At 45.1% G+C, this 57671-nt stretch carries 59 protein-coding genes (1 of these 59 running past the window's edge); 35 read left to right on the top strand and 24 right to left on the bottom strand.

Going from position 1 to position 57671, the window contains the following annotated elements; genetic code table 11:
• The 5 genes in view from MO387_RS10350 to MO387_RS10330 are tightly spaced (at most 13 nt apart) and all read left to right on the top strand, a layout consistent with a single transcriptional unit that may run on beyond the window.
• Positions 1-219, top strand: the final stretch of a protein-coding gene (locus MO387_RS10350) for a MotA/TolQ/ExbB proton channel family protein (RefSeq protein ID WP_011846482.1). It extends 1137 nt beyond the left edge of the window; the window shows 219 of its 1356 coding nt (coding positions 1138-1356); its start codon lies off the left edge, out of view; the stop codon is at positions 217-219.
• Positions 219-746, top strand: a complete 528-nt coding sequence (locus MO387_RS10345) for a MotA/TolQ/ExbB proton channel family protein (protein ID WP_006081157.1) — start codon at positions 219-221, stop codon at positions 744-746. The genes MO387_RS10350 and MO387_RS10345 overlap by 1 nt, the downstream gene beginning before the upstream one ends.
• A gap of 13 nt (positions 747-759) precedes the next feature.
• Positions 760-1164 carry a biopolymer transporter ExbD gene (locus MO387_RS10340; RefSeq protein WP_006081158.1) on the top strand — a complete coding sequence of 135 codons (405 nt, stop codon included), beginning with the start codon at positions 760-762 and terminating at the stop codon, positions 1162-1164.
• A 1-nt stretch (position 1165) separates the two neighbouring features.
• The gene (locus MO387_RS10335) at positions 1166-1786 is read left to right on the top strand and encodes an energy transducer TonB (RefSeq protein WP_006081159.1); all 621 of its coding nucleotides are present in this window, start codon (positions 1166-1168) and stop codon (positions 1784-1786) included.
• Between the two features lie 2 nt (positions 1787-1788).
• Entirely contained in the window at positions 1789-3036 is a 1248-nt protein-coding gene (locus MO387_RS10330) for a tetratricopeptide repeat protein (RefSeq protein WP_226059887.1), read from the top strand.
• Between the two features lie 75 nt (positions 3037-3111).
• Here the strand turns inward: MO387_RS10330 and MO387_RS10325 are convergent, their stop codons facing one another.
• On the bottom strand, positions 3112-3621 hold the full coding sequence (locus MO387_RS10325; RefSeq protein ID WP_006081161.1) for a diguanylate cyclase: 510 nt from the start codon (positions 3619-3621) through the stop codon (positions 3112-3114).
• Positions 3622-3700: 79 nt separating this feature from the next.
• Here MO387_RS10325 and MO387_RS10320 point away from each other — a divergent pair, with 79 nt between their 5' ends.
• The 5 genes from MO387_RS10320 to MO387_RS10300 all read left to right on the top strand — a co-directional run bounded on the left by MO387_RS10320 (position 3701) and on the right by MO387_RS10300 (position 7309).
• On the top strand, positions 3701-5530 hold the full coding sequence (locus tag MO387_RS10320) for a DUF885 domain-containing protein (protein ID WP_242326245.1): 1830 nt from the start codon (positions 3701-3703) through the stop codon (positions 5528-5530).
• Between the two features lie 170 nt (positions 5531-5700).
• Positions 5701-5979 (top strand): peptidylprolyl isomerase, encoded by a 279-nt coding sequence (locus tag MO387_RS10315; RefSeq protein WP_006081163.1) that lies wholly within the window; start codon positions 5701-5703, stop codon positions 5977-5979.
• Between the two features lie 70 nt (positions 5980-6049).
• The gene (locus MO387_RS10310; protein ID WP_242326243.1) at positions 6050-6586 is read left to right on the top strand and encodes a GNAT family N-acetyltransferase; all 537 of its coding nucleotides are present in this window, start codon (positions 6050-6052) and stop codon (positions 6584-6586) included.
• A gap of 74 nt (positions 6587-6660) precedes the next feature.
• The gene (locus MO387_RS10305) at positions 6661-6891 is read left to right on the top strand and encodes an RNA-binding S4 domain-containing protein (RefSeq protein WP_006081165.1); all 231 of its coding nucleotides are present in this window, start codon (positions 6661-6663) and stop codon (positions 6889-6891) included.
• Positions 6892-6913: 22 nt separating this feature from the next.
• Positions 6914-7309 carry a ribonuclease E inhibitor RraB gene (locus MO387_RS10300; RefSeq protein ID WP_011846490.1) on the top strand — a complete coding sequence of 132 codons (396 nt, stop codon included), beginning with the start codon at positions 6914-6916 and terminating at the stop codon, positions 7307-7309.
• 161 nt (positions 7310-7470) lie between these two features.
• Here MO387_RS10300 and MO387_RS10295 read toward each other — a convergent pair whose 3' ends face one another.
• The gene (locus MO387_RS10295; protein ID WP_012088834.1) at positions 7471-8358 is read right to left on the bottom strand and encodes a LysR family transcriptional regulator; all 888 of its coding nucleotides are present in this window, start codon (positions 8356-8358) and stop codon (positions 7471-7473) included.
• 156 nt (positions 8359-8514) lie between these two features.
• Here MO387_RS10295 and MO387_RS10290 point away from each other — a divergent pair, with 156 nt between their 5' ends.
• From MO387_RS10290 to MO387_RS10275, 4 genes are all read left to right on the top strand, one after another.
• On the top strand, positions 8515-9285 hold the full coding sequence (locus tag MO387_RS10290) for a TSUP family transporter (protein ID WP_006081168.1): 771 nt from the start codon (positions 8515-8517) through the stop codon (positions 9283-9285).
• Positions 9286-9690: 405 nt separating this feature from the next.
• Positions 9691-10836: an exonuclease SbcCD subunit D gene (locus tag MO387_RS10285; protein ID WP_107947068.1), complete on the top strand. Its 1146-nt coding sequence runs from the start codon at positions 9691-9693 to the stop codon at positions 10834-10836.
• The gene (locus MO387_RS10280; protein ID WP_107947069.1) at positions 10833-13889 is read left to right on the top strand and encodes an AAA family ATPase; all 3057 of its coding nucleotides are present in this window, start codon (positions 10833-10835) and stop codon (positions 13887-13889) included. The genes MO387_RS10285 and MO387_RS10280 overlap by 4 nt, the downstream gene beginning before the upstream one ends.
• A gap of 265 nt (positions 13890-14154) precedes the next feature.
• Positions 14155-15456 carry a peptidoglycan DD-metalloendopeptidase family protein gene (locus tag MO387_RS10275; protein ID WP_242326241.1) on the top strand — a complete coding sequence of 434 codons (1302 nt, stop codon included), beginning with the start codon at positions 14155-14157 and terminating at the stop codon, positions 15454-15456.
• Between the two features lie 348 nt (positions 15457-15804).
• On the opposite strand, the gene MO387_RS10270 is transcribed toward MO387_RS10275, so the two are convergent.
• The 4 genes from MO387_RS10270 to MO387_RS10255 all read right to left on the bottom strand — a co-directional run bounded on the left by MO387_RS10270 (position 15805) and on the right by MO387_RS10255 (position 18918).
• Positions 15805-16260 carry a hypothetical protein gene (locus tag MO387_RS10270; protein WP_107947071.1) on the bottom strand — a complete coding sequence of 152 codons (456 nt, stop codon included), beginning with the start codon at positions 16258-16260 and terminating at the stop codon, positions 15805-15807.
• Between the two features lie 90 nt (positions 16261-16350).
• Positions 16351-16875: a M48 family metallopeptidase gene (locus MO387_RS10265; RefSeq protein WP_107947072.1), complete on the bottom strand. Its 525-nt coding sequence runs from the start codon at positions 16873-16875 to the stop codon at positions 16351-16353.
• A gap of 47 nt (positions 16876-16922) precedes the next feature.
• Positions 16923-17360, bottom strand: a complete 438-nt coding sequence (locus MO387_RS10260) for a DUF3010 family protein (protein WP_006081174.1) — start codon at positions 17358-17360, stop codon at positions 16923-16925.
• 202 nt (positions 17361-17562) lie between these two features.
• Positions 17563-18918, bottom strand: coding sequence for a DEAD/DEAH box helicase (locus tag MO387_RS10255; RefSeq protein WP_107947073.1), 1356 nt, complete (start codon positions 18916-18918; stop codon positions 17563-17565).
• Between the two features lie 249 nt (positions 18919-19167).
• Between MO387_RS10255 and rssA the strand changes: the two genes are divergently transcribed.
• Complete coding sequence (gene rssA / locus MO387_RS10250) at positions 19168-20115, top strand: patatin-like phospholipase RssA (RefSeq protein ID WP_107947074.1); 948 nt, start codon at positions 19168-19170, stop codon at positions 20113-20115.
• A 130-nt stretch (positions 20116-20245) separates the two neighbouring features.
• Here the strand turns inward: rssA and MO387_RS10245 are convergent, their stop codons facing one another.
• Positions 20246-21259, bottom strand: coding sequence for an NADP-dependent oxidoreductase (locus MO387_RS10245; protein WP_107947075.1), 1014 nt, complete (start codon positions 21257-21259; stop codon positions 20246-20248).
• Between the two features lie 147 nt (positions 21260-21406).
• On the opposite strand from MO387_RS10245, the gene MO387_RS10240 reads away from it, so the two are divergent.
• From MO387_RS10240 to MO387_RS10210, 7 genes are all read left to right on the top strand, one after another.
• On the top strand, positions 21407-21925 hold the full coding sequence (locus MO387_RS10240; RefSeq protein WP_107947076.1) for a MarR family transcriptional regulator: 519 nt from the start codon (positions 21407-21409) through the stop codon (positions 21923-21925).
• A gap of 120 nt (positions 21926-22045) precedes the next feature.
• The gene (locus tag MO387_RS10235) at positions 22046-22735 is read left to right on the top strand and encodes a hypothetical protein (protein ID WP_107947077.1); all 690 of its coding nucleotides are present in this window, start codon (positions 22046-22048) and stop codon (positions 22733-22735) included.
• 259 nt (positions 22736-22994) lie between these two features.
• Positions 22995-25112 carry an anaerobic ribonucleoside-triphosphate reductase gene (gene nrdD / locus MO387_RS10230; RefSeq protein WP_107947078.1) on the top strand — a complete coding sequence of 706 codons (2118 nt, stop codon included), beginning with the start codon at positions 22995-22997 and terminating at the stop codon, positions 25110-25112.
• 113 nt (positions 25113-25225) lie between these two features.
• On the top strand, positions 25226-25687 hold the full coding sequence (gene nrdG, locus MO387_RS10225; RefSeq protein WP_041409116.1) for an anaerobic ribonucleoside-triphosphate reductase-activating protein: 462 nt from the start codon (positions 25226-25228) through the stop codon (positions 25685-25687).
• A gap of 114 nt (positions 25688-25801) precedes the next feature.
• The gene (locus MO387_RS10220; protein WP_107947079.1) at positions 25802-26158 is read left to right on the top strand and encodes a YibL family ribosome-associated protein; all 357 of its coding nucleotides are present in this window, start codon (positions 25802-25804) and stop codon (positions 26156-26158) included.
• A gap of 273 nt (positions 26159-26431) precedes the next feature.
• Positions 26432-27046, top strand: a complete 615-nt coding sequence (gene ribA, locus MO387_RS10215) for a GTP cyclohydrolase II (protein ID WP_006087423.1) — start codon at positions 26432-26434, stop codon at positions 27044-27046.
• Between the two features lie 57 nt (positions 27047-27103).
• Positions 27104-28081 carry a hypothetical protein gene (locus tag MO387_RS10210; RefSeq protein ID WP_107947080.1) on the top strand — a complete coding sequence of 326 codons (978 nt, stop codon included), beginning with the start codon at positions 27104-27106 and terminating at the stop codon, positions 28079-28081.
• Between the two features lie 61 nt (positions 28082-28142).
• Here the strand turns inward: MO387_RS10210 and MO387_RS10205 are convergent, their stop codons facing one another.
• From MO387_RS10205 to MO387_RS10185, 5 genes are all read right to left on the bottom strand, one after another.
• Entirely contained in the window at positions 28143-28598 is a 456-nt protein-coding gene (locus MO387_RS10205; RefSeq protein ID WP_107947081.1) for a FlxA-like family protein, read from the bottom strand.
• A 266-nt stretch (positions 28599-28864) separates the two neighbouring features.
• Entirely contained in the window at positions 28865-29248 is a 384-nt protein-coding gene (locus MO387_RS10200; protein ID WP_107947082.1) for a VF530 family protein, read from the bottom strand.
• Between the two features lie 179 nt (positions 29249-29427).
• Positions 29428-30891 (bottom strand): carbon starvation protein A, encoded by a 1464-nt coding sequence (locus MO387_RS10195; RefSeq protein ID WP_107947083.1) that lies wholly within the window; start codon positions 30889-30891, stop codon positions 29428-29430.
• A gap of 197 nt (positions 30892-31088) precedes the next feature.
• Positions 31089-31799 (bottom strand): two-component system response regulator BtsR, encoded by a 711-nt coding sequence (gene btsR / locus MO387_RS10190; protein ID WP_006081188.1) that lies wholly within the window; start codon positions 31797-31799, stop codon positions 31089-31091.
• On the bottom strand, positions 31796-33493 hold the full coding sequence (locus MO387_RS10185; protein WP_006087428.1) for a sensor histidine kinase: 1698 nt from the start codon (positions 33491-33493) through the stop codon (positions 31796-31798). The genes btsR and MO387_RS10185 overlap by 4 nt, the downstream gene beginning before the upstream one ends.
• Before the next feature lie 128 nt (positions 33494-33621).
• On the opposite strand from MO387_RS10185, the gene MO387_RS10180 reads away from it, so the two are divergent.
• On the top strand, positions 33622-33864 hold the full coding sequence (locus tag MO387_RS10180) for a YecH family metal-binding protein (RefSeq protein ID WP_107947084.1): 243 nt from the start codon (positions 33622-33624) through the stop codon (positions 33862-33864).
• 298 nt (positions 33865-34162) lie between these two features.
• Here the strand turns inward: MO387_RS10180 and MO387_RS10175 are convergent, their stop codons facing one another.
• From MO387_RS10175 to MO387_RS10150, 6 genes are all read right to left on the bottom strand, one after another.
• Entirely contained in the window at positions 34163-34507 is a 345-nt protein-coding gene (locus tag MO387_RS10175; RefSeq protein ID WP_006081191.1) for a hypothetical protein, read from the bottom strand.
• Positions 34494-35162, bottom strand: coding sequence for an AAA family ATPase (locus MO387_RS10170; RefSeq protein ID WP_106650192.1), 669 nt, complete (start codon positions 35160-35162; stop codon positions 34494-34496). The genes MO387_RS10175 and MO387_RS10170 overlap by 14 nt, the downstream gene beginning before the upstream one ends.
• Before the next feature lie 76 nt (positions 35163-35238).
• The gene (locus MO387_RS10165; RefSeq protein ID WP_006087432.1) at positions 35239-35541 is read right to left on the bottom strand and encodes a PilZ domain-containing protein; all 303 of its coding nucleotides are present in this window, start codon (positions 35539-35541) and stop codon (positions 35239-35241) included.
• A 158-nt stretch (positions 35542-35699) separates the two neighbouring features.
• On the bottom strand, positions 35700-36104 hold the full coding sequence (locus MO387_RS10160; protein WP_006081194.1) for a phosphate-starvation-inducible PsiE family protein: 405 nt from the start codon (positions 36102-36104) through the stop codon (positions 35700-35702).
• Between the two features lie 138 nt (positions 36105-36242).
• A complete protein-coding gene (locus MO387_RS10155; protein ID WP_107947085.1) occupies positions 36243-37415 on the bottom strand; it encodes an NnrS family protein in 1173 nt (390 codons plus the stop codon).
• Between the two features lie 345 nt (positions 37416-37760).
• On the bottom strand, positions 37761-38270 hold the full coding sequence (locus tag MO387_RS10150; RefSeq protein ID WP_006087434.1) for a DUF2062 domain-containing protein: 510 nt from the start codon (positions 38268-38270) through the stop codon (positions 37761-37763).
• A gap of 32 nt (positions 38271-38302) precedes the next feature.
• On the opposite strand from MO387_RS10150, the gene MO387_RS10145 reads away from it, so the two are divergent.
• From MO387_RS10145 to MO387_RS10130, 4 genes are read left to right on the top strand one after another with little or no spacing between them, the layout of a single operon-like run.
• Complete coding sequence (locus tag MO387_RS10145) at positions 38303-40675, top strand: DNA internalization-related competence protein ComEC/Rec2 (protein WP_107947086.1); 2373 nt, start codon at positions 38303-38305, stop codon at positions 40673-40675.
• Between the two features lie 32 nt (positions 40676-40707).
• Entirely contained in the window at positions 40708-42516 is a 1809-nt protein-coding gene (msbA, locus tag MO387_RS10140) for a lipid A export permease/ATP-binding protein MsbA (protein WP_107947087.1), read from the top strand.
• The gene (gene lpxK / locus MO387_RS10135) at positions 42517-43536 is read left to right on the top strand and encodes a tetraacyldisaccharide 4'-kinase (protein ID WP_107947088.1); all 1020 of its coding nucleotides are present in this window, start codon (positions 42517-42519) and stop codon (positions 43534-43536) included. It begins immediately after the preceding gene.
• Entirely contained in the window at positions 43523-43702 is a 180-nt protein-coding gene (locus tag MO387_RS10130) for a Trm112 family protein (protein ID WP_006081200.1), read from the top strand. Before lpxK ends, MO387_RS10130 begins: the two co-directional genes overlap by 14 nt.
• Positions 43703-43866: 164 nt before the next feature.
• Here the strand turns inward: MO387_RS10130 and MO387_RS10125 are convergent, their stop codons facing one another.
• On the bottom strand, positions 43867-44328 hold the full coding sequence (locus MO387_RS10125) for a hypothetical protein (protein ID WP_011846514.1): 462 nt from the start codon (positions 44326-44328) through the stop codon (positions 43867-43869).
• Positions 44329-44460: 132 nt separating this feature from the next.
• Between MO387_RS10125 and MO387_RS10120 the strand changes: the two genes are divergently transcribed.
• The gene (locus MO387_RS10120) at positions 44461-45150 is read left to right on the top strand and encodes an energy-coupling factor ABC transporter permease (RefSeq protein WP_107947089.1); all 690 of its coding nucleotides are present in this window, start codon (positions 44461-44463) and stop codon (positions 45148-45150) included.
• Between the two features lie 182 nt (positions 45151-45332).
• Here the strand turns inward: MO387_RS10120 and MO387_RS10115 are convergent, their stop codons facing one another.
• From MO387_RS10115 to MO387_RS10105, 3 genes are all read right to left on the bottom strand, one after another.
• Entirely contained in the window at positions 45333-45689 is a 357-nt protein-coding gene (locus MO387_RS10115) for a glutathione S-transferase N-terminal domain-containing protein (RefSeq protein ID WP_107947090.1), read from the bottom strand.
• 349 nt (positions 45690-46038) lie between these two features.
• Positions 46039-49341: a DUF748 domain-containing protein gene (locus MO387_RS10110; protein ID WP_107947091.1), complete on the bottom strand. Its 3303-nt coding sequence runs from the start codon at positions 49339-49341 to the stop codon at positions 46039-46041.
• Positions 49342-49591: 250 nt separating this feature from the next.
• Positions 49592-49972 carry a VOC family protein gene (locus MO387_RS10105; protein WP_006087440.1) on the bottom strand — a complete coding sequence of 127 codons (381 nt, stop codon included), beginning with the start codon at positions 49970-49972 and terminating at the stop codon, positions 49592-49594.
• A gap of 468 nt (positions 49973-50440) precedes the next feature.
• Here MO387_RS10105 and MO387_RS10100 point away from each other — a divergent pair, with 468 nt between their 5' ends.
• The 3 genes from MO387_RS10100 to MO387_RS10090 all read left to right on the top strand — a co-directional run bounded on the left by MO387_RS10100 (position 50441) and on the right by MO387_RS10090 (position 51806).
• The gene (locus MO387_RS10100; protein WP_105253144.1) at positions 50441-51145 is read left to right on the top strand and encodes a DUF445 domain-containing protein; all 705 of its coding nucleotides are present in this window, start codon (positions 50441-50443) and stop codon (positions 51143-51145) included.
• A 102-nt stretch (positions 51146-51247) separates the two neighbouring features.
• The gene (locus MO387_RS10095) at positions 51248-51598 is read left to right on the top strand and encodes a VOC family protein (protein ID WP_105252887.1); all 351 of its coding nucleotides are present in this window, start codon (positions 51248-51250) and stop codon (positions 51596-51598) included.
• Positions 51573-51806: a DUF1289 domain-containing protein gene (locus MO387_RS10090; RefSeq protein ID WP_107947092.1), complete on the top strand. Its 234-nt coding sequence runs from the start codon at positions 51573-51575 to the stop codon at positions 51804-51806. The genes MO387_RS10095 and MO387_RS10090 overlap by 26 nt, the downstream gene beginning before the upstream one ends.
• Before the next feature lie 125 nt (positions 51807-51931).
• On the opposite strand, the gene cdd is transcribed toward MO387_RS10090, so the two are convergent.
• Together cdd and sbcB are read right to left on the bottom strand one after the other, a co-directional pair.
• Entirely contained in the window at positions 51932-52822 is an 891-nt protein-coding gene (cdd, locus tag MO387_RS10085) for a cytidine deaminase (RefSeq protein WP_107947093.1), read from the bottom strand.
• Positions 52823-53033: 211 nt separating this feature from the next.
• Positions 53034-54446 (bottom strand): exodeoxyribonuclease I, encoded by a 1413-nt coding sequence (gene sbcB / locus MO387_RS10080; RefSeq protein WP_107947094.1) that lies wholly within the window; start codon positions 54444-54446, stop codon positions 53034-53036.
• Between the two features lie 176 nt (positions 54447-54622).
• Here sbcB and MO387_RS10075 point away from each other — a divergent pair, with 176 nt between their 5' ends.
• The 4 genes from MO387_RS10075 to MO387_RS10060 all read left to right on the top strand — a co-directional run.
• Positions 54623-55471: a hypothetical protein gene (locus tag MO387_RS10075; protein WP_107947095.1), complete on the top strand. Its 849-nt coding sequence runs from the start codon at positions 54623-54625 to the stop codon at positions 55469-55471.
• A 40-nt stretch (positions 55472-55511) separates the two neighbouring features.
• Positions 55512-56327 (top strand): 23S rRNA (guanine(745)-N(1))-methyltransferase, encoded by an 816-nt coding sequence (rlmA, locus tag MO387_RS10070; protein WP_107947096.1) that lies wholly within the window; start codon positions 55512-55514, stop codon positions 56325-56327.
• 307 nt (positions 56328-56634) lie between these two features.
• Positions 56635-56844: a cold-shock protein gene (locus MO387_RS10065; RefSeq protein WP_006081219.1), complete on the top strand. Its 210-nt coding sequence runs from the start codon at positions 56635-56637 to the stop codon at positions 56842-56844.
• Positions 56845-57587: 743 nt separating this feature from the next.
• Positions 57588-57671 (top strand): valyl-tRNA synthetase (locus MO387_RS10060; protein ID WP_242326061.1); only part of this gene is annotated, 84 nt, incomplete at its 3' end.

The following is a 57671-nucleotide window of genomic DNA, read 5'->3' as shown; positions in this document are numbered from 1 at the left end:
ACCTTCCAAAGTATCCAATTATTTGGTACTGGCGATCCAAAACTGATGGCGGGCGGTATTTCTATGGCGCTTATCACTACAGTTCAAGGTCTGGTTGCTGCACTACCGTTAATGTTAATGCATGCAGTTGTTGTTGCGCGTAGCAAGTCAATCGTTCAGATCCTTGAAGAGCAAAGTGCTGGTATCATCGCAGCACATGCTGAGAAGAGGGCTGACTAATGATGCTATACCTGATGGACATTTGGGATTCCGTCAGGGGCTTCATGGCCTCCGGAGGCGACGTCCTCTGGCTTGTAGCGGCTGTTCTGTTCTTAATGTGGGTATTGATGCTTGAGCGTTATTGGTATCTTAATTGGATATCACCAAAGCAACATAAAGCAATCATAGCTGCATGGGACGCCAGAGAGGAAACGACCTCTTGGTATGCACACCGTATCCGTGAAGCTTGGATGTCCCAAGCGAAGCAAGATTTGAATGCACGTATGCTGATTATTAAAACCTTAGTGGCGATTTGTCCAATGATAGGTTTGTTAGGTACCGTAACCGGTATGATTTCAGTGTTCGATGTGATGGCAGTTCAGGGGACGAGTAATGCTCGTTTGATGGCGGCTGGTATTTCAATGGCGACTATGCCTACGATGGCAGGTATGGTTGCGGCATTATCGGGAGTGTTCTTCAGTACTCGCCTTGATGCCAAAATGAAGATCAGTTTAGAAAAGCTAAAAGACAGCATGCCGCACCACTAGAGAGAGATTGAACATGGCACGTAAAAAGCATTCCAGTATAGATGAGGAAGCGCAAATTGATATGACACCGATGCTCGACATCGTGTTCATCATGCTAATCTTCTTCATTGTAACAACGTCATTCGTGAAACCATCTGGTTTGGACTATAACAAACCAAAAGCTTCACAAGCGACTTCAAAGCCTTCGGCGAACATCTTTATCGGCGTCAGCAAAACGGGCGTGATCATGATGGAAAACCGTCAGGTTGATATCGAACGTGTAACAGCAAACGTTGAACGTATGCTGGCTGAAGCTCCTGAAGCTGCTGTATTGATTCAGGCAGACAAAGACGCAATGCACGGCTTAGTTGTGAAAGTTCTAGACCAAGTGAAAGCAGCTGGTATAGATAAAATTTCGGTATCTGCGGGGAACGATTAATATGCTAAGAGCACTAGTATCGATCATTATTGGTGCTGCTGTGACTTTTGCTCTGTTCTCTTTTATGGCGTTCTTGGTCGGTGGCGGCGCACAGCGCGGCGAAACATCGGCCGAGACCCCTGTAATTGAAATCACTATGGATAGACAGGATTCAAAAGCACAGAATAAGCCAAGGGTAGTGCCTAAGCCACCACCACCACCAGAGCAACCACAGAAGCCTGATACAACGCCACCTGATTCATCAAGTAATATTGATACATCAATGTCGTTCAATATGGGTGGTGTAGAAGCTGGCGGTGCAAGTACTGGTTTCAAATTAGGCAATATGATGACTCGCGATGGTGATGCAACGCCTATCGTTCGTATCGAACCTCAGTATCCAATTGCTGCGGCGCGTGACGGGAAAGAAGGTTGGGTACAACTTCGTTTCACCATCAACGAACTCGGTGGTATCGATGACGTTGAAGTTATTCAAGCAGAGCCAAAGCGTTTATTTGATAAAGAAGCGATTCGCGCACTGAAGAAGTGGAAGTACAAGCCAAAGATTGTTGATGGCAAACCACTGAAGCAACCTGGTCAGACAGTTCAGCTGGACTTTACCTTAGATAAGGGAGGCAAATAACGATGCGTAATGTTAATAAAATCGCAGCTCTATTATTGCTTTCTGTTTGTGGCGGGACATTAACGCTTTCTTCTGCGGTAGCGGAAGAAAAGTGTCCTATCGACAAACGTCAATCTAAAGCGGTAGGCGAAGGCGCAGCGAAGAAAGTTCAAAAGTCGTTCGAAGCTTACACTAATGGCCAGATAGATGAAGCCATTGCTATTTTGCTCGAAGCAAATGCTAAGAACGATTTCGATAAAGCTTATGTTGCACGTATGTTGGGTAACTTTTATGCCGAAAAAGGCAAAATGGATACCGCGATCAAGTACCTAAAACAAGCTGTTGAAGCTGATATTTTAGGCGGCACAGATCATGCTGCAACTATGCGTCTTTATGCGGATTTGCTGTTACAAGAGAAGAAGTTTAAGGAGGCGATTCCTTACTACTACAAGTGGATGGAATTCACTTGTAAATCTGATTCTCAAATATACCGTCGTATTGGTATTGCGCATTCAGAGCTAAAACAGTGGGATAAAGTCATTGAAGTGGCCGATAAAGGTCTTTCATTAGCTGAAGCTCCTGATAAAGGTCTGTATCAGATGAAACTGACAGCGTACTTCAACCAGAAGAAGTATAAGAAAGCTGTTGGCGTGTTAGAAGTCATGGTGCCATTATTCCCAGAAGATGGCAGACTTTGGGTTCAATTAGCGCAGTTTTATTTGATGGTTGAAGACTATGACAAGTCTCTTGCTACTTACGATTTAGCTTATAGAAATGGTTTCTTAGATAGCGCAGGTAACATTACCCGTTTAGCACAATTGATGGCACAGAAAGGTGCTCCATATCAAGCTGCTAAAGTTTATCAGAAACACATGAAATCAGGCTTGATTGCTGAGGATGCTAAGTCCTTAGAGATTTTGGCTGGTTTCTATCAAAATGCTAAAGAGTTTAAGCAAGCAGCTGATTATTATGGTAAAGCTGCCGCTATAAGCAAGGATGGTAAGACTTACCTGAAACAAGGTCGCTTACTAAACTTGGATGAACAATACACTGCTGCGATACCTGTGCTTGAAAAAGCCATATCCATGGGCATTGATCATCCTGGCGAAGCAAACTTTGAATTAGCTTTGGCTCATTTAAGTTTGAAACAGTACAAGTCAGCTTATAACCGTGCAGTATTAGCTGCTAATGATAAGAAGACTGAGAAGAGTGCAAATAGCTATATCTCTTATATCAAAGAGAAAGCACGTATGCATAACATCACACTGTAATCGCTTGGCAGTTTAGCGTTTGAATTAGAAAGCCCCGAAAGGGGCTTTTTCTTTGCTACTAATTACAACACAAGCTTACTGCAAGCGGATTAAAGCTTGTGATTGATCATGGCTTTTTTCAAGATCTTGTGAGAGTTGGCTGACATTACTGAAGAGTGACTCGATTTTGTTTTCTTGCGTCGGTAAGCAAATGCAGGCGGCAAGTTTATAATCGATTGTCAGCTTATGATTTTTACCAAAATCTTGGTTAAAGTCAGATATTTGTTGTTCTATTCGCTTTAATACTACCTCAGTTCCCACCTCATCTATGTTGAATAAACCCAGCGCAAAGTGATTATGATCAAGCCTAGCAATCATATCTGTTGCTCTTAATAGTGCTTCCTGCACTTGTTTGGTAAAGAATTCGAGTAAATGGGGTTGTTTGACGGTTTCATGAATGTGAGGGCACAGATACAATAGTGCCAAGCTTTGGTGTTCTCTCATGTGACGATGCCATTCTCGGTTGAATACTTCCATGAAATAGGTTTGGTTATAGACTCCAGTTTCTGGATCCCTGAAACCTGAGTTGCGGAACGAGTAGATCATAGATTAACTCCGATAGCAGACCTTGAACTAAGTATAGAAACAGTTCTGCAATATCGGGCCAAAAAGGAAAAATATTAAAATGAAATTGGGTTTATTGGCAGGATCGATAGCGTTAATCTTCACCCTTCAAGGCTGTTCTAAGCCTGAAGCCACTGCAGTTCAAGAAAACAGCCAAGCTAATGCAGTTGCAGAGCAGGGCGAAACACAAACGGCCGAACAGCGTTATTTAGCGCTTGTGGATGCTTATTTTAAAGATTACCTAAAGCTTGAGCCCATCTACGCCACTTTTGTCGGCGTTAATGACTATAACGCCGATTTTGGCGGGGATCTGACCGAAGATTACCTCAAGGCTCGCCATGATCTTAATACTCACTATTTAGCTCAGGTGCGCGCGATAGATCCAAAGCAACTGCCCGCTGATTTACAGTTAAGTTATGACTTGTTTGTTTATGACCGTGATATGGCGTTAGTGGACGAAACTTTCCCATCTCGCTTTATGCCGATAAGCCAGTTCTATAGTACTGTTATTATCATGGTGCAGCTGGGAAGTGGCGAGAGTGCACAACCTTTTAATACTGTTCAAGATTATCGTAATTGGGAACAGAGAGTCGATGGTTTCATCAAGTGGGTAGCACTTGCTGAAAATCGGATGAATCAAGGCATTGAAAGTAAAGTGGTGTTACCTCGGGTGTTGGTAGAGCGCATTATTCCCCAGTTAGACGCTATGCTAACGACTGATGCGACTCAGAGCATTTTCTACTCGCCCATTCAACATTTTCCTGAGAGTTTTTCTGAGCAAGATAAAGCGGAATTGACAGCTCGTTATCAAGCCATGATAGCCGAACGTATCGTGCCAGCGTTAACGGACTTGCGTGATTACTTTAAGCAAACCTATTTACCCAAATCGCGGGCGACTGATGGTTGGTCTGGTTTACCTAACGGCAAAGCTTGGTATCAGCATCTGGCGAACTCACATACAACGACCACTATGTCTGTGGATGAAATTCATCAAATTGGCTTAAGTGAAGTGGCGCGAATTTTATCTGAGATGGATAAGGTACGTGAGCAAGTCGGTTTTAAGGGCGATTTGAAAGCATTTTTCGCGTCTTTATCTTCCGAACCTCAATATTTCTACAGTGATCGTCAAGGTTTGATTGATGGTTATATGGTGTTGAAAGATAAAATCAATCAAGTGCTGCCTAACTACTTTAATGTGATGCCAAAAGCTGATTACGTGGTCAAGCCGGTTGAAAGCTTCAGAGAACAATCTGCGGCGGGTGCTTCTTACGAATCGCCAGCGGTGGATGGCAGTCGTCCTGGCGTGTTCTATATCAACACTTATAACCTCAAGGCGCAGCCAAAGTGGGGAATGACGACCTTATCTTTACACGAGGCTGCTCCTGGGCATCATTTCCAAATTGCAATCAAGCAAGAGCTAACCGGTGTGCCTGAGTTCCAGCGTTTCAGTGGCTATACGGCATTCGAGGAAGGTTGGGCACTGTATGCTGAGTACTTAGGTATTGAGATGGGCTTGTTTACTGATCCTTATCAGTATTTTGGCAAGCTTTCCGATGAAATGCTGCGTGCTATGCGCTTAGTGGTGGATACCGGTCTCCATTCAAAAGGCTGGAGTCGTGAACAAGCGATTCAGTACATGAAAGACAACTCGCCGATGGCTGAAAGTGACATAGTTGCTGAAGTGGAGCGCTATATGGCGATCCCTGGTCAAGCTTTGTCTTACAAAGTCGGTCAGCTGAAGATCCTGGCACTGCGCGCCCGCGCTGAAAAAGCCTTGGGTGATAAATTTGATTTAAAAGCGTTCCACGATCAAATCCTCACCTCAGGTTCATTACCTATGGCGGTCATGGAAAACAAAATCGATCGTTGGATAGCGTCTAAACAGGCTTAGTCCGTAATATGTCGTTATTTGACTTTGATGTGAATGACGGCATTTTAAGACTTTTTTATTCAACAGAAAGTTTTTATACTGTTGATTCAAAACCTGTTAAAACGGATGTTTTAATGGGTATTCAATGATATTTGGGGCAAATGTCTCATGATCCTCACAGGAGTTTTACTATGGTCCAGGCAACAGCAAGACATTTGTTAGTCAGCAGCGAAGAGCAATGCCAAGCGCTGAAACAGCAAATATTGGAAGGCGCGGATTTCGCTCAAATTGCTCGCGCGCACTCTTCTTGCCCATCAGGTGCCCAAGGCGGCGAATTGGGTTCATTCGGTCCTGGTATGATGGTGAGAGAGTTTGATGAAGTCGTCTTCAGCGCGCCATTAAACGAAGTTCAAGGTCCTGTTAAAACGCAGTTTGGTTTTCATTTACTTGAAGTGACCAGCCGCGCATAAGTTTTACAGCTTATTTGATACGGCAGCGTTTGCTGCCGTTTTTGTTTTATCTGCTCATCACGGAGTCACTATGCTGGAACTCTATACCGATAGATTGAAACTCAGGAGCTTACAAGACAGCGATTGGGAACATTTTTATGCGTTGCACAGTGATCCTGAGATTAATCGCTATGTGCGAGTGCCAGAGTCGCAAGAGGTGATCCGCAGTAAGTTTCAGCAGCGCTCCGATACTTGGTTTTACGGTTCTGGCGATTGGCTCACCTTAGTGATTGAGACCGTCGATACAGGGCTGTTTGTCGGGTTGACAGGCCTTTATTGTCAAAGCCTTGATGAGCAGCGTGCAGAAGTGGGTTACTTGCTGGCCGCAGAGGGCCAGGGCAAGGGTTATGCGACTGAGAGCTTAATGGCGGTCATTGATTGGGCCTGCTTAAGTTTTAATGTGCATAAATTTGTTGGTCATTGCGCCAAAGATAATCATGCATCGGCGCGGGTTCTTGAAAAGTGCGGCTTCAGGCTTGAAGGCTTACTCAGGCAGCAATTCAAAATGGGTGAAAACTGGCTCGATGAATCGGTCTTCGGTTTACTCGCCGATGAAAGACGTCTCTAGCCAAATTATCTTCAGCGGATTTTGTGCGGTGCTGGTATAATGCCGCAGGTTTATTTTTAGAAGGCGTGTATTAAGTGGCGCAAATTAATCAATTGGCTTTGCATTCTGGCGAAGATTTCATTGAATTGTACAAAGTATTAAAAGTGCAGGGCATGAGCAATGCCGGCGGCGAAGCCAAGCATTTTATCGAGGAAGGTCAAGTCACAGTGAATGGTGAAGTTGAAACTCGTAAACGTAAAAAAATTATTGCGGGCGATATCGTCAGCTTTAATGGTGAATCAGTTCAAATCATTGCGGCAGAATAAGCCTGAAACAGTGGAGCAAGATATGCAATTTCCAGATGATGACAATGGTAAAATGCTGGCCGCAATGGCTGAAGCAGGAATCGATTTAACAAAAGAGTTAGATGTTGATTTCTTTTTGGTTTTTGATGACCAACGTGATGCTGAAACGGCGTTAGAAGAACTCACAAATTCTGACTTGCAAGGCGAGCTTGAGCTGAATCTGAATGATGAGCTGGGCAAGTGGGAAATCATTGTTTGCCTCAATATGGTACCTGATTACGATACTTTGGTTGAGCAAGAAGTCATGTTGAATGATTTTGCCGCCGAATTCGGGGGTATGACCGACGGTTGGGGCGTAATGCAACACCAAGACGGTGATGACGAGTTTATGGAAGATGATGACCATGAGCATGTCCACGGTGCTCATTGCAATCACTGATCCTGATTTGCTTTGGCCTTTGAGTTTAAAACCACCTTCTTGGTGGTTTTTTATTGCCGTTTTATTGCGCCAATTTGCTGCGTTTTTCAGCACACCATAGCTTTATTTGGCACATATAGTGTTATTACACCTTGCTGAAACTGTGACATTCCGAATGTTGTTTAGTGGCGATAAGGCGCAAACACTTCTAATAACCAGTCGATAAAGGCTTGGGCTTTTAACGGCAGGCTAGGGGATTTGGGCGTGAGGAGGTAATAGCGATAGGGGCTGGTAAAAGGGGCGTCAAAGGGAATGACTAAACTGCCGTTTGCCAATTGCTCTTCGATAAAAAATCGCGGAATAAGCGCTGCACCCATGCCACTGGCGGCGGCTTGGCTCAGCATGTAGAAATGCTCGACGCCAAAGGTTTGTGCTTGAGTGAGTGTTAAGCCCACTTTTTCTGCCCAATATTCCCATAGTTCGGGTCTTGTAGTGTGTTTCAGTAAGGTGACGTGATTGATATCCTCGATATTTTGCAGTTTTGGCGCTAACGAAGGCGCGCAAACCAAACACAAATCCTCATCCATCAGTTTGATATAATTCGCGCCCTTAGGAATAGCTGTGCAGCTGCGAATCGCAATATCATAACGGCCTTGGCTAAAGTCCACGGCAAAGTCACCAATCGACAAATCGACATAAAGGTGCGGATGGCGGGACTTAAACTGCTCCATTCTCGGGATGAGCCAATTAATGGTTAAGCTTGGCAGCACATTGATGGCTAAGGTTTGTGGCTTAGAAGGCTGGCGGCGTAGGTCACTCGTTGCACTTGACAGAGTTTGCAGCGCGGCTTGGACATGGGGCAAATAGCGCTTGGCTTCATCGGTTAAACTGACTTTTTTATGTAAGCGCACAAAAAGCGCAAAACCTAAATAATCCTCTAATACTCGGATTTGTTTACTGACCGCACCATGGGTGACATGCAGCTCCTTGCTGGCTAATGTCATGCTCTGCAAGCGTGCTGCCGCTTCAAAAGCACGGAGGGAATTGAGTGGCGGCAGTTCGGTCAACATTTGATGTCCTACAGTTGGGAGATTCGAACAGGATTACAGATTTTGTGTGAGTTTAACTCACGCAGCGATGACAATAACTCCTTTGCGTTTATTTGGCAAACGCAGTCTAATGCCCAGCAATCACTCCCTTTTTTATCAGAAGAATAATAAATCATTATGGAATTTGAACTGACGCTACAAATCGCTGCGATACTTTTTGCCGTCGCTATGGTGGCAGGTTTTATCGACGCTATAGCCGGTGGCGGTGGCTTGTTGACGATTCCTGCACTCATGTGGGCTGGCTTGCCGCCTGCGGTTGCCTTAGGCACAAATAAGCTGCAGGCCTGTGGCGGCAGTTTTTTTGCGAGCTTGTACTTTGTCCGTAAAGGACTCGTGGATCTTAAATCCGTAAAGTTAGCCTTGATCTGTGCGTTCATCGGCGCGGCATTAGGCACTATTCTCGTTCAACTCGTCGATACCAAAGTGCTGGAATTAATGTTGCCATTTTTGATTTTGGCAATTGGTTGTTACTTCTTATTTTCGAAAAAGATTTCTGAAGACGATAAGCATCAAGTACTGACACCTACCGCGTTTGCGTTCACTGCCGCCTTAGGTGTGGGATTGTACGATGGTTTTTTTGGTCCAGGCACTGGCAGCTTTTTTGCGCTGGCGTTTGTATCGTTAGCAGGTTTTGGTTTGGCTAAGGCTACGGCTCACGCGAAACTACTTAATTTCTCAACCAACATAGCTTCGCTGATTTTCTTCGCCTTGGGCGGCAAAGTGATTTGGTTATTGGGGTTGGTCATGCTCGCAGGACAAGCGATTGGCGCGACTTTGGGCTCTCGTCTGGTTGTGACTAAAGGCACGAAGATCATCAAGCCACTCGTCGTGACTATGTCCCTTGCCATGAGCTTTAAACTCCTCGCAACGCAATATCACTTGTTCTAATTGATTGTTTCTTATCAATAAGCGCAGCCTTAAATGGCGGATTAGCTAATCTTAGCGCGTAAGCTTAAGTTAATTTATCTTATCTTATCTTATCTTATCTGAGTGACGTTCACCTTGGCTCATAAGTTTAGCTGAGGTGGATATCGCTCAGAATATCCTCTAAAGATGATCGCAACGTCTCTTCCTACTTTAGCAATAGGTGTACTCTTTCAAGGTTTTTGAATAGTATAACCTGTCAATTTTAATGCACTTTTTAGGCTTCTCATTTTTCTATGTGCATTTAAACGCTATGTCTTTATTTAATACGATTTGCATGCAGTGTCTATCTCGTCTGCCTTATTTTTGCGTTGATGTGCCGGCACATGCGCTCGGGTTTAGCGCTACCACTTCTTTAAAAGAGCGATTATGAAATTTATCCACACCTCGGACTGGCACATAGGTCGTCAGTTACACAATCAGTCATTACTGGATGATCAAGCCTTTGTGCTCGAGCAAATTATTGCATTAGCAGATGAGCACAAGGTGGATGCTGTGATTGTGGCGGGGGATATTTATGACAGATCGATTCCGCCAGCAAACGCGGTCGCGCTGTTAGATGATGTGCTCAACCGCTTAGTACAGGATTTAGGCGTGCAAGTGATTATGATTGCCGGCAACCACGATGGCCACGAGCGCTTAGGGTTTGCGGCAAAACAAATGGCGGCAAGTGGGTTACATATTATTGGCCCCTTGAGTGCTGACATTCATCCTATTACTTTGTCAAGTTCAAGCGGTGATGTGGTTTTTTATCCCTTGCCTTACGCTGAACCTGCAACAGTACGGCAAGTGTTTGAGTGTGAGGCATCGAGCCACGAAATGGCCATGGATGTGTTGCTGGAAAAAGTGCGTCAGCACGATAGCCAAGGCTTACCCAAAGTGGTGATAAGCCATTGCTTTTTGGATGGTGGCAGTGAGTCAGAATCAGAGCGACCGCTCAGTATTGGTGGCGCCGATAAAATATCGCCAAAGCTCTTTACTGAGTTTGATTATGTCGCCCTTGGACATTTACACGGACCGCAATACAAAGGCGCCGAGTATGTGCGTTACTCAGGATCGATTTTGAAGTATTCCTTTAGTGAACAACATCAACACAAGTCGGTGACCTTAGTCGAACTGGGCACGCAAACGCCGATTGATATCCGTTTATTGCCGTTAACGTCGATGCGTGATGTTCGCATCTTAGAAGGGGAGTTAGACACTTTACTCGCCCAAGGTAAAACTGATGCAAACCGTGAGGATTACCTCATGGTCAGGCTCCTCGATAAACATGCCATTTTAGACGCTATGGGTAAACTTAGGGCCGTCTACCCTAATGTGCTGCATTTAGAGCGGACAGGCTTGATGGCGGGGCAGCAGCAAGTTGCTTTGAGCCGGGATCATATCAAAAAAGGCGAGATGGACATGTTCTGTGACTTTTTCTCCCAGGTGTCTGGCGAGTCATTAACGCAGGCACAACAAGCCGTGATGGATGACCTCCTGACTAAGCTACACAATGAGGAGCGCCAAGCATGAGACCCTTTAGCCTTTCAATGTCAGCCTTTGGTCCCTTTGCATCGACTCAGGCACTTGATTTTACCGCCCTTGGAACCAATCCGTTATTTCTCATCAACGGGCCCACAGGTGCGGGCAAGACGACCTTGCTCGATGGCATTTGTTTTGCGCTTTATGGCAAAACCACAGGTAATGAGCGTGAAGGTAGCCAGATGCGCTGCGATATGGCCGACGATAGTTTACTAACAGAAGTCACTTTCAGTTTTCAGCTCGGCAGTAACAGCTATCGTATTCGCCGGGTGCCAGAGCAAGACAGAGTTAAGAAAAGCGGTGACGGCTCGACAGTGCAAAAGCCTGAAGCGCAGCTCTTTAAAATTGACGCCGATGGCAATGAAAGCTTATTAGTTGCCAGTAAAGTGTCTGAGGCCACCGCTGAGATTGAAGCCTTAACTGGGCTCGATGTGGAGCAGTTTCGCCAAGTGATGGTATTACCTCAGGGTAAGTTTCGCGAATTATTAATGGCGGACTCTAAAGCGCGTGAGCTGATATTTAGTCAGTTATTTCAAACGCATATTTATCGCCGGATTGAAGATACCTTAAAAAATAAGGCTGCCGATATTAGCGGCTTAGTGAAAGATCAACGCAGTCGCCGCGATGGTATTTTACAAAGTGCGGGCCTAGCATCCGATGATGAGCTTAGCAGTGAATTAGCCAAGCTCACACCTGAACTTGCGCTCGCTCAAAGTGCCAAGGAACAGGCATTACAGCAGCAACAATTAATCATTAAAGCCAGCGATGCCGCCCAGCATCTACTGGCTGAATTTGCGCAGTTTGATGTTTTAACTCAAACCGCTGCAGCGCTCGAGGCGCAGCAAGAAAGCATAGTCGCGCAAACCCATAAGCTGAACTTAGCTAAACAAGCGCAGCGTTTAGCGCCTATGGTTGAGGTGTTTTTAGCCCGTGAACAAGAAGCAAAAGCCGCCAATCTCGCCTTTAGCAATGCGCAAACGGCACTGACTCAAGCCAAGCAAGCCTTTGATGATGCTGAGCTTAAAGCGCAAGACTTGCCCGTATTGGAAGCGTCGCTACTGGAACAGGAACAAGCCAAACAGCAACTGAATGCGCTGGGACCGCAGCTTAGGGAACTGGATAGACTCAATAAAACCCTCGAGCAAGAGAAAGCACAGTTAGTTAAAGCTAAAACACAACTTCAGATCAGTAAAAATGAGTTAACCGCAGTAACTCAAAAACGTCGTGAACTGGAATCGGCTTTGCCACAATTGCAGGCCAACAGCGACACTCGCCTCTCATTGCAACAGGCGCACCAGCAGCAACAGCAGTTATTGTCGACTTATCAGCAATGGCAACAAGTGGCGGCAAGGGTATCGTCGACAAAGGAAAAACTTGCCAATGCGAAAGCGCAAGGGCAACAACTCAATGCCGAGCATCAGCAAGCACAGGTTGCGCATAAAGCCCTATTATTGACTTGGCACCAAGGACAGGCTGCCATTTTAGCGCAGCAATTACAGCAAGATGAACCTTGTCCCGTCTGTGGCAGCCAAACCCATCCACAGCCAGCACAGAGCCAAGAGCCGCTCCCAAGTGATGAAGCGCTGCAATTGGCCCAAGACACAGAAACAACGGCCCAAGAAGTCCTGAGTAAAGCCAGAGCAGAATACCGCGGATTAGATGCACAGTTCAAAATCTTGCAACAGCAATCACAAGATCTCGTGGCCCAATTGGGCACAGCGGTTGATATTTCTCAAGATCAACATGCGCATACCTTGTCGCAATATGCTTTTTCCCTCACGCAAGCTGAGCAAGCTCATCAAGATTTGCAGCAGTTACAGCAAGAAATTGTCTTGTTGCACGCGCAGGAAACGCATCTGCAACAAAAGCTGGAGCAAGGACAAACACACGACAGTGCGCTGCAATCTAAAGTGGATTTATTGCAGGGGCAGTTGGCGCACATGCAGCAAAGCGTCCCACCTGCGCTTGCAACGCTTGAGGCATTAACCGCAGCAATCACGCAAAACCAGCAACAGATAAGCCAGATTAAACAGCAGATTGCTGACGTGAGGGCGCTTCAGCAACAAACAGGGCAAACCTTTGTTGCAGCTAAAGCTGCATTGAATGGTGCCGAAAATACCGCTGAGGCGGCATTAGCTCAGCAAACGCGTGCCCAGCAGCAACTCAATCAGCAATTAGTCGCAGCGGGATTTACCGACCAACAGGTCTTATTTGCGGCCATGCTGGATGAAGATCAACTGTATGCATTAGCCAGCGAGATTGAGGCTTACCAGCAGCGCAGTGCTTTGACCAAGGCGCAGTGCGAGCAGTTAGCGCTGAAGCTCAAAGATAAAGTGCCACCCGATAGCATTAAGCTCGCTGCCGAGCTTGAGTCGGCGCAGCAAGCATTACACGCAGCAGAGCAGGTATGGCAGCTGCTTCACACTCGCACAGTACTACTGACCCAAACTCAAACCCAGCTGAGTATTGCAGATACGAAAGCTAAGGCGTTAGACGATGAATATGCAGTTATCGGCACGCTTGCCGATGTGGCGAATGGGAAAACAGGCAATAAGATCAGTTTGCAGCGTTTTGTGTTAAGCGTACTGCTCGACGATGTGTTACTCGAAGCGAGCCATAGGCTGCATCTGATGAGTAAGGGACGTTATCGCTTGCTGCGTAAGGAAGATAGAGCAAAGGGCAACAAGGCGTCTGGGCTCGAGTTAGAAGTGGAAGATGCCTACACCTCAAAAGTGCGCCCTGTGGCAACCTTAAGCGGCGGCGAAAGTTTTATGGCGGCCTTGTCCATGGCGTTAGGGCTATCCGATGTGGTGCAAGCTTATGCTGGGGGGATCAAACTCGACACCTTATTTATCGATGAAGGCTTTGGCAGTTTAGACCAAGATTCATTGGAATTGGCGATTCGAACCTTGATGGATCTGCAGTCTTCAGGTCGCATGATAGGGGTGATCTCGCACGTTTCTGAGATGAAAGAGCAGATAAATACTCGCATCGACATCAATAAAACCTCACATGGGAGCGAAATGACGATAGTTTTGCCTTAGTCGGTCGTTCTCTCAGAGTACAATAAATAACCTGCTGTTTTGTATATGTTATTTATTGTGACTCTTGCGTGTTTAACATTGGGATAATGTGCGCAAACTGAGTTGAAAATGCCAACTGGCGCATGTTTCTTGTTAATAGTCAGGTAAAAGTACGAAATAGCATTTGTCATAATGGGATTTTTGGGATAAGTTGGAAAAAATTCGGGCTTCCCTCATAGGGACTGGTTCAAAAATAAAACGCAAAGTTAACGAAAGGTGAAAAGCGTTGCAGACAGGCAAACCCAACTTTATCAACTTATCGCAAACCCGTTTGCAGAACTTATCATCGACCCAAAAAAACATTCTATTAATGGGTGGTTTGTTGATTGGCGCTGCTATGTTAATGCCGAATAATGGTCATGTTGTGCCAACTGCTCAGCGTATCCCTGTTGTCCTCGATATTGAAAATATTCTCCCCCAAGTTTCTGAACCTGAAGTCCAAGATCAAGCAACCCTTATTAATAACGCTCCACAGTTTGAGCGAATTATCGTTTCTGGTGATACCTTAAGTGGGTTATTTTCGAAAGCGGGTGTTGATCAGCAGACCATGTATAAGGTGTTAGAAGCTGATTTAAATATTTTGGCACTTGATACCTTATTGCCTGGTAACAGAATGCAATTTTGGCTCGATAACGAAGGCCAATTACAGAAATTAGAACTTTATTTTAACGCTGCTCGCCAAGTGGTGTTTACACGCTATGAAGACGGCAGTTTTAATGTTGAAGAAGTCAACGTTGAAGGCGTTTGGCAAAATCGTATTATATCTGGCGATATTAAAGGCTCATTTTACGTCTCTGCACAAAAAATGGGTTTAGCTGCTGCAGACATTCAGCGGATTGAAGATTTACTCAAAGAAAAATTGAATTTCGCCCGTGATTTACGCGTTGGCGATAAATTCTCTGTTTTGGTAAATGATCAATATGTTGAAGGTGAAGCGACGGGCAGTAGCCAAATTTTAGGCGTGAGTATTAAAACCGGTCGTTCTGAAATTAGTGCATTTCAATATACTGACGGCAGTTATTACGATGCCAAGGGCCAGAGTTTAGTGCGTGCGTTCCAGCGTTATCCATTAGCTAAACAACCCCGCATGAGTTCCCGTTTTAATCCATATCGTAAGCATCCTATTACTGGCCGTATTTCACCCCATAACGGAACCGACTTTTCAGTGCCTATCGGGACTAAAGTGATTGCTCCTGGTGATGGTGTTGTTAGTTTAGTGACTGATCACCAGTTCGCTGGTAAGTATATTGTGATTGACCACGGTGGTAAGTATCGTACCCGTTACCTGCATTTATCTAAGGCGCTTGTACGTAAAGGTCAGCGAGTGACTCGAGGCCAAGTGATTGCTTTATCTGGTAATACTGGTCGTTCAACGGGTCCACACTTACATTATGAATTCCATATCCATGGTAAACCTGTTGACCCGTTGAAAGCGGATATTCCTATGTCTAGCAAGTTAGCGAATCAAGACTTACGCACATTTACCAATATGGTGAAGAGTCGTGAAGCTATGATGAACCTTGGCTAATAGAACTAAGTCTCGCCAAGTCTGAATAAGCGTTCTAAGATTTTATTAATGCCGATGAAATGTAAATTTCATCGGCATTTTTGTTTCCATCATTCTTCTTGTTGTAGATATTTTTCTGCTATCACAAGTATTCTTCGAGTTGTAAGGAAGCTTTAAAATTTATTCGATTCGTAGTTGTGGCGATAAAAACTCGGGGGATAAATGGAGCGGTTCTGAGGAGTTTCTGTTAGCAAGTTATTCTCTTGGACAATAAGAGACTCAATTTGGCAGCTGATGACCTTTAAAGCTAACTAGCACTCTTTATTAGGGACTGAACAGAACTAAATACGTAGCGTTAAATAGCGTCTATCAGCTTGCTTGGCGTCTTTGCATCACTTTTAATGCACACTTACACAGTTTACCTTTTAGAGCGGGACAGCCACCGCAGGGAGACTTTTTAAAAGGACGTAATGCAAAGCTGTGTTCTGTTGGTAAAGGAGTGAGCCGAGTAATCATAGTCGATGAAAATGTTGCATCATTAGCGGCAATAAACGTAGCCTTTGCCAGTTTTAACTGTTTCTTGAGTGCGGATTTATCGCTATGGGCAAATTCTTGTTGTGAAATGTGCTTCGTGAGTAATTTGGTGAGGTGTTTGCGCTGAGCTTTTTTATTCGTCAAAGATTTATCAGTCAGTGTGTTCAGATGAGATAAGGATGGAATCGCTTTTCCTGAACTTGAAACAGATCTTGCCTGTGTTTTGAGTAACTTTTTAGCTTGTTTTTTACACCACTTGCTCAAAAGTTTATCGATATTCTGTTTCGTCATTGTCGTTACTGAATTCTGCAGCGTGAGATACTTCAATATTCTAAATGAAAACTATTATCAGTCAAGTTGTGAGTGAAAAATATACTAAGGTCAAGTGTTGGCTTTATCTGCGCAATAAGGGGATATGTTGGCGTCGATACAGGTCAATAATAAGCGTAAATCAAATTCAAACTGGTGATAATCCGGCTCCATATGAGTACACAAATTATAGAAAGCCTTATTGTGATCTTTTTCTTTTAAATGGGCTAATTCGTGTACAACGACCATACGTAATAAAGGCTCTGGTACACGCTTCAAACGTGAAGAGATGCGAATTTCATTCTTAGCTTTGATTTTATTGCCTTGAACTCGCGCGACGTAGGAATGTAAGCCAAGTGCATGATGACTAATGTTAATTTTGTCATCAAAGATCACTTTTGAGAGCGGGGACGACTGGCGTAAAAATTGGTTTTTAATCGCTTGGGTGTAGTCGTACAGCGCTTTATCGCTGCGAACGCTATGTATGACTGGATGACGTTTCAACAGTAGCTTAGGTAATGTGCCAGCATCAAGATGTTGCTGTACCTGCTGTTGGATATCTGGGCTGTAACCGCTTAAGTATTTTAATGGATTCATAGGGGATTGGGCTCCGAATGAATTCGGAGCCTGAGTCATCGCATTACTTAAACTTTGCCGAAAATACGGCGGTTTTGCTGGGCGTAAGCGGCTTCAAAAGCTAACTGCTGCACTTTTTTAAGATCTAAACTATCGAAATCAACCTGTGGTGGATTGCGCTTGTTTTGCTCTTTGATAGTGACAGGAGACAGTAAGCTGACAGGTAATTCACCTAATTGAATCGCGGCTTCAAGTTTAAAACTTGTGGCTGAGCCCGCCAATTTACCTTTTTGTTCACGTTCAATGATGACAACTTCATCAACGCGATAATCTTGCATAAGCTTATGAAAAGCGAAGTGAAACTCACGAATAGCTTCTGTGGTAGCAGATTGGGAAACGGTGAAAGACACCTTACGGCATTCTGGCACATTGAAGGTTTCACCTTCATAGCTCAATAAACTGATAATGGCTTCGCCACCTTTTAATTCAACACCACAAACTCTCATGTTACACCTTCAAAATATCGATAATAGCGCTATTGTAGCTGGAAATGACGTGAGGATCAGTGTTTACCCTGCGCTTTTGATTCGCTTGGCGACAGACTGATGCGCTTAGTGCGTCAATTCCCAGTATTCGATCAGCCAATGTGTTGTGTATCAGAAATAAAATCTGATGTTAAATCCACCGGCATGTATGCATTAATTTGTTCTAAACTTCTTCTGTATCATTGTCTTGCAGTAATTTCGCCGCAGCAGGCTTTTTACGCATTGGTGCATCGCCAATGTCCACGCCCGTGATAAAACGCTTATCCCGTGAAGGCGCCGGTGTGGCTGCTTTAGTTCTTTTGCTCTTACCTTTAGCAAGCTCGGCTTTAGCAACACGTTTTGCTGGTGTGTGTTTGGCTTTGCTTTTTAGACCACTAAATTTAGCTTCTAGACCTGGAATCGTACTGATCTCAAAGGTCTTTCTAAGGAACACTTGGACTTTCTTAAAGTTGTCCCAATCTTTAGGTCCGACGAGCGATATCGCATCACCTTTCGCGCCAGCACGGCCAGTACGACCGATACGATGCACGTATTCTTCGGCAAATTTAGGCATGTCGAAGTTGACGACTAAGGACACATTGAGCAAATCCAAACCACGAGAGGCAACATCGGTCGTCACTAGGACTTGTTGTTGGCCACGGGCAAATTGGTCCATGATTTGGTTGCGTGCGGCTTGCTTTAAATCACCGCTGAGTGCGGCGGTTGCAAAACCTTGCTCAATTAATTTAGCAGCTAAGCGTTCTGTATCTGGGCGCGTCGCAGTAAAGATGATCACTTGCTTGTGGGTTTCATCTTTAAGTAAACGGGCTAATAACGCTTCTTTGTGGTCTAAGTGGTCACATAAGAAGATGCGTTGGTGAATGTCGTTATGCTCAGAGTGAGCCGCGCCAATCGCCACGTGCGCTGGATTTTTTAACAGCGTTGCCGCGATATCATTGATTTCGTCATGATCTAGTGTGGCAGAAAACATCAGCGTTTGACGACGTTTATGATCGGCAGCATCGTTGATGGCTTTTAACTGCGGGGCAAAGCCTAAATCTAACATGCGGTCGGCTTCATCGAGCACGAGTAACTCTAACCCATTCAGAAATAGATGTTTTTGCTCTAAATGATCGGCGATACGGCCTGGCGTCGCGACAATAAAATGCGGTTCTTTCGCTAGGGCTTTAGCTTGATCGTTAAAGTTTTCACCGCCCAGAACGCTGATTGCCTTGTATTGGGTGTTGGCGACCAGCAGGCGAAGTTGACTATAAACTTGATGTGCTAGTTCGCGGGTTGGTAATAAAATCAATACTCTAGGATCGCGTTTTGACAGTGAGCGGGTAGAAATGACTCTTTGCAATGCGGGTAGCAAAAACGCTAAGGTTTTACCTGAGCCTGTTTTTGATGACGCCATTAAATCTTTACCTGCCAATGCGATAGGCAGTGCTTGTTCCTGGATGGCGGTGGGTTCTGTGATCCCCATATGTTTTATGCTTTGAAGCAGACGCTGGTCCAGAGAAAAATCGGTAAATTGCAAAGGTATATCCCCTAAATCTTAGTAAGGGCAGATTATAGCCTTAATCGCCCTAACTCAGCTATCCACATCGGTGATTATCTCTGCTTCACGCATGGATTTATCGCGAAAGTGTGTCATTTACACTTAGTTGCCGGCATTTGTTTACATTGATGTTACAAGTACTTAATTGCCTTGGTTTCACCAATTGACAGTGGATATGAAAGGATTTTACGTTATCGTGTAGTGGATTGAGTAACAGGAGAATGATTTATGGCTAACGGAACAACCCCTTCGGTTGGTATTGCCTTGGGCAGTGGCGCTGCGAAAGGTTGGGCGCACATTGGCGTGTTGAATGGTCTTGCCGCCATGGGGATCAAACCCGATAAAGTTGCGGGATGTTCGGTGGGCGCTTTAGTGGGCGCCGCGTACGCCCATGACCATTTACCTGAATTAGAAGAATGGGTTCGGAGTTTCTCGAGCTGGGACGTGCTTGGCTTGATGGACATTCGATGGCGTAAAGGCGGCCTTATCGGCGGTGATAAAGTATTTGATGTGCTGCAAGCTCGAATAGGGGATGTGAATATTGAGAACCTCAACCGTCCTTTTGCGGCGGTTGCGACCGACTTGTACTCGGGGCAGGAGATTTGGTTTACTGAAGGGGATTTACGTCAAGCGGTGCGCGCTTCTTGCTCTATGCCGGGGATTTTGGCACCTGTGAGACAAGGTGATCGCTGGCTTGTCGATGGTGCTGTGGTGAATCCAGTGCCTGTTTCTGTTAGCCGTGCCATGGGCGTTGATGTGGTGATAGCCGTGGATTTATATGGTTATCATTCTGGTCGCATCCAAGTATTGCCGGTGAGCATGACGAGCCAAAAAAACGTTGAAGCTGAAATGGATATGCCTGCGCGACAAGAAACTGGATTTATGGATTTGTTTGCCCGTGGCCGAGATTATGTCAGCAATCTGACCGATAAGTTTTCACTTGGCACTAAATCGAATCCTGGCATGATTGCTGTAATGTCGCAATCTATGGGCATTTTAGAGCAAAGACATAAACGGGCGCGCTTGATGGGCGATCCGCCAGATATTTGTATTGTGCCTGAGGTCGGCAATATCGGCACTATGGAGTTTCACCGTGCCGATGAGGCGATTGCCGCTGGCGAGGCTGCCGTTGAAAAGGTGGCCCACTTGATTGAAGCTGCGATGTGGAAGGGCTAATCCGTTAAAAGATAAACAGTTGACTATCAAATAGAAAAAGTCGGTACAACTCGCGTTATACCGACTTTTTGCTCTCTAAAACTGAGTCTTGCTATCTAAAACTGAGCATTTATGTCGCTTTGATGGCGAGTTACGCTAACTTCACCAACATTTTACCGCGATTCTTACCTTCAAACAGACCGATAAAGGCATCAGGTGCTTGTTCAAGCCCTTGATAAATGGTTTGTTCAGCTTTGACTTTACCTTCAGCTAACCATTGAGCCATTTTCACGGCAAACTCAGGATAATGCGCCCAATGTTCGGATACGATAAAACCTTCTAACTTAAGTTTACGCATCACTATCAGGGCCAAGTTGTCTGGACCGGGTGTTGGCGCAGTGTCGTTGTACTGCGAAATCATACCGCAAACGGCGATACGACCATGATCTTTCATATTGCTCAGCGCTGCGGCTAAATGCTCACCACCGACGTTTTCAAAGTACACATCAATCCCTTCTGGCGCGGCTTTTGTGAGCGCTTGGGTGAGATTGCCACAGGTTTTGTAATTGATGATGGCATCAACACCATAGCTTCGCAGCAATTCCGCTTTTTCGTCTGAACCCACTGAGGCGATTACGCGAGCACCCATCAGTTTACCAATCTGGCAAGCAACACTGCCGACGGCGCCTGATGCGGCAGAAACAAACAGGGTTTCACCTGCTTTTAAATCTGCGATGCGAGTCAGTCCCGTCCACGCTGTCATGCCCGGCATACCCAGCACGCCGAGGAAATGTGAACTGTCTAATTCGGTTTGCGGCAGAGCGGTCAGTCCAGCAGTGTCGGTGACAGCGTGCTCGCGCCAACCTAACATGCTGCTGACTTTAGTGCCTACTGGGAAATCACTGTTTTTAGACGCGATAACTTCACCAATCGCGCCGCCTTCTAAGACTTGATTTAAGGCGAAGGGCGGAACATAACTCTTACGATCTACCATGCGGCCACGCATATAAGGGTCGACCGACATCCACAGGTTTTTAATCAACACTTGGCCATCGGCGAGCGGTGCTAAGGATTGATTTACTAAAGTAAAGTTCTCTGCCGTAGGCATGCCTTCAGGGCGACTGGCTAAATGGATTTCACGGGTTTCGGTAATAGTGCTATTCATAAAAAATTAACCTTTTGTTTGTGCGCAAACTAACTGCGTCAACTGTACGTGGCTTCATGACACAATGCAAATACTTTGCGCGCAAACTAGATGCGATGGGGCGGATCGGATAAGATAGCGCTATGTTTGAATGACAGGCGCTTAAACGTGCAAAATTGTTTATCTCACCCAGAGCTCGGATCTACAGAGCAGAGTCAAAACCCAGAGCTACAAAACCCAGAGTCACAAAGCCTAGCGCCAAGTGATGCACTGTGTTTATCTGATAATGTGTGCTTCGCGTTATATTCTGCGAGCAATGCCTTAGTGCGCGCTTATCGGCCTTTACTCGAGGCATACGAGTTAACTTTTCCTCAATATCTGGTGATGCAAACCCTTTGGCGTCAAAATGGCTGTAGTCAAACCCAGCTATCGGCGGCGACTAAGCTCGATATGGGGACGCTAACGCCTATTGTTAAGCGGTTAGAGGTAAAAGGCTTGATCACGCGTTTGGCCTGCGTTGAAGATGAGCGGAAAAAATTGATCACTCTGACTGCTCAGGGAGAGGCGATTAAGCATGAAGCCCTAGCCTTAAAGCAAACCTTGCTAAATAAAGTGCAGATGGATGCCGAGGCACTCGATTTACTGAGGCGGCAATGTCTTGCCCTTATTGAAGATTTACAGTCCTAGAGATAAACCTACGGGTGCTGTTCGCTACCCGAGAATTCAGGCTCTGCATAGATTAATACTTGATTGGCTTAGTTTTTGCTTTAAAACCGTCATTGAGTCTTAGACGCCGAATTTTTGACGATGAATTCTATTTTAAATGCCTTCAATCTTAATCGCAGCAGTACCAGTATCGCCGATGCCTATGGTGCCAATAGCCAAAAGACGAGTACGGCTAAAACCGATGCGACCACTGAGACCAAGAAAACTCAGACGGATGCCGCTAAACCCGACGCGGGTAAAGCCGATGAGATAGCGCTGTCGCCACGGGCGCAACGTGCACAGAAAATTCAGTCGATGGCAAAGGATTTTTTTGCTGATGGCAAATTTGGTGTCGCCGATATTCCCGCATTAGTGTCACGTTTACAAAGAGACGGCATTTTATCGGACGTGCAACTCGACCGTTTATCAAAAAACGGTATTACAGTTCCGAGCACAACCACGCCGAGTAAGCAGTCGCTGCAAGATTTCTTAGATGATGAGCTCAAATCATTAGCCAAAAAATCACCGAATAACCCCCTGATTAATACTTTGGTCGATGCGAAAAACGTTTTGACCAATATGGATGATGCTCAGTCGCCAGTGCTCGCCCAAAAAGCCACCAAAGTCCTTGGCCAATTAACGGATTATTTAAATTCTGAGCCACCGCTAACGGATGCCCAAAAACAGCAATGGCAGGGGCTTAAATCTATGATGCAACTCGCTTCGTCTATGGGCTCGCATCAGTCGGCATCAGGCCAACTCAGTAGTTATCTTGCACTCGCGAAGCGTTAATCTTGAGTTATGGAGCCTGATCATCACGGATTTCAGGCATCAACTAGCTGGGTTTAATCAGCAGGTCAAGGCGCAATTTTCAGATAATTGGGCCTAGCTGCAGTTCTGGTTTGTTCTTTTATTTCATCCTAAAAACTATGATCTGGATCATGGACGCCTCACCGTCGTTGTAGCCTAATGCTCTACATATTGTGTTTTATGCTTTTAAAATCACTAGATGTAGTGTTAATTTTTAGGCGAGATGGAGAGGAACTGAACAATGCCAGTCGTAATTAAGCGTGATGGTTGCCGCACACCTTTTGATGAAACAAGGATACGGGATGCAGTGAATGCCGCTGCAAACTCAGTTGGAATAGAGGATGGCGACTATGCAGCGACAGTGGCAGCGTGTATCAGTCAAAGCGTCGCGACCTTAACCGAAGTCGATATCCATCATCTGCAGGATGCGGTTGAGAATTTACTGATGGAAGGGCCGTATAAGTCCTTGGCGCGGGTTTATATCGAATACCGTCACGACCGAGATGTGTGCCGTGAAGCGACCAGTAAACTAAACCTCGAAATCCGTGGTTTAGTCGAGCAAAGCAATGCGGCTTTACTCAATGAAAATGCCAATAAAGATTCGAAAGTTATCCCAACTCAGCGGGATTTGCTCGCAGGCATAGTCGCTAAACATTATGCCAAGAGTCATATCTTGCCAAAGGATGTGGTTGCTGCCCATGAAGCGGGGGAGATCCACTACCACGACTTAGATTACTCGCCATTTTTCCCGATGTTTAACTGCATGCTGATTGATTTGGCCGGCATGTTGACCCATGGCTTTAAAATGGGCAATGCTGAAATCGAAACTCCTAAGTCTATCTCAACGGCGACAGCCGTCACCGCACAGATCATTGCCCAAGTGGCGAGCCATATTTATGGCGGCACGACCATCAATCGCATCGACGAAGTGTTGGCGCCATTTGTCGCTAAGAGCTACGACAAGCACTACCAAATCGCCCTGAATTGGCAGATCACCGACGCCAAAGCCTTTGCCACGGCGCAAACTGAAAAAGAATGTCACGATGCATTTCAGTCTTTGGAATATGAGGTTAATACCTTGCATACCGCCAATGGCCAAACACCGTTCGTTACCTTTGGCTTTGGTTTAGGCACATCATGGGAATCCCGCTTAATTCAGCAATCTATGCTGAAAGTACGGATGGCGGGATTAGGTAAAAATCGCAAGACGGCAGTTTTCCCTAAGTTAGTGTTTGCGATTCGCGATGGCATTAATCACAAGACTGGCGATTGCAATTACGATGTCAAACAGATGGCACTCAAATGCGCAACTATGCGCATGTATCCCGACATTCTCAATTACGAGCAAGTCGAGAAAGTCACAGGTTCATTTAAAACTCCAATGGGTTGCCGCAGCTTTTTAGGCACCTACGAGGAAAATGGCGAGCTCGTGCATGAAGGGCGCAATAATCTCGGAGTAGTGAGCTTAAACTTGCCGCGGATTGCCTTGGAAGCGAAGGGCGATGAAGCTGAATTTTATCGTATTTTAGATGACAGATTAGTCTTAGCTCGTAAAGCGCTGGATACTCGTATCGAGCGACTCAATGGCGTCAAAGCCCGCGTGGCACCAATCCTGTATATGGAAGGGGCCTGTGGCGTGCGCTTGCGCGCCGATGATGATGTTTCTCAAATCTTTAAAAATGGTCGCGCGTCGATTTCACTCGGTTACATTGGCCTGCATGAAACCATGAATGCACTCTATGGCACCCAAACCCATGTATTTGACGATGCACAATTAAGGGACAAAGCCGTCGCTATTGTTGCCTATCTTAAAGCCGCCACGGATGCGTGGAAGGCTGAAACAGGTTATGGCTTTAGTCTGTATAGCACGCCAAGTGAGAGTCTCTGCAGCCGTTTTTGTAAACTGGATGCGAAGCAATTTGGCCTAGTCACAGGTGTGACGGACAAGGGCTATTACACGAATAGTTTCCACCTTGATGTGGAAAAAAGCGTAAATCCTTACGATAAAATCGATTTTGAACAGCCATATCCCGCTATCGCTAACGGTGGCTTTATTTGTTATGGCGAATATCCGAACATGCAGCATAACCTCGAAGCGCTGGAAAACGTGTGGGATTATAGTTACAGCCGCGTGCCTTACTATGGCACGAACACGCCCATCGACGAATGCTATGACTGTGGCTTTACCGGCGAATTTAGCTGTACCAGTAAAGGGTTCACTTGCCCTAAGTGCGGCAACCATGAGCCAAGTCGGGTGTCAGTGACGCGCCGAGTCTGCGGTTACTTAGGCAGCCCAGATGCGCGGCCCTTTAATTATGGTAAACAGGAAGAAGTAAAACGTAGGATCAAACACTTGTAACACTATTATTTTATTCTGCTTGTTAGACTTATTCCGTGGCATCACGTGGCATAAATAGTGCCGTGGGATAAGTCCCAATGTTAAAAGATGAAATGCACTATGAAGTACTACCAATGAATTACCATCAATATTTCCCTATCGATGTGGTCAATGGCCCTGGTACCCGTGCGACCTTGTTTGTCTCTGGCTGCGAGCACCAGTGCCGTGGTTGTTACAATCAAAGTACTTGGGATCCCCGTTCTGGGCATGTGTTTGATAGGACGATGGAAGATAGGATGATTGCCGATCTCAATGATAAGCGGATTGTGCGCCGTGGTTTATCTCTCTCGGGGGGCGATCCTTTATTGCCTGTCAATCTTAGTGCCATTTTGGCGCTCGTCAAACGAGTCAAGGCTGAGTGTAAGGGGAAGGATATTTGGCTGTGGACGGGTTATGTGCTTAATGAGTTGAGTGATGAACAGCGCGCCGTGTTGGCCTATATTGATGTACTGGTGGATGGCAAATTTGAACAAAGTCTTGCCGATCCAAGTCTCGTATTTCGCGGCAGCAGCAATCAGATCATTCGTTTGTTATAAAAGCGGTAACGAGGATCTGTAACTTGCTGCTATAATCTCAGGCCTTGACACAGACGCTAGCATAATCAGGCTAAGATTTTACTGTGGCTAACTTAGGTAATTTAAGGTAACAGAATGAATTTAAAGCAAGAACTGCAGCAGCTTAACGATAAATTAGATAAATTTCGTCGTAAACTAGCTGCGGCTGAACAAAGAGGCGATGACGTCATTATTGCCCAGTTCAAGCGCGAAATCGCTGCAGTCACTAAGCAAATTGGCAGTGTGAAAGGCCAACAAACCCGCTTATTGAATAAGCAAGGTTCAGATATCAAAGGTTTGCCTTTCCATCGCGCTTTGACTAAAGAAGAACAAGCGGACATGGGCAAACTGAAAAAGTCTGTCAAAGGTCTTGTGGTGATCCACCCTATGACGGCTATCGGCCGTGAAATGGGGCTTAAGGAAGTCACTGGATACGCGCCCGCAAAATTTTAATGTGGGTTAGGCTGTCACTGACACGGGATCGAGTGTCGATCGCGTGTCAGTGCGCCTAGTACTTTATGCACAGCTTCGTTTTAATCCATTCCTTCGTGCTGCCCATCGAAAATGACATTCATGTTTGGTTTAGTTGATTAAAACACTAAAGTATTTCTTGATTGTTCAAAAACACTTTAGAATAGTGCGCTTAGTTGGCTAAGTGCCTAATCCTCGTTTGTTTCTAGGGATCTTATTCGTCTCATGGAATGAGAGTTGTCGTTAAGGTTAAGTATGTCGATAAAATATGTCGCGACGTCAAAGTTACCCACTCCTTGGGGCGTGTTTGCCATGCATGGTTTTGAAGATACAGAATCAGGCAAAGAGCATGTTGCGCTCACATTCGGTACGCTCAGTGCGGATGAACCTGTGTTGGGTCGAATTCATTCCGAGTGTTTAACTGGCGATGCGTTATTTAGCTTGCGTTGTGACTGTGGTTTTCAGTTACAAGCGGCGATGCAAAATATTGCAGAAACGGGCAGTGGCTTTATCCTCTATTTGCGTCAAGAAGGCCGTGGCATTGGTTTGTTGAATAAAATACGCGCCTACGAGTTGCAAGATAAAGGTGCCAATACCGTTGAAGCCAATGAGCAGTTAGGTTTTGAGGCCGATATGCGTAAATATGACATGATCAAACCTATGCTGGAACAGATAGGCGTGAAGCATGTGCGTTTGATGACCAATAATCCTCGCAAAGTAAAAGCGATGAAGGAATTTGGCATCGAAGTGGTTGAGCGCGTACCGCTGCAAGTTGGTAAGAATCGTTACAACGAAGCCTACTTAAAGACCAAATCCACTGAGCTTGGACACATGATGTCTGAATATCATTTTATGGATGAAAATAAGTAGCTTTGTATTTATGATGGGTCGACCGATTGAGTCAGAGATGAGTAAGGTTTAAGTCAATTGAGCCATTTTTTCAGTCGGTTGCCATTATGTTTGTCGTTAATTTGCTTAGTGTTACTGAGCATTGTTTCTGACGTTTTCGCCAATAGTGCATCCCCCGCCAATACGTTTACACCTGTGACACTTACATCTGCGTCTCAAGCGAATGATGCTGGTTTGCCTGTCGATCCTGTTTCTATCAGTCATCTGCCTAGCAGTAATGCCAATGGCAGCAATCCGATTGAGTCGAGCAGTAATCCCAATTCTGTTTATGCCTTTGGTAGTTATCTCGGCACAGGGGTTTACCGCGCCGCCAACCAAAATGCGACCGTGGTCAGTATTCCGTTAAGTTTTGATTTAAAGAAAGATAGCGGAAGCCAGACTTGGTTACGTTTACCTATCTCCTTCGGCTTTTTTGATTATTTAGCCAAAGATATCACCGAAGGCGAGTTACCGTCGTCGATAGGTACTATGACCATTACCCCAGGTTTTGAGCACCACTGGAAGGCGAGCGAAAACACTCGAATGGAAGGGTATTTAGATATCGGTTTTGGTACTAACTTCGATAAAAACGATAACGTTGCCATTATCGCCTCTGGGATCAGTAGCTTGTATGATTTCACCCTTGCAGGGCAAGATGCGGTGTGGGTGTCGAGATTACGTTTCGCTGGGTACAGTGAGCATTATGGCAAGTTTGCCGATCAATTTGCGGTGTTACAAACTGGCGTTGATTTAGGATTAGCGCCGCGCTGGCAATGGTGGGATCTGCAGGTGCAACCAAGGATCTTTGCTGTGGGTTATTGGTATTTCAATGAGCTCAGATTTATCAGCGAGATAGAGCAAGATACCATAGTTTCAGGCAGTTATGAGGCTGGTTTTTCCCTCGCGTTTTCTAAGCCCCTTGGGGGCGAATTGCTGGGTGTTGATCGTATTGGATTCAGCTATCGCCGTGGTGATGGATTGAACATTTGGCGTTTGATGTTCAGTTTTCCCATCTAAGCAAAGCGTGTGAATAATTGTCGGTTGATTTTGTACAGGCTTGGTAACTAAACTATTTTAGTTAATCTGACTTTTTAGCATCTTGCATCTTTTTATCCAACAAGGTGGCGATTTGACCACTAAGTAACATTATTTGTTCTTGCAGCATCTTACGTTGCTGGTCTGCAGCTTCTGAGTCATCTCCCTTAAGCTTGGCTAGCATCTCTTGTAATTCTTTGATTTGCTCTTTTATCTTTTTGATTTGTTCGTCAATTAACGTTAGGGGTTCCTCTTCTGTTGTTGTGACTTCAGTTTCATTTTTTTTAGCCAAGGCTTTCTCTCTTAAAGGGGCTCCGAAGTCGTTGGATAAAGCTGCGCGGCCCGCATTAGAAATGGAGACAGTGTCTTGGCTATCTTGTGAGTCAGCGGGCTCACTATTCGCTGTTTGTGTTGTGGCTGGTGTCGCTGCGATATATGCGCTTGATATGGCGGTGAAAGCTGAGCCAGTTGCGCTACTGTTTATTCCATTAATGTTCATTTAACACTCCATTGATGCAAACTGCGTTGATACTCAAGTCACTATCGGCCATAGATTTGAAAACTGAAGTCAATTTTTGGTTGTTCAGCTAAAAAGAGTGCAAGCTATTGGTTCAAAATCGATAAGTGAGTGCTATTCGCCGCAAATAGATTAAGGCTGTAGGTGAGTACAAATAGGTTAATGAAAATAGATCCGCATCAGGTTAATCACGACAATACAGCCCTTATGCTAGGGCTGTTTACGTTTTATGGCAGCAGAGGCGAGGATTAATTGTTACCCCAAATATGGCTGTTTACTGTGCCATCTGAGCTAGATTTATCGCTTTTAGCCGGCTTTTCAGGAGCGGTTTGAGTGGGCTTTTTAGTCGCGATTTTTGCCGCAGGCTTTTTAGCGGTTTGACTCGCTTCGGCTTTAGGTGGCGGTAAGGGTAATTTGTTGGCTCTTAAATAAAGATATTCGACTTTATCCCGCGCCCACTCTGTTTTTCTTAAAAAACGTAAACTGGATTTGATGCTGGGATCGTGGGTAAAACAGCGGATATTAATTCTCTCACCTAATTCTTCCCAGCCGTATTTCTCGACTAAGTAAGTGATGATCGTTTCCAGTTTAATGCCGTGGAGCGGGTTATTCGATTGATTCATATTATGCATGTTGCAGTGTGCTATGGCGGGAGTATAGCAGTTTTGTATGCCTGATACAGTGTGCAATGGTATCGAGTCAAGCTTGAATACCTTGCTCGCTCACACCAGAGTCTGCAGTTATTGGTGGAGCAGTATGATCAAAACAGGCGCAATAAAGCGCCTGTTTTAGCTTGGTCATTCGGACTGTTTTATGAGTCTTTGATTGTTTCTTTAAGCTCAGTTTCTACCGGTAAATCAATCTCACCTTTACCTTTGGTTTTAACAATCAACAGCGCTGTAATCACTAAGGTGGTGACCACGCCTGCTATGGTTGATACCGTCATCGGTAAGCCTGCACCTAAGGTTGACGAGTTCAGCAGGAAGGTGATGACCACTGTGGTCATAAACATCGCTGGAATAGTCGCAATCCAATGCAGTTTGTTATGGCGTAACAGGTAAGCCGAAGCCGTCCACAGCATTAATACCGCAGTAGTTTGGTTTGCTACACCGAAGTAGCGCCAAATGACACCAAAATCCACTTGAGTCAACATACCGCCGATAACAAACAGTGGGAGGGCTAACACTAAGCGTTTTGGCAGTGAGATTTGTGGCATGTTGAAAAATTCAGCCAGAATCAAACGCGCAGATCGGAAAGCCGTATCACCTGAAGTAATCGGCAGGATAATCACACCTAGGATAGCCATAAAGCCACCGACAGCGCCTAACAGTCCAGTCGAAGCCTCATAGACGACGTTGGCAGGGTTACCTGACATGCCCGCACTTAAGCCTTCAACACCGCCGAAGTATGACAATGCAATCGCACACCAAAGCAGTGCAATAATGCCTTCGCCAATCATGGCGCCAAAGAAGACGAAGCGACCATTGGTTTCGTTTTCAACGCAGCGTGCCATTAATGGTGATTGCGTTGCATGGAAACCTGATACCGCGCCACAGGCGATGGTGATGAATAGCGCAGGCCAAAGTGGCATGTCATTTGGATTTAAGTTTTGGAAGAAATCGCCCGCTTGTACGTTAGGCAGTAAGGTGTGCTCGCTTGATAGGATAATCGCGAAAGCCAGACCGAACGACATGAAGAACAGTAAAGCGCCAAAGAAGGGGTATAAACGACCGATAATTTTATCGACTGGCACCACAGTTGCGATCAGGTAGTAGACGAAGATAATGCCGACGAAGATACTGACGTCCCAACCGGTAAGCTTGCCCAGTAAACCTGCAGGCGCAGAGATAAAGACCACACCAACCAGCAATAACAGCACAATAGCAAACACGTTCATGAAGTGTTTGGCACTCTTTCCTAAATATTTACCCGCAAGGTTTGGCACAGATTGGCCGCCGTTGCGCACTGATAACATGCCAGAGAAGTAGTCATGCACGGCACCCGCAAAGATACAGCCAACCACAATCCACAACATGGCCGCAGGACCATAGAGTGCACCTAAGATAGGACCAAAGATTGGGCCTACGCCTGCGATGTTTAATAATTGAATTAAATAGACTTTACCCTTAGACATAGGCACAAAGTCGACGCCATCAGTTTGAGCGAAAGCGGGTGTTTGACGATTAGCGTTAATGCCGAAGACTTTCTCGACAAAGGCGCCATAGATAAAGTAGCCGCCGATCAGCAGACCGACACAGAGTAGGAACCACATCATTTTTGTTATCTCCCCATTTGAGTTCTGGCGAGTGTAAACAAGTTGTTGATATAAAACTTCGCAATCTTAATGAGTGGTCGAAAATGCAGGGTGAGTGGTAATAGGTGGGCTTGAGTGGTTGCAATCGTATGTTAACGGCGGGTGTTGTTGGCCATCTTGTGACTAAAAATACCCGCTAAGATGGCTTTTTGCTTGAGTTATTGGAAGCCGAACAGCTGTTTAAGGCTCTTAAGATAACGCCGTGAGACGGGCACTTTATCCCCTGAGTGGGTGGTGACTTCGGCGCCCGTGTCTAACAGCTCAATTTCGGCAATCGCCTTAGGTGAAATCAAATACTGCCGATGGCAGCGCACCAGTGGGGTTTTTTCTTCAAACACTTTTAAGGTCAATTGGGTATGGACTTTGCCTTTTGTACTGGCCACATGGATGCCGCTCAAATCACTGAACACATATTCCACATCTTGGATGGCAATCACCTTGAGTTTATTGCCGCTGTAACAGGGAATATGTTCCAGACGCTTTGGGGTAATGGGATCCATAATTTGAGGCGTCAGATTTTTACGCACCCGAGTGAGGGTTTTACTGAGTCTCTCGGCATCTATCGGTTTGAGCAAATAATCGAAGGCATGGTTGTCGAAGGCCTTGACGGCAAATTCGTCGTAAGCGGTAACAAACACAATTTTCGGCATGTTATCAGGGTCGAGCATAGCGATAAGTTCCATGCCCGAAATGCGCGGCATTTGGATATCGAGAAAAATTAACTGAGGTTTTTCTTTGGCTATGCTTTGCAACGCCTCAATGGCATTAGCGCATTGACCAACAATTTCAATGTCGTGTTCTTGCCCCAAAAGATCGGCTAATTCTTCACGAGCAAACAGTTCATCATCAACAATTAAACAAGTGATCACGTGCGGGTGTCCATATTGGATATCTCAGGGTTTTCTATGGGTAATCTTATGGTGACACGAGTCAATTCATCGGCTTCGCATTCCACAGTGACACCATATTGCTCGCCAAAAATATTTTGAATGCGTTTATGCACTAAGTTCATCCCTAGGCCTTCAGAGCCCTCAACGGGCTGATATAATCCGGCATTGTCTGTGACTTCTAATTCCAGCACATCATTTTCGAGCTTGCCCGTCACTTTGATCTGCCCTTGCTCTATCATGTGCGAAGTGCCGTGCTTTACCGCATTCTCAATAATCGGCTGCAGGGTAAAGGCCGGTACTTTGCAGTGGTAGAGTGATTCAGGTATCGCGATACTGACTTGTAATTTATCAATAAAACGCGCTTTTTCAATGGTGAGATAGGACGCGATGTGATCTAGCTCATCCCCAAGCGTCACTAAGCCTGTAGTTCGCTTTAAATTGATCCGTAAAAATTGTGATAACTGCTGCAGCAACTGCTTAGACATATCGGGATCGCGCTTGATAATCGCGCTAATGGTATTGAGAGCATTGAACAGAAAGTGTGGATTAACCTGCGCTTGCAGTAATTTCAATTCGGCTTGAGTCAGCAGATTTTGTTGTTGCTCAAATCGGCCATAAAGTATTTGGTTGGATAACAGACGGGCAATACCTTCACCTAAAGTGCGGTTAATATTCAAAAAAAGCTTATTTTTCGGCTCGTAGAGTTTAATGGTGCCAATGACTTCGGTATCACTGCGCAGTGGGATCACCAGACTCGATCCTAAACGACAATTACTTGAAATAGAACATGAATAGGGCATTTCAACGCCATCGGCGAACATAACTTTATTTTGATTAATCGCCTCTAAGGTGATCTTGGAAGAAATCGGCGTGCCAGGCAGATGATGATCGGCACCTATACCAATAAAAGCTAACAGTTTTTCCCTGTCGGTGATGGCTACTGCGCCCACATTGGTTTCTTCTATGACGATTTTGGCGACACGGCTGCTGCTTTCTTCGTTAAATCCTTTGGATAGGAGTCCGACACTGCGTTCGGCTATCTTTAATGCTTTAGTTGAAAAACTGGAGGAAAGTTTATCGAACATAGTTTTTTGGTCGCGGATCATGCTCATAAAGAGTGCCGCTCCTACGGAATTGACTAACAACATGGGCGGCGCGATTTGGCGCACTAATTCCCACGCATCATCGAAGGGGCGGGCGACCAGTAAGATGATGCTCATTTGCATCATTTCGGCATAAAAAGTCACTAGGCAAACGAGTAATGGATTGTAGATAAGCTCACTTTTACCCGCACGTCTTAAGTAGAAGCTTATCATTCCTGCGGATAATCCTTCTAAGGTGGTGGAAATAGCGCAGGCTATTTCAGTAAAGCCGCCCATACTGTAGCGGTGAAGGCCACCTGTTAGTCCTACCAGAAAACCAGTAACGGGCCCGCCTAATAATCCACCTAACACAGCGCCCATAGCACGGGTGTTGGCAATCGCGCCTGATGTTTGCTCACCAAAATAGGTGGCCATGATGCAGAAACTTGAAAAAATCAGATACATAAAAATCTTATGTGGCAGACGCGGGGAGGTTTCGGCAAACAGTTTAAACAGCGGCGTTTTACTGACTAAGTAAACGATCACTAAGTACAGCGACATCTGTTGGGTCAATAATAGGATCAAAGACATAATGGCTCACATTATCGTCACAGATGTCAGCGCAGTGGTATCAATTAGAAAGTCTGTGCGCGAGATCAGGGTTCAAATTCAACCGTTAGGATATAAAGAACAATAATATTGCATCTTTAGGAGGACATATGTCCAATTCTGTTCACGGTCATGATGTTATGGCGCTGATGGTAGCGCAAGGGGCCGCTATTATAAAGCCTGAATTACTATCCCTGATGGGACAAAAGTTTGGCTTTGCGGCTCGATACCATACTTGTAGTGCCGCCGATCTTAGCGCTGAAGCATTAATTCAGTTACTGATAGATAAAGGTAAGTTTCACGACACGTGCCAAGGCATTGAACTGGCCGCTGGAAGAAAGTGTGATCACTAGCCTATTGTGGCCCTACATATTTTGACGATGGCGTAACAGTCATAAGAGAGCGTAACAGTAATACGAGATTGTAATCAGAGTGTGGTAATCGTTTGACCATAGTTCGACACCTAGCGAGACTGATTTTACTGATTGGGTTTATCACCTTAGAAGCTTAAGCGAGAAGTACCAGTATTAGGTTTAAGCCTAAGTTTCCCAAGTTTCCCAAGTTTCCTGAGGTGCAGCTATCTTGAGTTTGAGCTTAAGGCAGCGTGGAGCTCAGGATTCTAAAAGCTCTGATTCCTTGAATCCCTGAAACTTAGGTTTCGTCGTGGCGTTTATTGGCAATTTGGTCCTGCTGAGCGGGGGTGAGTTGGCTAAACTCATGGATCAAAATACGCAGTAAGCGAGATTTTGCAATGCTGGTGGATTTCGATAGGGAATCGAGCTGAGCAATACTCTTCTCTGTCAGGGTAAAGGTCGCGTGGCGATAAATCTTAGTCGATTTTTTATCTAAGCCCTTAACTATCGCTTGAGTCTGAGCCGCGGCTAATAAACTCGCCTTACCTAAGGCGTAGTTATTGGCATCTTCAATGAAATCATCGACAGAAACCGGCTTGATGATTTGCTTAGGTTTCTTACGTTTAAGATCAGTTAAGCTCATAGCTATTTTCTGGTGGCATAGCAAATAATTCATCCGCTATAGCGCGGATCTCATCGGCGGCTTTTCCATCGGGTTCGATTTCGACCACAGAGGAGCCTTTTTCTTCACTGTCATCATAAATGTTTCGACAAAAGGTGACGGAGTTCAACACTCTTAATCCAAAGGATTGCACCACATCTTTAGCCTCTAAAATACGCTTAAATTGTGTAGGAAGCGCAGGGCATTGGGTTAGCACTATAGTGGCGATCATTTTAGGATTCACCATCTTACAAGTGCTGAGCATGTCTTCCATGTGGGGTAAAGTTTTAAGATCGCGTCTTTTGGGCCTGAGAGGGATCACAACATAAGTTGCTACCGACATGGCTGCGCGCATGGCTAAGTTATCCTGACCACCACAGTCTACAATCACGTAATCAAAACGCTCATTGAGGCTCAGTAAATCATTGCGAATTTTGCCATAAAGCTGAATGCAGTTAATGCTGGGCAGACTGGGATCATTATTTCTTGCTTGGATCCAATCTGAAGTGGTGCGCTGGGGATCACAATCGACCATGAGGACGTTTGCTTGAAATTTTTGCTTAATATAAACGGCAAGATTTTGAGCGAGACAACTTTTTCCGCTACCACCTTTTTCACCACCTACCAGCAAGATCATAGTGACGCCCCTTCATGAATCGTTCAATTCATTGAGTGTAGAACAGACCCATTAAACCTGCGAAATTTAAGTTAAATTAAAGCAGTTGCATGGCTATGTGGTAGCTTTGGTCGTGGCATTTTGCGCAGCGGCAGACTTGTCCTTTGACGGTATTTTGTTGTGTGGTATCGGGATTAAAGGTCACTTCGATGAGTTCGCCCAGTGCAAAGGGACGTTTATAATCGAATAAAATACCGCGTCTTGCTAAGTCAATACATACGCCTTCATCGGATTGCTTTATGCCTTGCGCGTCGACCCAATGTAAAGCGACACGCTCCGCTTCCATGTCCACTCGCAGTGATGTGCGTTTTTCTTCAAAACCAGTAGTATGGTCACCCATAACTCAATTGCCCCGTAAATTATTGATCTCAGTAAAACTAGCATAATTGCTTTTTGGCAGAATACCAATGTGAAAGCTAGGTCTTTGATAATAGTTTTAAAACGAGGACAGCAGGCGCCATTGAATAAGCCTTCAATAGCACCAACTCAGGTGCTTGATTAATTGTCGTATTCTTGGTTTTTAGGATAGGGCATTTTTAACTGACCCCAACGAATGACGATCACAGTTGCTGCTAAAATTAACGTCGACAGTGATATCGCGGCAATACGCCAATCTTCCATACTCTTCATATCTAAAATGAGATAACGAGCTAATGCCACAATCGCGATATAAAGCGGCATACGCACGGGTAACTTACCGGATTCGTAGTAGTTCGCCACCATGGCTAAGACTTCTAAGAAAATGAATAACAGGAGTAAATCGGCTAGTGCGACCATACGGACAGAAACAATATGCACAATTTCTTGGCCTATCGCGACGATAGTGGCAATAGCGATAACAAACAGGACTAAGTGTTCTACGGCTTTAAGGCTCTTAGAACCATATTGGTGATAAAATGGCATGGGCATTCCCTACTTGATGTTTTTATAAATAGTAACAGTAAAAATCAGCTTATAGGGAAAAGCTAGCCGCCGCTGTGTGACTTAATTCACAGATATGTTTAATCCTAAATGCAGCGCAAAGCTCAGTGTCAGTATGTTCTAACCGGGGCGACCATCGATTCTGGCTTGGCACAACATAGGCCCATAGCTGATACAGAAACAGCCAAAGGCGATGACCCAAGATGTAATGGCGGCGAGTAATAATGATGCCGACCAAAGCGGGATAACTCCTGCCAATACTCGAAACACTGCCGCGAGCAGGATTAACCCAAAGGCATACTTCATTATGCTTGGCGGTTGCAGAGTGCGGCCAGTATGTCCTAACGAAACCCGCGCCATCATAGCTAAAATCATTCCCGCTAAACCGCCAACCGTTATCGCGTGCATGCCAACGGATAAGGGGAGTCCAAAAGCAATAAGCGCTAAACCGAGTGGAATACACACATAACTGAGATGCAGTGACCAGAGTAAGGGAACGCGCCAGCAGGAATACCAGCCCCAGCGATGCCAGCGCAGCAATAAAATCAGACTCGCAATCCCAGCCATACTGCGAAGCAATATTTGCTCTTGCAGGATTAAGCTAATGACTAATCCAAAGAGACTGATAAAGCTCAGCCATTCGAGCATTGGAAGCGGTTTTTTACGCTGCCATTGGGTTGCGCGCTCGGTGAAAAAAGGGATCACTCGGCCGCCTAAGAGTGCGACTATGATGCTGATTAACACAACCGCGCCATATAAGCCTATGTTTATCCATTCAAATTGATTTGTTAAAACACCGTAGTAACTCAGTGCATTCATTAGGGTGAGCAAGGTGAGAATGGGGATAAACACAAAGTTTCGCCATTGACGAACGCGGATCACTGCTTGGGCGAGTATTAACGCCGTTAGCGGCAAAAAGAGTAAGTCGATAAACATGATAAGTGTAAAGGGAATCGCTAGCGGCATTAGCAATAATAGCCGTGGCAATAACCACACACTGAATAACCCTAACAACCCAACTCCTTTAATCCCAGTTTGGCCCGTCCAGTTTTGCACCGCAGTTAATAAAAAACCCGCGACCACGGCGCAGACAAATCCGAAAATCATTTCGTGACCGTGCCACCAAAGTGGATTAACGGATTGCGGCAACAGATTGATCCCTGAAAGAAAACCTCCCCAGATCCTTAATGCCAATACGCTGAATAAACTCGCAAACAGGAAAAAAGGCCGAAAGCCTAATCTAAATAATGCGATTTGTGGTTGTAAATGTGCGGGCTCATCAATATTCAACATAATTGGCTCTTGAGTATCTGACTAAATCTGTCAGATATTTTAAGCTGCAATTAAAATGAATGTATATATCTCGATATGAGTATTCCTCGTGCAGCGTCTGTTTAAGACGCAAACTTAGTCTGCACAGATGGTGCAATTTTACATGAAAAGCGACAAACTCAAGCGTGAAAGGAGTGGGGTGGCGGACATTGAAACTAGAGGATGTAAAGCGAGTGGAAGCCAATAGATTGCAATACACATTAGGCCGTGAAGGATAAGCTAAGTCATTGATCCGCTTATGCTGTTACTTAGGTTAACTAGCCTTTGGCTAAAACTGCATCAGCATAAGCGGTGGGAAAGGCGAGGTTATTTATTCTTACGTTTTTGCCACTTAAACATAATGGAATATTTCCACAGATTGTTAATCAGCAAATAGCCCACTGCGGAAAAAATTACCCCAAGAACAAGGCATCCCAGTAAAAACGCCGGACCTATGGTGGCAAGGGAGGCTTCAATCCATTGCCAACTGGCTTCGAAGGCAAAATCTTGCGGCGCATGGCCGAGTATCTTAGCGCCGAGTAAATACGCGCCATAAAACATCACTGGCATAGTTAAGGGATTGGTTATCCAGACTAATGCGACAGAAACGGGAATATTAACGTTAAATAGAATGGCAAAAGCCGCCGCAACTACCATCTGAAATGGCATAGGGATCCAGGCGACAAATAATCCCACTGCGAATGCGCCAGGAGCGGATTTGCGATTTAGCGCCCACAAATTGGGATTATGTAATAAGCGTCCAAACATGCGTAAGTGTTTATGCTCACGCAAGGTTTCAGGCTTAGGCATAAATCTTTTGATTAATTTTTTTGGCATAGGCTGAAATTGCTGTCTTAACTTAATTCACTATGAATCGATTCATGTTTGGCTTTAGTGCCATCTTGTTATCAGCGATGTTGTGGCCTTCGCTGCCGCCAGTCAGTTACATACCCTACCTTGTTGTTGGGGCGCTAATTTTATACCGAAAAATCCCTGTTTGTGCAGGTGGACTCTTTGCAATGGCATGGCTAACTGGTTTTTGCTTAGGATTATCTAGGCAGGATCTTCCAGTGTTACAACAACCTATACAGGTTAGGGGCGAAATCATATCACTAGTTAGTCGAAACAGCGACTGGCTAAGTTTGGATATATCGGTCATTAAACCAAATTTAATCTTAGGGCCAAATGCAAAATTGCGACTCACGTGGAAAGATCCGCCGGAAGTCGATGTCGGTCAGGTTTGGCAGTTTACCTTGATGCCTAAGCGTATTGCTAGCGTGTTAAATCAAGGTGGCTACAATGAGCAGAAACAATTAATCAGCCAACATGTTATCGGTAAAGGGCGAGTGATTGAGGCACATTTACTGGAGGTTTCACCTTCACTGCGTAACGAGCTGATAAGCGCATTGACGCCTGAATTAGCCTCTTTGCCGCAAGGTGATATTCTACTCGCCTTACTTTTGGGTGATAAGCAGTTGATCTCAAAAGTGCGTTGGCAAGCATTACGACAGACAGGTACGGGTCATTTAGTGGCGATATCCGGCTTGCATCTTTCGGTCATAGCAGCATGGATTTACACATGCTTTTTGTTTGGATTGAGTCACTTACTGCCACATCAAAGTCGACGTAATATCACCCTTGCTTTAGTCGCTGCGGGCATAGGCGCCGCATTTTATGCCTATCTTGCTGGCTTTGGTATTTCGACTCAGCGGGCATTGGTGATGATTCTGCTGTTAATGCTGTTGAGTTTATTAAAGCGATTTTCTACCGCGTGGGAGCGCTTGTTATTTGCCCTGTTCATTGTATTGCTGCTTGATCCGCTCGCTTGTTTAAGTGCGGGATTTTGGCTGTCGTTTTGTGCCTTAGGCATCATCTTATACACTTTAGAAATCCAACCAAGGGCATTTACCCCAGCGTCGAGTCGAGGGGCGCGTTTACGCTCTGGGATGATACAGTTTTGGGCAATCCAATGGCGCTTGAGTCTCGGGCTTGGATTACTGCAAGCGGCACTCTTTGGCGGCGTGAGTGTACACAGTTTGTGGATGAACATCTTGGCAGTTCCTTGGTTTAGCTTTGTAGTGATCCCCTTAGCAATGGCGGGATTTGTCTGCTGGTGGCTTGGAACTACGTTTGGGTTCTCTTGGTTGGGACTGCTTCGCCTCAGTGATTGGAGTTTATCGCCCTATGCGCAGTTACTCGATATCAGTCAGCACTTACCCGCCCATTGGTTAGCACTCTCTGACAGCCTATTAGCCTTAGGACTCTGCGCGCTCGTTGGTGGTGTGTTATGGCACTATGTGCCTAAGTATAAACACTATATTGCTTGGTTAAGCCTATTAAGTTTGTTGTTTATGCCCGCATTACTTTTTTGTATGACGCTATGGTTTCCCGTTCAAACCCATCGATGGACCATGCATTTACTCGATGTGGGCCAAGGTTTAGCCGTGGTGATTGAAAAGAATGGCAAGGGGTTTATCTATGACACGGGCGCCGCCTTTGGCGATGATTTCAGTTATGCGGAGCGGGTGATATTGCCCTTTTTAAAAGCCAAAGGTATCCAAGAGATTGATTATATTGTTATCAGCCATAGCGATAACGATCATGCGGGCGGTGCGCCTGTCTTGATGGAGGCTTATCCCAAGGCTTTGGTGATCACAGATGTGGCTGGCTTTAGCGGCCAAGATTGCCGTCCAAGGCAAATTCAATGGCAAGGGTTGAGCTTTAACTTACTCTCACCGCCTCAAGTGTTGGCGGGAAATAATGGCTCCTGTGTGGTACGCATCGATGATGGCTTGCAAAGTCTGCTACTCACCGGGGACATTGAAAAACAAACCGAAGCGGCACTATTAAGTCGTGAATTAAGTATAAGCCGTGAGCTGAGTGTGAGCGGTGATCTAAGTGTGAACGGTGATCTAAGTGACCGAAACGAGTTACAAAGCGACGTGCTGGTGGCGCCGCACCATGGCAGCAAAACCTCGTCGACAGAGGCCTTTATTGATGCCGTAGCCCCTAAGTTAGTGCTTTTCCCTGCGGGTTTTGCTAATCGCTATGGTTTTCCAAAAACCACAGTGGTTGAGCGGTATCAGCGACGAGAGATTAGGAGCCTGACCACAGGGACAGAAGGGCAGATTAGTGTGATTTTTCAGCAGTCTGAGTTAGAGGTAAAGACCTATCGTGGTGATTTAGCGCCATTTTGGTACAACTCTCTGTTTAGATTTGGTGACTTGATTAATCCAGAGTAGAATGCCTACTTTGCCATAATTTAGTGTTATCAATGACAACATCTCCTAAAGACGAAATGTGGACAGTTTTCAAACGATTACTGGGCTATATAAAACAGATGAAAGGCATGTTTATGCTTTCAGTTGCGGGATTAATTATTTATGGTCTCGTCGATGCCGCCTTTATCGCTTTCATCGGCCCCTTTATCGATAAGGGTTTTTCCGGCGGCGCACCCGCTGCGGTCACCAATGGCATAGCATTGCCAACCAGTGAAGGTTTCCACGCGAACAACGATGTGCTAATGATGGCGCCGCTTGTGGTTATCGTCATGTTTACACTGCGCGGTTTTGCCAACTTTGTTTCGACCTACGGCATTTCATATATGAGTGCACGTTTGATCATGGACATGCGTCAGCAAGTGTTTGAGCATTATCTGAGTCTGCCTGTCAGTTACATGGACAAGGAAAATACCGGTAACTTGATTTCAAAAGTCACCTTCGATACTGAGCAAATCGCCAGAGCATCGGGAAGTGCATTGATTTCTATCGTCCGCGACAGTGTGACTGTGTTTGGTATGCTGGCGCTGATGTTCTATAACTCTTGGAAGTTATCCCTGTGTATCTTAGTGATCGGGCCGATTATGGGCATGGTCATTGCTGTGGTCAGCCGTCGTTTCCGTAAGGTTTCTAAGCAAATTCAAACCGCCATGGGCGGCGTGAGTGCCACGACTGAGCAAATGATTAAGGGCCATAAAAACGTGTTGGCCTTTGGTGGACAAGAAACTGAAGCCACCCGTTTTGCTAAAGTGAACGATCAAAACCGCCATCAAAATATGAAGTTAGCTGTGGCGCAAGCCATTAGCCAGCCGTTGATCATGATTATCGGCTCATTCGCCTTGGCCTTTGTGCTCTATGCGGCAAGTTTAGACAGCATGAAAGCCGATCTCACCGCCGGTACCTTCGCGACAATTCTTGGCGCTATGATGGCCATGTTGCAACCCATTAAAAACTTAACCCGAGTGAACGCCGAATTCCAACGGGGTATTGCAGCTTGTACCACAGTGTTTGAATTACTGGATACGCTGCCAGAATCCGACACCGGCACTTATACCGTTGAGCGCGCTAAGGGTCATTTACGTTTCGATAAGGTCTGTTTTACCTATGACAGCCAAGACCGCCGAGCGCTAGAAGATGTTGATTTTGAAGTTAAACCCGGGCAAACCTTAGCACTAGTCGGCCGTTCTGGTTCAGGCAAGTCGACTATCGCCAGTCTAGTGACACGTTTTTATACGGGGCTCGAATCCGGCGATATTCTGCTTGATGATGTCAGCATTTACGATTACTCGCTAAAATCGCTGCGTAATCAAGTGGCTCTGGTATCGCAGCAGGTGACCTTATTCAACGATACGATTGCTAACAACATCGCCTACGCCTATCCGGGTGAAGCGACGCGTGAGCAGATTATTGAAGCGGCGACCTTAGCCTATGCGATGGAGTTTATTGACCAGTTGCCCCAAGGCCTTGATACCCAAGTAGGGGAAAATGGCGTGTTATTGTCCGGTGGCCAAAGACAGCGGATTGCGATTGCGCGCGCTATGTTGCGTGATGCGCCTGTATTGATCCTCGATGAAGCGACCTCTGCGCTGGATACTGAGTCAGAAAAAGCGATTCAGAAAGGCTTAGACAACCTCAGACAAAACCGTACCTCAGTAGTGATCGCCCACAGGTTGTCGACTATCGAGAGTGCCGATCAAATTTTAGTGGTGGATCAGGGACGTATCGTCGAGCGCGGGACGCACCAATCACTATTGGAATTAAATGGCATGTACGCCAAATTGTACCAAATGCAATTCGGTAGCTAGATGCAGGCCTTAGTGAATAAAATTTGGTATCAGGGTCATCCACTGCGATGGCTCTTGTTACCTTTATCTTGGCTATTCGCGGTTATCACTTATGTGCGCCGCGCCTTGTTTCGCCTCGGGATCAAATCACAAACGGCAATGCCTGTGCCTGTCATCGTTGTCGGTAATATTACCGTCGGCGGCAGCGGTAAGACGCCAACCGTGATTTATCTGATTGAGCTACTGCGCCAGCATGGGTTTACACCCGGCGTGATCAGTCGAGGTTACGGCGTTGATATTCAAGGTGTTAGAACGGTTAATTTAGGGGCGAGTGCAGCAGAGGTGGGTGATGAACCGGCCATGATAGTGGCGCGTACTCAAGTGCCTATGGTAGTTGGCGCTAAACGCGTCGATGCGGCCAATGCGCTTATTGCTGAGTTTGGTGTCGATGTTATCATCTGCGACGATGGACTGCAGCACTATGCGCTGGGGCGCGATATCGAGCTGGTGGTGATTGATGGTCAACGCGGTTTAGGCAATGGCTTGTTGTTACCGGCAGGTCCGCTGCGTGAAGGCGCGTGGCGTCTCGATGCCGTGGATTTTATCGTCAATAATGGTGGCCCAGCAGCAAAAGGGCAGTTCGAAATGCAACTGGCCCCTACTGAAGTGAAACCCGTTAAATGCGATTTGACCTCAGGTGAGTACAGTTTCGATAAATCTCAGCCGCTGGTTGCGATGGCGGGTATTGGTAACCCTGCGCGTTTCTTTGAATCGCTGCGCGCTCAAGGTTATCAACTGGCGCTATGCCAGGGTTTTGATGATCATCAGCCCTACGATAAAACCCAATTACGTGATTTAGCCCAAGACTTGCCGCTATTGATGACAGAAAAAGATGCGGTTAAATGTCGCGATTTTGCACAAGAGAACTGGTGGTATTTGGCGGTCAATGCCAAGCTATCCCCACAATTTGATGAGCAGCTGCTCGCGCGTCTTCGCGAGGTGGCTGCAGCTAAACAAGGAAACTTCCATGGCATTCGATAAAAAATTGTTAGATATAGTGGCTTGCCCTGTGTGTAAGGGAAAACTTGAGTACGATAAAACGACGCAGCAGTTGATTTGTAAGGCAGATAAGCTGGCCTATCCGATCACTGAAGGTATCCCTGTGTTATTAGAAAATCGTGCTGTGCCACTGACTGAATCAGTCTAGTGTGATGTGAATGCGCGTATTGTCCAATACGCGCATACTTACCTTTTTGAGCTTCTCTAATTATTGTTTTCGCTATTTTTAGCCGATTAACAGTGCTTATCCAATCTTGCGTCTTTTCGATGCTCAGACCTTAGCCACGCAAATTTAAGTGACTCAAACCTTCGCTAATAGTTCACAAATTTCTGTTTATCGGCATTGGTCGCGCCTTCTTGGCATTCACCACGAATTTCGCCTCGCCCGGGTTCGATAATCCGACTCAATTCGATATAACCTTCGCGGCAATAACCTGTCATTTCAAGGGTTTTCGTTAAACCTAATTCGACTTGTCGTCCCCAAACTTCTAATGAGTCCTGTAGATCTTGCATCGCGCGACGTTGTTCACGAGGATCTTGCATGCTACGTACGCGGGCATCGTGCGGGAAAGGGCGGTCTGCATCACCCATGTTAGATTTATCATCGACCAGCCGCGCTGTGTAGCTGAAGAGTTTAAGGCCATCGGCTTTAATGTCTGTGGTTAACTTATCCCGCAATTTCCCAGCAAGTTCACTAGGATCTATGGGGGCACTGCTACAGGCGATGAGCGAGAAACAACTTAAGATGGCAAGGCTGAGGTATCGAAGCGGCATAATCAAATTTAACTCTTAGGTTATTAACTGACAGCAGAATACCTTAATATGGCCCTAAAGTTCATGGATTTATGGCATCTTCATGGACTGAGTATGACTCTATTGGCGCAATGGATTAAGGATGGGCGATTAATGTTGGCGTTTTGGTCGAATAAATGGGCGCAAATCGAGTGGGATATGAGCCTGACTCAAGGCATATGCCTTATGCTCTTGGCGTTATGGCTTTATGCAATATGGCCTAAAGACGAGTTAGCGCAGATCCGACGGGATAAAAACCTGCAGTTACGCTTGTTACTGACGCTGGTGGGCGTCAATTCGCTGTGGTCGTTAAATGCCAGTATTCAAACTGGGTTGCATCTGCATTTTCTAGGGATAGTGACCTGTATGCTGATGTTCGGTTGGCGTCTTGCGACTGTGGCATTACTGTTGCCCAGCGCTTTTTTTAGTCTTTTTGTACTAAAACAGCCCGCTGATTTTGGGGCTTTTAGTCTGTTCGCTATGGCTGTGCCGCTGTTCCTGTGTTTTGTTTTATACAGTCGGAGTTACCATTTATTTCCTAAACACATTTTCGTGTTTATCTTCGTCGGCGGTTTTATCAATGCGGGTCTTTCAACTGTGTTTCATCAATTGAGTTGGGCGATGTGGTTGTGGTCTGCAGCGGATTACGATTGGAATGTGTTAGTGGATGACTACTTGATGCTAATCCCTTTGCTGGCGTTCCCCGAGGCATTGCTTAATGGCATGGCGGTAACGCTATTGGTGGTGTATCAACCCCAGTGGTTATTTGATTATTCCGACCGAGAATATTTGTGGCGTAAGTAGATGTGATAAAAGAATGCGATAAAACAACCTAATAAAAGAACTGCGCCCGAAACCTCGATATTTCAACGGAAAACCCATTGTAAAGTTCATTGGGAAGTCCATTGAAAAGTCGATTGAACAGTTCATTAAAAAGGTACTGGGCGCACTTATTTGGAGATTTACACAGACTGTTGCACCGCGATTTAGGCGAAGCGTTGGTCTAAGTAGTTAATGATTTCTTTAGATTCATACAACCACTGTACTTGGCCGTTTTCTTCAATGCGCAGACAAGGCACTTGCTGTTTGCCACCTTGGGCGACGAGCTCATCTTTGTGTGGCGCTTTTTTAGCGTCGAGGGTCACTATATTGAGTCCCTGACGGCGCATTGCACGGCGGACTTTTACGCAAAATGGGCAAGCTGGATACTGATACAGGGCCAATGCTTGAGTTTGAGTATCAATCTGTTGTTGCTCTGCCAGTGGACGTTGGCGCTTTTTAGGGCTAAATACGAAGTTTAAAAACAGAATGATCCTGCCTAAAATCCAGCGAATGATAAACATGTCAGTGACCTCAATGATAATGTGTGTTGAAAAGTGATTCGTGTGTCAATGGCGCCGTCGCAAATGTGCGACGAAACTGAGATTTAGCGATTCGAGCTTGCGATCCCAGTTACATAAAGGCCGCAGAGTGTAACCTATGGTACAAAGCGCGGCCAACATTTTAGTGTGGATTAACAGGTAGAAGATTCTTTGGCGACAAGGACAGCGTTTTCGCTTAGCGGTAACAATTAGATATGCGCTTAGCTATACATTTAGGCATGCTCTTTAGCATAAGAAAGAAGCCCGTTAAAGCTGAGCTTTAGCGGGCTTCTTTTATCGTAAACACAGCAACATTAACCCATTGCTTGAGTTATTGCGCATCTATGGTAAGGCTCACTTGGGCCACATTCTGGGTCAAACTCACTCGGCTTTCGAGCAAGAAGATCCGCTCTGGGGCAATCTCTTTCACGTCTACAAGGTAAGCTTTGACGGCTTTTGCTCTTTCTTGGGCCAAATTACCCAACATGCCATCGTTAACATTCTGCGCTTTTACCGACAGATTATATAAAGCGATATGCCAGCGGGTGGTGATTTCGTCATCGGAAAGCTGCGCGTCTTTGGCCTCTGCGATCACTGTGTCTTTTATTAGTGCCGGATCGGCTTTAACTTCCTGCTCATAGAGCTTCACTAACGCATCGGCGAGCGGCCCTTGGGTCGGAAATTGGCTTGGACTTAAATCATCAGGTAACGCACTGAACTCGATATTGGCTAACTTAGCCAATTTACGCTTCATGATGCGCTCAGCAATGGCTTGGCTGTCATTGATGGCATCGACTTCCCCTTCAACGCTGAGCTTGAGCATAGGTCTGTCGAGTAAGGCGCTGGCGAGTTTGTCTAAACTTTTCTGCTCATCTTCACTTAGGCTGAATTGACCAGCGGCAAAGCTGATTTTGTCTAAACTTTCGTCTGAACCTATCAGCCCCGCTAAGAAAGTGAAGGGCGCAGTGACGGCTTTAGTGATCACATTGGTAATCGCCGTCATTATGATGCTGCCGACACTAAAGCTGGGTGAGTCTAAATCGCCTGAGACTTCCATGCCTAAATCAATCACGCCGTTACGGTCCTGTAGCAGCGCAATGGCGAGCGTGATAGGTAAGCTAGTGGCAAGGTCACTATTGCTGGGTTTACCGAGTTTCAGTTGATCTATGACTAGATGGTTATTGCCCTTGAGCTTGTTCTGATCGAGTTTGTAGTTCAGCGACAGTGATAACTGTCCCTTATCTATGTAGTAACCCGCATAGGTGCCTGAGTAAGGATTGACTGACGTTAGCTCAACACTCTTGAAGACTAAATCGAGATCTAAATATGGCATATCTAACAAAGGGTTAATATCGCCTTTTAGGGTCACAGGCGCGTACTTGTCAATCTTACCTTTGATATCGACCGAGGCTTTAGTGCCTGGTGTGGATGACAGGTGAGTGATATTGCCTTCAAGCAGCTCAATTCCCGAAGCAAAATTCGGGGTCAGTGAGTTATCGGCAAAGTAAGCCGAGCCTTGGCTAAAGCTAATTTTTTGAATATCGAGGCTCAGCTCAGGCGTTGCTGACTTGCTCGCCATTTGCGGCTCGGTTGCGGTTTGCTTAGCAGGGGGCGCGCTGTTCGTTGTCGCACTATTCGTTACTGAAGCTGCAATAGGCGCTTCGACGATAAGGTCGCTGATATTAGTGCTTCTATCTTTAGCGATCACCACTTTGGCGTAGGGTTGATTAAAGGCTAAGTGATCGATTTTTATTTGATTTTTTTGTTGGTCAAAATCCAGCTGATTGATATTCATCTTTTGCCATTTGACCAGCGGGGCATTACGCAATTTGTCATGAATGGCTAAATCATCGAGCTCAACACTGCCGCCGTAAATGGCTTTGCCCTTGGCATCAGCCGTGAGCTTGCCTGCAGAGCTTAATAAACCACTCTTGAGCTGGATATTCACGTAGGGCGCGAGATACGGTTGGAACTGGATTAACGCGAGCTTATCGAGTTGAATATCGGCATCTATCGCTTCGCCTGTCACATCGACCTGGCCTTGAGAGCTTAAAGTACCTTTGTCATTAATGCTGAGTTGCAGCGCATAATCAATCGGCTCGGCCAAGGTGCTGGTGATAGTTTTTGTTGAAAAGTTAAGCGGATACACACGCCATTGCTGCGGTGTCTCAGTTAACTTTTGCTCCGACAGATTAAGATCGTAGTTTTCAATATTGAGCGCATCGAGTTGCACGAACCAAGTGTCTGTTGACGCCGTTACTGGCGCTTGCTTGATTGGCTGTAGAGGCTTTTCTTCCTCTTGCGCGACTTGTACGCTCTCAACATTTTTGGCCTCTAGTGGCTTAGCATCTGCCGTTTTAGTTTCTATCGACTTAGCATCTATCGGCTTAGCATCTATGGAATTAGCAACTGGCGACGCTGCACTTGTAGACGCACTGGCGGATTTAGGCATGAACAAGCTCGCGAGATCGAGTCCATCTTGATTCAAAATGGCGTTTACAGTGAGGCCATCACTGTGAAGCTTATTGATATGCACTTGCTGTTGCTTTAGATCCATCGAAATACCGTCGAGGGCAAAGATTGGCAGCTTGACCACTGAGCGCTCTTGGTCGTTAAAGTTCAGTTTTTCAACAATAAACTGGCCATTGTTACTGGTGATTTGTAGCTCGCCATTCTCGGCAAGATCCACTTGATACTGAGTCTTGGCACTGATCTCGCCATCGGTAAGTGCAGGCTTAAATTGATCGTCGATAAATCGCCACAGGGGTGTCAGTTTCAGTTTGGCGATGTGGACGTCACCCGCAACTTTTATTGGGAACAGTTGGAATTGCCCCTGCAAACTGATTTCACCAGCATGATCATCACTGAGTTGTATCGCATAGTGATTGTGCTTAATTGGCATAACTTGGGAGCCAGAGCCAGAGCCAGTGTCAGAGGCTGATTGGGCGTTTGGTGTCGGGTTGGCTTCAGCTTTATTTGCTTTTGTGGCTGGTGCTACTGAGGCCGACAATGCCGACATCAAATATTCAGTATCGAGCTGACTGAGTTTTAAATTGATATTGGGATAATTAACTTGAGCATGGGTAATTTTGTCATCGAAGTTAAATTGCCCTGCATCTAATACAAATTGGCTGAGCAGGACACGAACAGGGGCGCTGGCTTCTGCGGGTGTTGTTTCTGTGCTCGCGGATGAATGCTCGTTCAAGGTCTGCAGAATATCGTCGAAGTTGAATCCAGCTTTGCCTTTTCTCTCCACGCGGATGATGTGTGCGTAGGGCGCTTGTATGTGTATGTTTTCGATAACGGCGGCGCGATTAAAAACAGATTGCCAAAAGTTCACTTCAAATTTGACTTGCGCCAAGCCTGCAAACGGTTTTTCGTCTTTTTCTTTAATGGCTAGTTGGTCGATTTCGACTTTGAAATTAAAGGGATTGATGCGGATATCCCCGAGGGTGACGGGACGGCCGAGTAAAGCAGAGAGTTTTTCGGGTGCCAGAGTGGTTATCGCATAGGGCAGGATTAAGCCTAATGTGCAGACATAGCTAAGGTAGACGGCGGTGAGGTAAGCAAGCACACGCAGGTACCTTGGGAGAGCAAAAAAAGTGTGTTTGAATTGCGATAGCTGGGTCAGCATTAATATTAAGGCTCCAATGCATAAGACAGGGAAAAACTGCCATAAGTGCGAACATTCTAGCGATTAACGCTAATGTTTCCAGACATTATTTATATTTTATCAATGAAATCTTGGCATTACCCGACGACAACCTATTCCGAACCCAGTCGTTGCTGAATGACAACCAATCTCCTACATTGATAGCTACATCTGTATCAACCTGTGGCGTATCCTTGAGTAGTCACTCATCATGTTTAGGTCAGTTTTTACATCAGCGTTTTAAATAGCTAATGGCCGCAATAATGGCGCCCTGTGGGTCTTTTATCCAACAAAAACGGCCCACCTCTGGAATGTCTTCAGGGCCAAACAGAATGTCACCGCCGAGTTTTTTGGCACTGATAGCCACTTGATCCACATCGTTAACGGTAATATAGCCAGTCCAATGTGAGGGAAGGGTGGGGATTAAACTGTCGGTAATTCCGCCAATGCTGATCCCCTCGTTTTCAATAATGTGATAGTGACCGTGGGGCATTTTGACGGTTTTAAAATGCCAGCCAAAAATTTCAGCATAGAAGCGCATGGCCTCTTCGGTATTATTGGTTGTGAGTTCATGCCAACTTAACGCCCCTGCAGTATTAAAAGCCGATTCCATAAGCGCATCCCTAATTTATTGTGGTTAATTTGTATTTGAGCCGATGTTCAGTGGTTGTGTTTAAGGCCCGTATTTAAGGCTTGTGTTTAAGCCCTGAATTCTGAGTTTGTATGTTAGAAACCCTATTTCGGGTTTCTAACCCAAATTGAGTGTAGTTGAGGCCAGTTGATAATTCACAGGCAGTAAATTAAAATTTCTGCATTTTTGAGCTTGGTGAGCATTAAATTAACTTAATGTTCTACAATGGGATTCACTTATTTTGCATAGAACTATCGGCCGTTAGCGGCTCTGTGACGTTGCGGCTTTAGCTATGAGCTGGATGCAGCTTGTCGCGCCAAGACTTAGCACTGAAAACAGATTTTAAAACGGGTTTGTTTACTGTGGTTTGAGTGTTAGACCTGACTCCCGTTAACTTGTTAATATAGGCGAGTTTTGCATCTTATCGATGCCACCTTAGGGGATACGAGATTGAATAAGAGTTTAGTGACGAATTTATTGGCGGCTGCTTTGGTCGTTGTGGGTTACCTGATGAATTCGGCAATTGTCCTGAATGTCGGATTATTTGCTTTATCGGGTGCGATTACCAACTGGGTTGCAGTTTATATGTTGTTTGAGAAAGTCCCCGGACTCTATGGTTCGGGAGTTGTGCCTTCTCGTTTTGAAGAGTTTAAGGCAGGTATTGCTCATTTGATGATGAAACAGTTTTTTACCACTGAAAATATCGACCGATTCCTGTCTGAAAAAGAAGGGCTGAGTAAAATAGACTTGGCGCCAGTGATTGAAAAGGTTGATTTAGCGCCTTCTTTTGATGCGTTAATTAGCACAGTCGCCCAATCTTCCTTTGGCGGCATGTTGTCTATGTTTGGTGGCACAGATGCCTTATTGCCGTTAAAAGAGCCGTTTATTGTAAAGATGAAAGCTTCTTTAGTTGAAATGGCACAAAGCGATGCATTTCACGAGTTGCTGAAACAAGAAATTGAACAGCCAAATGTGATGGCCGATCTGCAAACTAAAATTGCTAACATAGTGGAACAAAGATTAAACGAGTTAACACCACAAATGGTGAAACAAATCGTTCAGGACATGATCCAAACGCACTTAGGTTGGTTAGTGATTTGGGGCGGCGTGTTTGGCGGTCTGATTGGACTTGCCGCAGCTTTAATCCAAGGTTAACCTGAGTTAAAGCCGCGAATAGAATGGGAGCTTTGGCTCCCATTTTTACTTACGCATTTTATGTTCATCATTTTGTGCCCTGATTAAATAGCAAGGAAGTCTATGAACCGTCACCACAGTATCAATTATTTGGAAATCCCAAGTCGCGACATTGCGAGTTCTAAGGCCTTTTTTAGCCAGGTTTTTGGATGGACCTATGTCGATTATGGCCCTGAATACAGTTGCTTTATGGATGTCGGCATTACTGGGGGATTCTATCAAGCCGACGTGAATTTCACCCTCGCAAAAGGTTGCCCGCTGATTGTGATCTACAGCCAGAACTTAGAATTGACTCTGACGGCTGTCGTAACTGCTGGTGGCATTATCACAGCTGATATCTTTAGTTTTCCCGGTGGCCGTCGATTCCATTTTGTTGAACCTTGTGGCAATGAATATGCCGTCTGGTCAGAATGATCCTAATGTCACTCCTTGTATTCGAAATTGTTGTTTAGATCAGCAAGATATTTGTTTAGGTTGTTTCAGGCATCTTGATGAAATTTTAGCATGGCGCGTTATGTCGGAAGTGGAGCGGCAAGCTTGTTTTATCAGGATGGAGGAGCGTAAGGGGGAGTATCTGGCTAAGTTCAATGACGTGATTAGTAGAAGACAGGATGGAGTATGACTAGCCGTCAGAATTACCTACGATAATTAATTTTTAAGCTTTAAGTGGATAATCGAACGGCGAAATACGCATTAACGTATTTCGCCGTTGGCATTTTGAAGCACCTTGGCATCTTGAAGCAGACGTTACACTGGATCTACCACTATGTGCTCAAGTTCGATGGCGGCAACGGTATGGAGCGCATCCATAGTCGCGCCCACTAAGCTGATTTTTCCTTGAGATGACTCAATTAAAACCGCACGGCTGATATCGCTAAACTCACGATTGTGGCGCGCCAGATTTGATAAGGCCATCTGCATCGGTAGCATAGAGGGATTGAATGCCGCATTTTCTGCGTAGCGACCGCAATAGGTTGCGCCATCGCGTGTTTCTAAAACTACGGCAGCAAAACTCTGAGTGTAAGGCGCGTAACTTAAACCTGCATGATCTAAACCTTCGATGATCATAGGATCGGCACTGTCTAGTGCAAATTCAGTTTGTTGCTTGGCCATTAAGGGCGAAGTGACATTTAAGTCTTTTGGCCCAAAAGCATAGGGTAAATAATAGGCCAGAGGATGGCTTTCCTGTGCGGGTAGATGAATGCTGATCTTGCTCCCTTCAACCAGTTCATTCATAAACTGACGACAATGACCGCAAGGACTGGCATTAACTATGATATCAACAATTTGGCTTTCACCCCTGAGCCATGCGTGGCTGATAGCGCTTTGTTCTGCATGAACAGAATGAAATAGCGCTTCACCGGGTAATTCTAAGTTGGCACCCATGTAGATATCGCCACTTTTACCTTTGGCTATCGCGCCGACATAAAACTCACTGATAGGCGGTTTGGCCAATGCCGCTGCTATCGGCAGTAATGCTAATAACACTTCTGCTTCGGTCATTTTGCTTGCACTTGTTAGCGTAGCAAGTTGCTGCGCATCAATGTGTCCAGCAAAATTCTGGTGCAACATTGGGATAAGTGCATCGGCTAACGGCGTTGGCAGTTGGGTTATGCTACGAATGAATCTATCTTGCATTTCCCTATTCCTTATTTGTTAAGTTCATGGAAGAACATTCTAGTAATTTTGTTACAGCATAAATGCGAGTTAGCTCGCGTTTATACGCTGTCAATGTCAGTGCTATCGAGAGTGATAAACTTATGTTACTCACGTATAGAGTGAGTCTATTGGTGCACACAAATAAGCTTAAGACTATAAAACAAAAGACTTAAGCTTGAATTTACACAACTTAAAGTTCACGCAAATAATGACAAAGGGCAGCAAGTAGCTTTTGCTTAGTCTCATCCGCTTGTGTTTCTTGTAGCAAATTTTCTAATTTAAGTACGTAGTCTTGATCGGCTAAGCGACTTTGACAGAATTCACGCCAGCGCTGCGACTCTGTATCATCGAGTAGTTCAGGGTAATTACGGGCGCGGTAACGAAACAGCATCTCAGGAATACGTGGATCATCAAACTGCAAATCTAACGCCGCTAGATTTTGCGGTAGGGTATGACGGATGATTTCCATTTTTGCTTTATCAGCTTGGCTAAAGAACCCACCAGAATACAGCATCAAATCGGGATCTGTGGTTACTCTGCTGTCATCGTGCTCAAATAATAGCGCCAGTTTTTCGCGTAATTCTGGGTGACGTTTTAGGCGTTTATACTGCTCTCTGGCAAATTCTTTATCTATGCCTAAACGAGCGGCATGCTCATCACTGAGGATTTTTGCCGAGGTGATAAAAGGGCACTTATTAAGATGAATTTGTTTTACTGCGATAGGTAATTCATCTTCGGCAAGATCAGCCCTTGACGTATACATGCGCGTTTTAATTTGCTCGACATCTAGCTCGAATAGCGGCGTTAAATCCATGGCTAAATTAACGCAAATAACGGCATTTTTGTTAGTAGGATGGTGCGCTACGGGTGAGATCAACGTTGCACAACCATTGCGCGCACTAATTTTAGAGCTCACATGGACCAAAGGCTGCATATTGAGCACATCGATTTGATCGCTAACCGCTTGCTTACGGCGCAGGTCAAAATAGTACTGATATAACTTAGGCTGTTTCTCGCGAATGAGTTTTGCCATAGCGATGGTCGCATACACATCAGACATAGCATCATGGGCTTTCTCATGGCTTAAACCATTCGCTTGGGTAAGATGTTCTAGCTTAAAACTCGGAGAGCCATCTTCCTTTGTCGGCCAGTTAATGCCTTCGGGCCTAAATGCGTAACAAGCGCGCACTAAATCAATGATATCCCAACGAGAGTTGCCATTTTGCCATTCACGGGCATAAGGATCGATAAAGTTCCGATAAAAGCCATAACGGGTCACTTCATCGTCAAAACGCAGTGAGTTATAACCTGCAACACAAGTGTTTGGTTGGCAAAATAGCGCTTGAATTCGTCCCATAAACTCAGTTTCAGGGATGCCTTTTAAATTAGCTAACTGTGGAGTGATCCCTGTGATTAATATTGCTTCCGGAGACGGCAAATAATCAGTGGCTAGCTTACAATAGAATGTCTCAGGCTCGCCGATGATATTGAGATCTAAATCCGTGCGAATACCAGCAAATTGCGAGGGTCTGTCTTTCGCTGGGTTCGCTCCAAATGTTTCGTAGTCGTGCCAAAATATGCTTGGCTGAGAATGATTAGACATAAATTAAATTCAATGACAGTTTGTCGAATAATAACATCTTAACACCGAAATTCCCCGAATGAACATTTACACCACTAAGGTGATTAAGCCATTATCTTGAAAAGATAACGGCTTAATAGGTGACCTTCATTAAGATTCGACGGTACAATCGCGGCTGAATAGGGGAATAATGTCTTATGTATCATCAATTTCTAAATGAACCTATGGTGCTTGATATTGAAAAGGCATCAATACTCACATTACGGCTACCCGACGATGTGAGTGATTTTATTGTGTCACAGGCGATCAATGCCCCTTTACTAGAGATTATCGTCATAGCTGAAGCCGGAATTCAGCAAAATATAGTCATCCGCTTCCAGCCGTTTATGGGTCTTAAGGTCGAATCGTTACCGCAAAGCCCTCAGGCTTTCAATACACCAATAACCCGCAGCATTGGGCAAGGTTTTAGGCTTTATACACGGATGGGAACAGCTGCGAAATTTTGTGCGGCTGAATTGAGGCGAGGTGTATCTTTTACCTTAGACACGACTCGTCATTTAGGTGCAGATAATGACTTAATAGGTGCAGATAGTTACTTAACTTTTGCCTTACAAGCCAATTCAAAGTTTGAGTTAGTACCCTTAGAAGCGGATTTGCGGGTTTTGCACGAGCCCAAAGCGTTAATGGTTGCTAAAGCTCTGTTAGCAAGGCACTACGACTATGCCGCATCATCTGAATCTCTTGCAATTTACATGACCGAAATCGAGCAGGTTAGATTAGAATTGCAGGCGTTTATGCGCGGGGAGCTTGGTCAATGTCACGCCAGCCTTACTGATGAAGTATTAAGGATCGATCCCTTGCTACTGCAGAAACAACAATGGTTATTTAGAACCTATACCCATATGTTTGAGCGACCAAACTACAGTCGCGCTGCTAATGATGTCGATAACACTGATAAGCTATTAAGAAAATTAGAGTGTTATGAATTACTTGCTTCACCGGAATTGATCCTGATGGTAGACCGATTAATGGAAGACGAAACGTAAACTTTTTTACCCAAATTTAGCTAAATGATAAGAGTCCATTATGCATTATTTATGTCCCCTGTGTGCCGCCCCACTGACGTTAACGGAGCGAACTTGGGGTTGTTCACAGCAACATAAGTTTGATATGGCCAAAGAAGGCTATGTCAACTTATTGCCTGTACAGAAGAAAAACTCAAAAGATCCTGGTGATAATAAACAGATGATGTTTGCTCGGCGTGAATTTTTAAACGCGGGTTACTATCAAGGTTTGAGTGATAGAGTGAATGAGCTCGCACTTGAGTTTGATGCCGAAGCAAAACAAATCCTCGATATAGGCTGTGGGGAAGGGTACTACAGTCAACGTTTATTCCATGTGTTGAGCCAGCACCATGATTGCAATTTACAAGGTATAGATATTTCTAAGTCTGCAATTAAATATGCAGCTAAACGTTACCCTAAGTTGCAATTTTGTGTCGCAAGTGCCTATGAAATGCCAATCGCATCCCAAAGTGTCGATCTTGCCATTCGTATTTATGCCCCTTCAAAAGTAGAAGAGTTACAACGGATTATGGCTGATGGAGGCTTACTGATAACGGTTTCTCCGGGACCTTTACACCACTTTGCGTTGAAACAACAAATTTATGCTGAGCCAAGATTACACCCCGTTTCCACAGCGCATATTGCTGGATTTGAGTGTCTGCATCAGGAGCGCTTAATCTCCCAGTTAGAGCTGGCAAACAGTGAACATATCGCTCATTTTTTAGAAATGACGCCCTATGCTTGGAAGTTTACTCATGCCCAAAAGCAAGCATTTGCGTTGCAAGGACTGAACTGTGAATTGGATTTCCAAATTGAGGTGCATCGGATTTCAAAGTAAGCGATAAGATTAAGCTATTGAAATAAATTATTTAAAATGCTTAACTGTACTTGCTAAACAGCATGAACCTAGTGTTCTGCTAGCCGGTTGCAAAACCGTAAAGTAGATTTAGGCAAAATAAATAATCCAAAGTGTCGCAGTGTGTTGACTTATCTTTAGAATGGTTTATAGTCTTATCAGCTTGAAGGTTGGGCTTATATTTATGTGTTCAATACGACCAGTTCGTCCTGTAAACATAAGTAATACCGGCATTTTCCAGCTCCACCCGCCGTTAAGGCTTTAATTTTTTATTTACAGGATTTATATTATGTCTCAAGTTACTGGTGTTGTTAAGTGGTTCAACTCTGACAAAGGTTTCGGATTCATTGAGCAAGAATCTGGTCCAGATGTATTCGTACACTTCCGTGCGATCAACTCTGACGGTTTCAAAACTCTTGATGAAGGCCAAAAAGTGTCTTTCACTGTGACTCAAGGTCAAAAAGGTCCACAAGCTGAAAACGTAACTATCGTTGGTTAATTTTCGGTGCTGTTAGCCTAGAGCTGATAGCAATGGATTAAAGGGCTATGGTTTATTCCATGGCTCTTTTTATTTGTGTGAAATTTAAAATATCCTTTTAAGTTAGATGCTCTTCTAGAGTGGGTAGTCTTCTAAGAAAGTAAGAAAGTAAGAAAGTAAGAAAGTAAGAAAGTAAGAAAGTAAAATATATAGTCGCTAGATGCATGAGCTTAAGTTGCTCAACCGTTTTCTTAGCCTACCGTATTAATTTAACTGCTAGTTCCCGCTTCCAGATTTCCTCTTCATCTCCAAAACACCTCATTTTCGAGAGTTAATCTTCAATAAAGCTTCCTCGATTCATCCACCATGTTTTTGCTTCAGTGATATTAAAGGTTTTTACCTCTCAACACAGTATTTAGCCATAGCGTAACTTAACTCTCTAGGCCGACAGCGTGTGCATCCCATCACTTTTTTGTTGTATGAATCTGGAGGATCAGAAGCAGCAGGGCACTATTAACGCTTTGAAGTCTGCTTATGCAGCACTGTGTTCATTGGTAACATGCCTAACTACAACTCTCGCCATGGCTAAACCAGAATTCAGATAATTACTGCTAAAATCGTGTGGGATGGATTATAGATTGATATGACTCAACGCCATTCATTGATTGGCGTTGAGTCGATAAAAAAGCCTGAATATTGCTATTCAGGCTTTTTGTATTTCTTTGTCCCGTCCTGAAATACGTTGACATAAAGAGGACTTCTTTATGACAACATCAATTAACTCAAGCCGTAAGCGCACACAACGAGATTACACCTTAGCCTTTAAATTACGCGTTGTAGAGCGTGTT

It is taken from the genome of Shewanella sp. N2AIL, assembly GCF_022690845.1.
Lineage (GTDB): Bacteria > Pseudomonadota > Gammaproteobacteria > Enterobacterales > Shewanellaceae > Shewanella > Shewanella baltica.
Note: the sequence above shows the minus strand (reverse complement) of the source record. Positions and strands in the feature narration are given on the sequence as shown.

Excerpts from the sequence above, each read along its gene's own strand:
- MO387_RS10345 (WP_006081157.1), top strand. The coding sequence starts at position 219 with ATGATGCTATACCTGATGGACATTTGGGATTCCGTCAGGGGCTTCATG.
- MO387_RS10340 (WP_006081158.1), top strand. The coding sequence starts at position 760 with ATGGCACGTAAAAAGCATTCCAGTATAGATGAGGAAGCGCAAATTGAT.
- MO387_RS10335 (WP_006081159.1), top strand. The coding sequence starts at position 1,166 with ATGCTAAGAGCACTAGTATCGATCATTATTGGTGCTGCTGTGACTTTT.
- MO387_RS10330 (WP_226059887.1), top strand. The coding sequence starts at position 1,789 with ATGCGTAATGTTAATAAAATCGCAGCTCTATTATTGCTTTCTGTTTGT.
- MO387_RS10325 (WP_006081161.1), bottom strand. The coding sequence starts at position 3,621 with ATGATCTACTCGTTCCGCAACTCAGGTTTCAGGGATCCAGAAACTGGA.
- MO387_RS10320 (WP_242326245.1), top strand. The coding sequence starts at position 3,701 with ATGAAATTGGGTTTATTGGCAGGATCGATAGCGTTAATCTTCACCCTT.
- MO387_RS10315 (WP_006081163.1), top strand. The coding sequence starts at position 5,701 with ATGGTCCAGGCAACAGCAAGACATTTGTTAGTCAGCAGCGAAGAGCAA.
- MO387_RS10310 (WP_242326243.1), top strand. The coding sequence starts at position 6,050 with ATGCTGGAACTCTATACCGATAGATTGAAACTCAGGAGCTTACAAGAC.
- MO387_RS10300 (WP_011846490.1), top strand. The coding sequence starts at position 6,914 with ATGCAATTTCCAGATGATGACAATGGTAAAATGCTGGCCGCAATGGCT.
- MO387_RS10295 (WP_012088834.1), bottom strand. The coding sequence starts at position 8,358 with ATGTTGACCGAACTGCCGCCACTCAATTCCCTCCGTGCTTTTGAAGCG.
- MO387_RS10290 (WP_006081168.1), top strand. The coding sequence starts at position 8,515 with ATGGAATTTGAACTGACGCTACAAATCGCTGCGATACTTTTTGCCGTC.
- MO387_RS10285 (WP_107947068.1), top strand. The coding sequence starts at position 9,691 with ATGAAATTTATCCACACCTCGGACTGGCACATAGGTCGTCAGTTACAC.
- MO387_RS10280 (WP_107947069.1), top strand. The coding sequence starts at position 10,833 with ATGAGACCCTTTAGCCTTTCAATGTCAGCCTTTGGTCCCTTTGCATCG.
- MO387_RS10270 (WP_107947071.1), bottom strand. The coding sequence starts at position 16,260 with ATGACGAAACAGAATATCGATAAACTTTTGAGCAAGTGGTGTAAAAAA.
- MO387_RS10265 (WP_107947072.1), bottom strand. The coding sequence starts at position 16,875 with ATGAATCCATTAAAATACTTAAGCGGTTACAGCCCAGATATCCAACAG.
- MO387_RS10260 (WP_006081174.1), bottom strand. The coding sequence starts at position 17,360 with ATGAGAGTTTGTGGTGTTGAATTAAAAGGTGGCGAAGCCATTATCAGT.
- rssA (WP_107947074.1), top strand. The coding sequence starts at position 19,168 with ATGGCTAACGGAACAACCCCTTCGGTTGGTATTGCCTTGGGCAGTGGC.
- MO387_RS10245 (WP_107947075.1), bottom strand. The coding sequence starts at position 21,259 with ATGAATAGCACTATTACCGAAACCCGTGAAATCCATTTAGCCAGTCGC.
- MO387_RS10235 (WP_107947077.1), top strand. The coding sequence starts at position 22,046 with ATGAATTCTATTTTAAATGCCTTCAATCTTAATCGCAGCAGTACCAGT.
- nrdD (WP_107947078.1), top strand. The coding sequence starts at position 22,995 with ATGCCAGTCGTAATTAAGCGTGATGGTTGCCGCACACCTTTTGATGAA.
- nrdG (WP_041409116.1), top strand. The coding sequence starts at position 25,226 with ATGAATTACCATCAATATTTCCCTATCGATGTGGTCAATGGCCCTGGT.
- MO387_RS10220 (WP_107947079.1), top strand. The coding sequence starts at position 25,802 with ATGAATTTAAAGCAAGAACTGCAGCAGCTTAACGATAAATTAGATAAA.
- ribA (WP_006087423.1), top strand. The coding sequence starts at position 26,432 with ATGTCGATAAAATATGTCGCGACGTCAAAGTTACCCACTCCTTGGGGC.
- MO387_RS10205 (WP_107947081.1), bottom strand. The coding sequence starts at position 28,598 with ATGAACATTAATGGAATAAACAGTAGCGCAACTGGCTCAGCTTTCACC.
- MO387_RS10200 (WP_107947082.1), bottom strand. The coding sequence starts at position 29,248 with ATGCATAATATGAATCAATCGAATAACCCGCTCCACGGCATTAAACTG.
- MO387_RS10195 (WP_107947083.1), bottom strand. The coding sequence starts at position 30,891 with ATGATGTGGTTCCTACTCTGTGTCGGTCTGCTGATCGGCGGCTACTTT.
- MO387_RS10185 (WP_006087428.1), bottom strand. The coding sequence starts at position 33,493 with ATGTCTTTGATCCTATTATTGACCCAACAGATGTCGCTGTACTTAGTG.
- MO387_RS10180 (WP_107947084.1), top strand. The coding sequence starts at position 33,622 with ATGTCCAATTCTGTTCACGGTCATGATGTTATGGCGCTGATGGTAGCG.
- MO387_RS10175 (WP_006081191.1), bottom strand. The coding sequence starts at position 34,507 with ATGAGCTTAACTGATCTTAAACGTAAGAAACCTAAGCAAATCATCAAG.
- MO387_RS10170 (WP_106650192.1), bottom strand. The coding sequence starts at position 35,162 with ATGATCTTGCTGGTAGGTGGTGAAAAAGGTGGTAGCGGAAAAAGTTGT.
- MO387_RS10165 (WP_006087432.1), bottom strand. The coding sequence starts at position 35,541 with ATGGGTGACCATACTACTGGTTTTGAAGAAAAACGCACATCACTGCGA.
- MO387_RS10160 (WP_006081194.1), bottom strand. The coding sequence starts at position 36,104 with ATGCCATTTTATCACCAATATGGTTCTAAGAGCCTTAAAGCCGTAGAA.
- MO387_RS10155 (WP_107947085.1), bottom strand. The coding sequence starts at position 37,415 with ATGTTGAATATTGATGAGCCCGCACATTTACAACCACAAATCGCATTA.
- MO387_RS10150 (WP_006087434.1), bottom strand. The coding sequence starts at position 38,270 with ATGCCAAAAAAATTAATCAAAAGATTTATGCCTAAGCCTGAAACCTTG.
- MO387_RS10145 (WP_107947086.1), top strand. The coding sequence starts at position 38,303 with ATGAATCGATTCATGTTTGGCTTTAGTGCCATCTTGTTATCAGCGATG.
- msbA (WP_107947087.1), top strand. The coding sequence starts at position 40,708 with ATGACAACATCTCCTAAAGACGAAATGTGGACAGTTTTCAAACGATTA.
- lpxK (WP_107947088.1), top strand. The coding sequence starts at position 42,517 with ATGCAGGCCTTAGTGAATAAAATTTGGTATCAGGGTCATCCACTGCGA.
- MO387_RS10130 (WP_006081200.1), top strand. The coding sequence starts at position 43,523 with ATGGCATTCGATAAAAAATTGTTAGATATAGTGGCTTGCCCTGTGTGT.
- MO387_RS10125 (WP_011846514.1), bottom strand. The coding sequence starts at position 44,328 with ATGCCGCTTCGATACCTCAGCCTTGCCATCTTAAGTTGTTTCTCGCTC.
- MO387_RS10120 (WP_107947089.1), top strand. The coding sequence starts at position 44,461 with ATGTTGGCGTTTTGGTCGAATAAATGGGCGCAAATCGAGTGGGATATG.
- MO387_RS10115 (WP_107947090.1), bottom strand. The coding sequence starts at position 45,689 with ATGTTTATCATTCGCTGGATTTTAGGCAGGATCATTCTGTTTTTAAAC.
- MO387_RS10110 (WP_107947091.1), bottom strand. The coding sequence starts at position 49,341 with ATGCTGACCCAGCTATCGCAATTCAAACACACTTTTTTTGCTCTCCCA.
- MO387_RS10105 (WP_006087440.1), bottom strand. The coding sequence starts at position 49,972 with ATGGAATCGGCTTTTAATACTGCAGGGGCGTTAAGTTGGCATGAACTC.
- MO387_RS10095 (WP_105252887.1), top strand. The coding sequence starts at position 51,248 with ATGAACCGTCACCACAGTATCAATTATTTGGAAATCCCAAGTCGCGAC.
- MO387_RS10090 (WP_107947092.1), top strand. The coding sequence starts at position 51,573 with ATGAATATGCCGTCTGGTCAGAATGATCCTAATGTCACTCCTTGTATT.
- cdd (WP_107947093.1), bottom strand. The coding sequence starts at position 52,822 with ATGCAAGATAGATTCATTCGTAGCATAACCCAACTGCCAACGCCGTTA.
- sbcB (WP_107947094.1), bottom strand. The coding sequence starts at position 54,446 with ATGTCTAATCATTCTCAGCCAAGCATATTTTGGCACGACTACGAAACA.
- MO387_RS10075 (WP_107947095.1), top strand. The coding sequence starts at position 54,623 with ATGTATCATCAATTTCTAAATGAACCTATGGTGCTTGATATTGAAAAG.
- rlmA (WP_107947096.1), top strand. The coding sequence starts at position 55,512 with ATGCATTATTTATGTCCCCTGTGTGCCGCCCCACTGACGTTAACGGAG.
- MO387_RS10065 (WP_006081219.1), top strand. The coding sequence starts at position 56,635 with ATGTCTCAAGTTACTGGTGTTGTTAAGTGGTTCAACTCTGACAAAGGT.